Raw genomic sequence first — 55457 nt, 5'->3', positions numbered from 1 at the left:
TGATCGTTGAGATGAAAGTGGTCTTGTCCCTGCTGGCGTTCTCCAGCGCGTCCTGGTAGCGCTTACGCTCGGTTATATCGCGGCCAAAGCCCATCAGCCCGTGACGTTTGCCCACGCGATCGTAAAACGGCACCTTGCGCAGCTCAAAACAGGCCTTGCGCCCGTCCGGGTAAACCAGCCACTGTTCGTAAGTCAGGGAGACGTTATGGCGAAAGACCTTCTCGTCGGTTTCTATCACCTTTTCGGCGATTTCCTGGCTGTAGACGTCAAACGGCGTCAGGCCGATCAGCTGCTTTTCGCTTTTGCCGGTCAGCAGCTCCATCGCCCGGTTACAGCCGGAGAATTCTTTGTCTTCGTTGCGGTAATACACCAGATCGGGGGAGGCATCGAGGAACGAACGCAACAGCGCCGATTGCTGACCCAGCTCAATCTGCGCCAATTCGCGCTGCTCCATCTCTTCCGTCAGCTTGTCCATCACCTGCTGGCGATCTTGCTCCGCCTTGATACGGTCGGCGATTTCCTGATTCAACTGGCTGATGTTGTCTTTAAGCTGCTGGTTCAGCTCCAGATCGCGGTGGCGCATTTCTTCCAGTTTATCGACCAGACGCGCCAGGCGCTGGCGGGATTCTTCCAGTTGCTCGACCACCACCGACAGAAAGTACACCGCCCAGGGCGTAATCAGCAGGCCGAAGAAGATCGAACGCACCACGTCGATGCTTTCCACCTCGCCGCGCAGCAGCATGGTCACCGCCATCTGCACCACCATCGCCAGTACCACCAGCGCCGAAGCCAGCAGCAGCGAAAAGCGCACCAGCCCCAGTTTCACCATTAAATCAACGTAGTACTGGGCTAATACCCGGATTTGCTTCATAGCGGCTCCCATCAGACAGAATCGGTTAAATCATACCGTAAAACCTCGGTGAGATAAGGAAGCAAACACCGAAGTGTGGGAAAGTTTGCAAATCAAAACAGCGATCAAGGGCGATATTGCCGCTTTTCATCCAATCCGCTGCCCTGTCCGCCATAACGCTGCAGGTAGCCGCCGACCGCCTGCATGCCGTTCCAGCGGTTTTCGCACCATAATGGTGCCAACAGCGTCGGTCGACGGGCGCTGGCGGAGATGCGGTGATAGACAATCTCTTTCGGCGTATGGCGGATCATCTCCCCGGCACTGGCGGCGTACTCCTCCAGCGCCAATTCAGGCATGCGCCCGGCCTGCCAGGCACGCGCCAGAGTGCTGCCGGTAACGATATGCAGCGGGTGCAGCTTGATACCGTCCACGCCGCTGTCCACCACCTGCCGCAGCGTAGCCAGATGATCGGCCGAGCTTTCCCCCGGCAGCCCGACGATCAGGTGGCTGCATACCTTCAGCCCACGTTCGCGCGCCAATCGGGCGGTATGCTGGTAACAGGAGAAATTGTGGCCGCGATTAATGCGCTTCAGCGTTTTATCGTGTGCCGTCTGCAGGCCCAGCTCGAGCCAAACCTCATAACCTTGTTCAAGGTAGCCCGCCAGCAAATCAAGCGCGGCGGGCGGCACGCAGTCCGGCCGCGTGCCAACGCAGATCCCGACCATATCGGCCTGCGCCAGCGCCTGCCGATACATGTCCGCCAGCAGGCTCACTTCTGCATAAGTACTGGTATAGGCCTGAAAGTAGGCCAGGTAACGTTTTGCGCGGTTGACCCTGCCGGCCTGCACCCTCAGCTGTTCGGCAATGCTCTGGCGCTGCATCTGCTCGTCGGCAAAAGAGGCTACGTTGCAGAAGGTACAACCGCCACGGCCAAGGGTACCGTCGCGATTTGGGCAGCTAAAACCGCCGTGCAGCGTGAGTTTATGAATCTTTTCGCCGTGCCGACGCTGGAGATCGGCGCCAAACATATTGACTAATTGCGGCAACTGCATAATCTTGGCTTTCTCTGTACTCAAAGCCCGTGATGCTAATAAGAAACGGCTTTTCCCGCGATGACAGAGATCAACGCTTTCCCTTCAAGGCCTCACCAGGCATAACTATTCATTATAAATGCAAATAAAATCACCCGAGCCAAGATGAATTTTTCTTATTCTCCCCTAACCGTTAACGCCTGTATGACAAAGCGATTAAAAATAGTTACAAATAACAAGAAAGCATAACTTAATAGAATAAAATTCTGACATTACCGCCCGCACTAGCATGGTGCAGAGATTCAGAGGTTGCACTATAGTGAGACAGCTCACATTTCCTCGAGCCCTGATGCTCCTCGCCACCACCGTAAATTCATGTAAAAATATTTATTTTTCAAAAAGATAACCCACAATAATTCAATAAAAAACGCTCTTAAGCCTATATTTGACCTGCGTATTCTTTCTCGCTAAGTTGGAAGTCCGCTGGAAGCTTTCTGGACGGGCAAACGTCTCGTCATATTTATGCAGTTATTTAAGACTCCCTCTTAAAACAAGTCATTCACCACTTGTGAGAACCGTCACGAGAGGCCATTGATGGAGGGCGGAAAAGCAGATCGGCGATATTAACCTTGCTGATTGGACTTCCGCCTGACGTTGGGAAGCCCCCTCGCAGTTGGTTGTAAGAGTCACGCAGAGCCTGGGGAGGTTCACTGATATGTTGTACGATAAATCCCTTGAGAGGGACAACTGTGGTTTCGGCCTAATCGCCCACATAGAAGGCGAACCTAGCCACAAGGTGGTGCGAACTGCTATTCACGCGCTGGCCCGAATGCAGCACCGTGGCGCAATCCTTGCTGACGGCAAGACTGGCGACGGTTGCGGCCTGTTATTGCAAAAGCCCGATCGCTTTTTCCGCATGGTTGGAGAAGAGCGCGGCTGGCGTTTAGCCAAGAACTACGCCGTTGGCATGATGTTCCTCAGCCAGAACGAAGAGGAAGCCCGTGCCAGCCGCCGCATTGTGGAAGAAGAGCTGCAAAATGAAACGCTGTCGGTCGTCGGCTGGCGTGAAGTGCCGACCAACCCGGACGTTTTGGGTGAGATCGCCCTCTCTTCCCTGCCGCGCATTGAACAGATCTTCGTTAACGCCCCGGCTGGCTGGCGCCCGCGCGATATGGAACGCCGCCTGTTTGTGGCGCGTCGCCGTATCGAAAAGCGTGTTCAGGACGACAGCTTCTATGTCTGCAGCTTCTCGAACCTGGTCACGATCTATAAAGGCTTGTGCATGCCTGCGGATCTGCCGCGTTTCTATCTCGATCTGGCGGACCTGCGCCTGGAATCGGCCATCTGCCTGTTCCACCAGCGTTTCTCCACCAACACCGTGCCGCGCTGGCCGCTGGCGCAGCCGTTCCGTTATCTGGCGCACAACGGTGAGATCAACACCATCACCGGCAACCGCCAATGGGCGCGCGCCCGTACTTATAAATTCCAGACGCCGCTGATCCCGGATTTGCAAACCGCCGCCCCCTTCGTCAACGAAACCGGTTCCGACTCCAGCTCGCTGGACAACATGTTGGAGCTGCTGCTGGCAGGTGGCATGGACCTGATCCGCGCCATGCGTTTGCTGGTGCCGCCGGCCTGGCAGAACAACCCGGACATGGACACCGATCTGCGTGCCTTCTTCGACTTCAACTCGATGCACATGGAGCCGTGGGACGGCCCAGCAGGCATCGTGATGTCCGATGGCCGCTACGCCGCCTGTAACCTGGACCGTAACGGTCTGCGCCCGGCGCGTTATGTCATAACCAAAGACAAACTGATCACCTGCGCCTCCGAAGTCGGCATCTGGGATTACCAGCCGGATGAAGTGGTGGAAAAAGGCCGCGTTGGCCCAGGCGAGCTGATGGTGATCGACACCCGCAGCGGCAAGATCCTGCACTCCGCCGAAACTGACGACGACCTGAAAAGCCGCCACCCGTATAAAGAGTGGATGGAAAAGAACGTCAAGCGTCTGGTGCCGTTCGAGGATCTGCCTGAAGATCAGGTCGGCAGCCGTGAGCTCGACGACTCGCAGCTCGAGACTTACCAGAAACAGTTCGGCTACAGCAGCGAAGAGCTGGATCAGGTGATCCGCGTGCTGGGCGAGATCGGCCAGGAAGCTACCGGCTCGATGGGTGACGATACCCCGTTCGCCGTGCTCTCCAGCCGTCCGCGCATCGTTTACGATTATTTCCGCCAGCAGTTCGCGCAGGTGACCAACCCGCCTATCGACCCGCTGCGCGAAGCGCATGTGATGTCGCTGGCGACCAGCATCGGCCGCGAAATGAACGTGTTCTGCGAGGCCGAAGGCCAGGCGCACCGCCTGAGCTTCAAATCGCCGATCCTGCTGTACTCCGACTTCAAGCAGCTCACCACGCTGGAAGGCGAATATTATCGCGCTGACACGCTCGATCTGACCTTCGATCCTGCGGTGCAGGATCTGGAGCAAACCATCCGCGCCCTGTGCGACGAAGCGGAACGTAAAGTTCGCGATGGCGCCGTGCTGCTGGTGCTGTCCGATCGCGCCATCGCCGCCAACCGTCTGCCGGTGCCTGCGCCGATGGCAGTAGGTGCGATTCAGACCCGTTTGGTAGAGAAAAACCTGCGTTGCGACGCCAACATTATCGTTGAAACCGCCAGCGCCCGCGATCCGCACCACTTCGCCGTGCTGTTGGGCTTCGGCGCGACCGCAGTCTACCCGTACCTGGCCTACGAAACGCTGGCCAAACTGGTAGATACTCAGGCGATCGACAAGAAATACCGCGACGTGATGCTGAACTACCGCAACGGCATCAATAAAGGCCTGTACAAGATCATGTCCAAAATGGGCATCTCGACTATCGCCTCTTACCGTTGCGCCAAACTGTTTGAAGCGGTCGGCCTGCATCGTGATTTGTCCGATCTCTGCTTCCAGGGCGTAGTCAGCCGCATCGGCGGCGCCAGCTTCAACGACTTCCAGCAGGATTTGCAGAACCTGTCCAAGCGCGCCTGGCTGAAACGCAAACCGCTGGAACAAGGCGGCCTGCTGAAGTTCGTTCACGGCGGCGAGTACCACGCGTACAACCCTGACGTGGTGAGCACCTTGCAAACTGCGGTACACAGCGGCAAATACAGCGACTATCAGGCTTATGCCAAACTGGTGAATGAACGCCCGGTCGCCATGCTGCGTGACCTGCTGGCCATTACGCCGCAAGGCACGCCGATCCCGGTCGACCAGGTTGAACCCGCAGAATCGCTGTTCAAACGCTTCGATACCGCGGCAATGTCTATCGGCGCATTGAGCCCGGAGGCCCACGAGTCGCTGGCCATCGCCATGAACAGCCTCGGCGGTTTCTCCAACTCCGGGGAAGGCGGCGAAGACCCTGCACGTTACGGCACCAACAAGGTTTCACGCATCAAGCAGGTGGCATCCGGCCGTTTCGGCGTGACGCCGGCCTACCTGGTGAATGCCGACGTGATCCAAATTAAAGTGGCGCAAGGGGCAAAACCGGGCGAAGGCGGCCAGTTGCCTGGCGATAAAGTGACGCCTTATATCGCCAAACTGCGTTATTCGGTGCCGGGGGTAACCCTGATTTCTCCACCGCCGCACCATGACATCTACTCGATCGAAGATCTGGCGCAGCTGATTTTCGACCTGAAACAGGTCAACCCGAAGGCGATGATTTCGGTGAAACTGGTTTCCGAACCGGGCGTCGGCACCATCGCTACCGGCGTGGCGAAAGCCTATGCCGATCTGATCACCATCGCCGGCTACGACGGCGGTACCGGTGCCAGCCCACTGTCGTCGGTGAAATACGCCGGCTGCCCGTGGGAACTGGGCCTGGTGGAAACTCAGCAGGCGCTGGTGGCTAACGGCCTGCGCCACAAAATCCGCCTGCAGGTGGATGGCGGCCTGAAAACCGGCGTGGATATCGTCAAAGCGGCGATCCTCGGCGCAGAAAGCTTCGGCTTCGGCACCGGCCCGATGGTAGCGCTGGGTTGTAAATATCTGCGTATCTGTCACCTGAACAACTGCGCAACCGGCGTGGCGACTCAGGATGAAAAACTGCGCCGCGATCACTATCACGGCCTGCCGGAACGCGTCACCAACTACTTCCAGTTCATCGCGCGTGAAACCCGCGAGATCATGGCGCAGCTGGGTGTCAGCCAATTGGTTGATCTGATTGGCCGCACTGAGTTCCTGACCGAGCTGGACGGCATCTCCGCCAAGCAGAACAAACTGGATCTGTCGCCGCTGCTGAAAACCGCAACGCCGCATCCAGGCAAGGCGCTGTACTGCACCGAAAGCAGCAACCCGCCGTTCGACAAAGGGTCGATGAACAAAGATCTGCTGGCGCAGGCGGAACCGCATATCGAAGCGAAGCAGAGCAAGACCTTCTACTTCGATATCCGTAACACCGACCGTTCAGTGGGTGCCACCCTGTCCGGCGCTATTGCTACCGTACATGGCGATCAGGGCATGGCAGCAGACCCGATCAAGGCCTATTTCTCCGGCACCGCTGGCCAGAGCTTCGGCGTATGGAATGCGGGCGGCGTTGAGCTGACCCTGACCGGCGACGCCAACGACTATGTCGGCAAAGGCATGGCCGGCGGCCGTATCGCCGTACGCCCACCGATTGGTTCTGCCTTCCGCAGCCATGAAGCGAGCATTATCGGCAACACCTGTCTGTACGGCGCCACCGGCGGCAAGCTGTTCGCTGCAGGCCGTGCGGGCGAGCGCTTCGCGGTGCGTAACTCCGGGGCTATCACCGTAGTTGAAGGCATTGGTGATAACGGCTGTGAATACATGACCGGCGGCATCGTCTGCGTGCTGGGTAAAACCGGCATCAACTTTGGCGCAGGTATGACCGGCGGCTTCGCTTACGTGCTGGATGAAGATGGCGTGTTCCGCAAACGCGTTAACCCGGAGCTGGTGGAAGTCTTGGATGTCGAGCAACTGGCCATTCATGAGGAGCACCTGCGCGGTTTGATTACCGAACACGTGCAAGCGACCGGTTCTGCGCGCGGGGAAGAGATTCTGGCTAACTGGCCGGAATGGGCGCCGAAGTTCGCTCTGGTCAAGCCGAAGTCCAGTGATGTCAAAGCATTGTTGGGTCACCGTAGTCGTTCCGCAGCCGAGCTGCGGGTTCAGGCGCAGTAAGAGGTCATTAATGAGTCAGAATGTTTATCAATTTATCGACCTGCAGCGCGTTGATCCGCCAAAAAAACCGCTGAAGATCCGTAAAATTGAGTTTGTAGAGATTTACGAGCCGTTTTCGGAAACTCAGGCGAAAGCGCAGGCGGACCGTTGTCTTTCCTGCGGCAACCCTTATTGCGAATGGAAATGCCCGGTTCACAACTACATCCCGAACTGGCTGAAGCTGGCGAACGAAGGCCGCATCATGGAGGCGGCGGATCTGGCGCACCAGACCAACAGCCTGCCGGAAGTGTGCGGACGCGTCTGCCCGCAGGATCGCCTGTGCGAAGGTTCCTGTACTCTGAACGATGAGTTTGGTGCGGTGACCATCGGTAACATCGAACGCTATATCAGCGATAAAGCGATCGAAATGGGCTGGAAGCCGGACATGTCCCACGTGCAGCCTACCGGCAAGCGTGTGGCGGTGATTGGCGCCGGTCCAGCCGGCCTGGCCTGTGCCGATGTGCTGACCCGTAACGGCGTGAAAGCGGTGGTTTACGATCGTCATCCGGAGATCGGCGGGCTGCTGACCTTCGGCATTCCGGCCTTCAAGCTGGAAAAAGAAGTGATGGTGAAACGCCGTGGCATCTTCAGCGAGATGGGCATTGAGTTCCAGCTGAATACCGAAGTGGGCAAAGACATCACCATGGATGCGCTGCTGAACGAGTTCGACGCGGTGTTCCTTGGCGTCGGCACCTATCAGTCGATGCGCGGCGGGCTGGAGAACGAGGAAGCGCCGGGCGTCTACGACGCACTGCCGTTCCTGATCGCCAACACCAAGCAGCTGATGGGCTATGAAGCCGAGCCACACGAGCCGTATGTCAGCATGGAAGGTAAGCGCGTGGTGGTTCTGGGCGGTGGTGATACCGCAATGGACTGCGTGCGTACGTCCATCCGTCAGGGCGCAACTCAGGTTATCTGCGCCTACCGTCGTGATGAGGCCAACATGCCGGGTTCCAAACGCGAAGTGAAAAATGCGCGTGAGGAAGGAGTTGAATTCAAATTCAATCTGCAGCCGCTGAGCATCGAACTGAACAGCGCCGGCCGCGTCGCCGGTGTGAAAATGGTTCGCACTCAGTTGGGTGAGCCGGATGCCAATGGCCGTCAGGTTGCTGAGCAAGTGCCGGGTTCCGAGCACGTGATCGATGCCGATGCCGTAGTGATGGCGTTTGGTTTCCGTCCGCACAAGATGGATTGGCTGGCGGCACATGACGTTGAACTCGACAAGCAGGGCCGCATTGTGGCGCCGGAAGGCACCGATAACGCCTTCCAGACCAGCAACCCGAAAATCTTCGCCGGTGGCGATGCGGTGCGCGGTTCAGACCTGGTAGTTACGGCGATTGCCGAAGGCCGTAAAGCTGCCGATGGCATCATGAGCTACCTGGAAGTGTAATATCCCTTCTGCTTCACGCTTCAGGGGCCCGGTTCACAATACCGGGCCCTTTGTTTTTCCGCACACGCGACAACCGTTACCTTCTGCCCCGATACAACGATTGCATGACTTGATTATTCGGCAGGATCAAGGCAATAAAAAAGGTCGCCTGAGCGACCTTTTGCTGTTCGTAGCTGCAGGATTATTTCACCACGCGCAGCGATGGGCGGCCACCGCGCGGCGGCTGTGGCGGTTCATCGTCCGGCTCGTGGTCATCACTCATGTCCGGGCGATCGCCATCAATCACCGACATCAGGCTTTCCGATGGAATCGTCTCATTGTCCATGCCTTCAAAAGTGCCTTCCGCTTCATAGGCGGCTTCCGGTTCAAACATGGTGCCTGCGCCATTTTCACGCGCATAAATCGCCAGTACCGCTGCCATTGGCACCGAAACCTGACGTGGCACACCACCGAAACGCGCGTTGAAATGCACTTCGTCGTTGCCTAATTCCAGGCTGCCTACCGCACGTGGCGCAATGTTCAGTACGATCTGGCCATCGCGGGCAAACTCCATCGGCACCTGCACGTCAGGGCGCGTCACGTCCACCACCAGGTGCGGCGTCAGCTGATTATCAAGCAACCAGTCATAGAACGCCCGCAGCAGATACGGACGGCGCGGGGTCATTTGAGACATATCCATAACGCTTAGCCCCGAGTCTGCAGGCGCATTTCGCGCTCGGCTTCGGTCAGGGAGGCCAGGAAGGCATCACGCTCGAACACGCGGGTCATGTAGCCTTTCAGCTCTTTGGAGCCTGTACCGCTCAGTTCAATGCCCAACTGCGGCAAACGCCACAACAGCGGTGCCAGGTAGCAATCCACCAGGCTGAACTCTTCGCTCATGAAATAAGGCGTCTGACCAAAGATCGGAGCAATCGCCAACAGTTCTTCGCGCAGCTGACGACGGGCTGATTCTGCTTCCTGGCCGTTGCTCTTCTCGATTTTGTACATCAGCGAGTACCAGTTTTTCTCGATACGCAGCATCATCAGGCGGCTTTCACCACGGGCTACCGGGTAAACCGGCATCAGTGGCGGGTGCGGGAAGCGCTCATCCAGGTATTCCATGATGATACGGGATTCATACAGGGTCAGCTCGCGATCAACCAGCGTAGGCACCGTTTGGTACGGGTTGAGGTCAATCAAATCCTGCGGCAGGTTATCCAACTCAACCTGCTCAATCTCGACGCTGACACCTTTCTCCGCCAGTACGATACGTACTTGATGGCTAAAAATGTCGGTCGGGCCAGAAAACAGCGTCATTACCGAACGTTTGTTGGCAGCGACAGCCATGAAAACCTCCAAGTTTATCTAGAAAATACTGCGAATAGCCAACTAACAGGCTGCTATCCTGAATGATCTTGACCGCTAGCCAACAGCACACAGATAAACCTTGGGTCTAAAACAGGACGCGGAGGTAGACTGACGACAGCTGCATGGCGAACAGGCGCAAAAGTGGATGATAGTTTACCAGATTTTGCTTGTTTTGTGGGGACTCTGCGGTGATTTCGTGTTGAATTGTCTGATATACCACAGATTTTAGTCGTGAGAAGGTGATTTTTAGGCATAAAAAAACCCGGTGAAGCACCGGGTTTTTGGCGTAAACTCCACTGCCGAAGCAGTAAAAATTAACGCTTGGAGAACTGAGGACGACGACGTGCTTTACGCAGGCCGACTTTCTTACGTTCAACTTTACGAGCATCACGAGTGACGAAGCCAGCTTTACGCAGCTCACCACGCAGAGTCTCGTCATATTCCATCAGTGCACGGGTGATACCGTGACGGATAGCACCAGCTTGACCAGAAATACCACCACCTTTAACAGTGATGTACAGGTCAAATTTGCCAACCATGTCGACCAGTTCCAGCGGCTGACGAACTACCATGCGGGCAGTTTCGCGACCGAAGTACTGTTCCAGGCTGCGCTGGTTAATTACGATGTTACCGTTGCCCGGCTTGATGAAGACGCGAGCGGCGGAGCTTTTGCGGCGACCAGTGCCGTAGTATTGATTTTCAGCCATTGCCTATAATCCCGATTAGATGTCAAGAACTTGCGGTTGCTGTGCCGCGTGAGTGTGCTCGTTGCCCGCGTAAACTTTCAGTTTACGGAACATTGCACGACCCAACGGACCCTTTGGCAGCATGCCTTTAACCGCGATTTCAATCACGCGCTCAGGATTGCGGGCAATCATCTCTTCAAAGGTCGCTTGCTTGATACCACCGATGTGGCCGGTGTGGCGGTAATACACCTTGTCTGTACGCTTTTTGCCGGTTACAGCAACTTTTTCTGCGTTCAGAACGATGATGTAGTCACCGGTATCAACGTGCGGGGTGTATTCCGCTTTATGCTTGCCGCGCAAACGACGAGCGAGTTCAGTAGCGAGACGGCCTAAAGTTTTACCATCCGCATCAACAACGAACCAGTCGCGTTTTACGGTTTCTGGTTTAGCTGTAAAAGTTTTCATTAGAAAGCTTACCCAATAATTAGTTACACGTTGGTGAACACCCAAACGCTCGAAAACAGTTGAGGCTCACACGACCATACAAGTCCAGCAAACCTACCCCTTCGAATAGCCATTGCCGGCACTATAAAGTTTTTGGGAAAAAAACTTTGTTGTAACGTGGGGTCGCAAGATTATAGAGAAGTCGCTCACAAAGATCGAACGCTTTTTGAATGGAAAAGCAATTTATCGCCGGCGAGAGGAAAACGGGGATCCTGGCGGCCAGGCCCCCCGGACGATCAAGGCAGATGAGGCAGCTTCAGATACTCTTCGCTTTGCATCTCCTGCAGGCGCGACAGGCAGCGTTGATACTCAAACTTCAACCGCTCCCCCTGGTAGATGTCGAACATCGACGTTTCGGCGGCAATCACCAACTTGACGTGGCGTTCGTAGAATTCGTCCACCAGCGCCAGGAAACGACGGGCGGTGTTCTCCTTCAATGGCCCCATCACCTGGACATTGTACAGTATTACGCTGTGATACAACCGCGACAGCGCAATATAGTCCAGTTGGCTGCGCGGCTCTTCGCACAGGGTATGGAAATCCACCGCCAATACCCCATCCACCGCGCGGATCGCTTGCAGCGGCCGATGATTGACCTGCAGCACCGGCGCCTTCTCTCCTGCCTTCCCCGCCAGCTTGATGAACATCCGGTCCAGGGTCTCTCGGGTCTGACTGTCGAGCGGCGTCAGGTACAAATGCGCCTGAGTCAGAGTGCGCAAACGGTAATCAATGCCGGCATCGACATTCATCACATCGCAATAGTCGTTAATCAGGGCAATCGCCGGCAAAAAGCGCGCACGTTGCAAGCCGTTGCGGTACAGATCGTCCGGCGGAATATTGGACGTCGCCACCAGCGTGATGCCACGAGCAAACAGCGCCTGCAACAGCGTGGCCAGCAGCATCGCGTCGGTGATGTCGGAGACGAAGAATTCGTCAAAACACACTACGTCGGTCTGCGCCTTGAACCCATCGGCAATCATCTCCAACGGGTTTTCCTGCCCTTGCAGCTCGGTCAGTTCTTCGTGCACGCGCAGCATAAAACGATGGAAATGCAGCCGCAGCTTGCGCTCCCCCGGCAGGCTGTGGAAGAACATGTCCATCAGCCAGGTTTTACCGCGTCCGACACCGCCCCACATGTACAGCCCCTGCACCGGACGAAGGCTGGTCGTTTCAGCGCCCTTGCCCAGCCAGCGGCTTAACCTGCCGCGCAGGCCGTTGGCCGACACGCTTACTGCAGGTGCCTGCTGCAATGCCTGATAAATGCCCTCCAGCCGGGTAACCGCCTGGCGTTGAACCTCGTCGGCCTGATATTCCCCCGCATCCAGCGCCTGCTGGTAGCGTGATAACGGTGATAATGCCTGCATCTGTTCGATGTTCCCTTAGAACCCGTAGAAATTATTTAGCAAATTTTCGCGGCATGTTGATGCTGCTTCGCACCGTTATCGCCACAAATGTCCGCCTCGCGGCGTACTGAAAAACCCTGCAAACGCCAGGTTATGGCTTATCAGGATTCCACTCGGACAAGGTTAACGGTTATAGTGGATATTATTAAGTGAAAAATCCCTGCGGAACAACGAAGTCAAAAAGGAGTCATCATGACCTGGGAGTATACGCTGATTGGTTTAGTCGTCGGCATCGCCATTGGTGCGGTAGCGATGCGTTTTGGTAACCGTAAATTACGTCAACAACAAGTTTTGCAGAACGAGTTGGACAAGAGCAAAACCGAGCTGGAAGAGTATCGTCAGGAACTGGTCGGCCACTTTGCCCGCAGCGCCGAGCTGTTGGATAACATGGCGCGAGACTATCGCCAGCTGTATCAACACATGGCGAAAAGCTCCAACAACCTGCTGCCGGATCTGCCGATGCAGGAAAATCCGTTCCGCTATCGCCTGACCGAAGCCGAAGCCGATAACGATCAGGCGCCGGTAGAAATGCCGCGCGACTATTCTGAAGGCGCCTCTGGCCTGCTGCGTGGCGAGCGTCCGCGCCGCGACTGATCCTCACCCTGCCCGTGGGCCTGCCCCACGGGTTTTGATCTTGCCCGCTTTATCTCCCCCGCGCCTGAACTATCCTTAACGCTGGTGCTTGAGTGAACTTTTCACGCAAATTCACGGTCTTACCCTTCACTATGGTATTGCTGCTGCTTTATCATCACTATTTCATCGGCAGGTATTGAGAGAGTTATTATCAATGAAGAAAAAGTCGTTAATTCTTAGTGCATTGGCAATGAGTATTGGCCTCACGATCACCTCCGTACCGGCAGCCAGCGCCGCATTGCCCGTCGCTGTTCAGGGGCAGTCGCTGCCGAGCCTGGCACCGATGCTGGAAAAGGTTTTGCCCGCAGTGGTGAGTGTGCATGTTGAAGGGACCCAGGTGCAGCGCCAGCAAGTTCCGGAGGAATTCAAACGCTTCTTCGGCCCCGGTGGCCCTGGGCAGCAACAAAGCTCGCGCCCGTTTGAAGGGCTGGGGTCCGGCGTAATCATCGACGCCGCCAAAGGCTATGTGCTGACCAACAACCACGTCATCAACAACGCCGACAAAATCAGCGTACAGCTGAATGACGGCCGCGAAGTGGACGCCAAGCTGGTTGGCCACGACGAGCAATCCGATATTGCCCTGCTGCAGCTCAGTGACGTGAAAAACCTGACCGCGATAAAAATGGCGGATTCCGATGCATTGCGGGTCGGCGATTTCGCCGTTGCCGTCGGCAACCCGTTTGGCCTCGGCCAGACCGCCACCTCCGGCATTATCTCAGCCCTGGGTCGTAGCGGCCTGAACCTGGAAGGGCTGGAAAACTTTATCCAGACGGACGCCTCCATCAACCGCGGCAACTCCGGCGGCGCGCTGGTTAATCTCAACGGCGAGCTAATAGGCATCAACACGGCCATTCTGGCTCCGGGCGGCGGCAACGTCGGCATCGGCTTTGCCATTCCGAGCAACATGGCGCAAAACCTCAGCCAGCAGTTGATCGAATTCGGCGAGGTGAAACGCGGCCTGCTAGGCATCAAAGGCAGCGAAATGACCGCCGATATGGCCAAAGCGTTTAATACTGATGCCCAGCGCGGCGCTTTCGTCAGCGAAGTGCTGCCGAAATCCGCCGCCGCCAAGGCGGGCATCAAGGCCGGCGACATTTTGGTCTCCGTCGACGGCAAACCGGTCAGCAGCTTCGCCGAGCTGCGTGCCAAAGTGGGCACTACCGCACCGGGCAAAACCATCAAGGTCGGGCTGCTGCGCGATGGCAAACCGCAGGAAGTTGCCGTTACGCTGGATAACAGCGAGGGCACCTCCACCAATGCCGAAACGCTTTCACCGGCCCTGCTGGGTGTTTCCCTCAGCAACGGCACCATTGCCAGCGGTGACAAAGGCGTGAAGATCGATAAGGTGGATAAAGGCTCTACGGCAGCGCAGATTGGGCTGCAGAAAGACGATGTGATCATTGGCGTCAACCGCCAGCGCGTTGAGGACATCACGACATTGCGCAAAGTATTGGCAGCCAAACCTCCAGTCATGGCGCTGAACATCGTGCGCGGCACTGAAACCCTTTATCTGCTGCTGCGTTAATTTGTTTAAAAACCGGGCTCAGTGACATACTGCGCCCGGTATTCTCATGTTATCCTCCCTGCATCCTTCATCTCACGTACTAAAACTCCATGTTTGCTAAGCTCTTGCGTTCTGTCGTTATTGGTTTAATCGTTGCCGGCCTGCTGCTGGCTGCGCTGCCTGTGCTGCGCTCTTCCAATACTCTGTTCGCAGAAAAACATGACAATACCCGTGACGAAACGCCGGTCAGCTACAACAAGGCCGTGCGGCGCGCGGCGCCCGCCGTGGTGAATATCTACAACCGTAATATGAGCGGCGCCGCCAACGTGCTGTCGCTGGGTTCCGGCGTGATCATGAACGAGCGCGGTTATATTCTAACCAATCGCCACGTTATCAAGGATGCCCAGCAAATTACCGTCGTGCTGCAGGACGGCCGCCGCTACGAAGCGCTGTTGGTCGGCTCCGACAGCCTGACCGATCTGGCGGTGCTGAAGATAGATCCGGGCAATCTGCCGGTAATCCCTATCAATAACGCCCGCGCCGCGCACGTGGGCGATGTGGTGCTGGCGATCGGCAATCCCTATAATCTCGGCCAGACCGTCACTCAGGGGATCCTAAGCGCTACGGGTCGCATCAGTATGAGCACCACCGGTCGTCAGACCTTCCTGCAAACCGATGCCTCGATTAACCGCGGCAACTCCGGCGGTGCTCTGGTTAACTCACTGGGTGAGTTAATCGGCATCAACACCCTGACCTACGATAAAATCACCGACGGCGAGACGCCTGAAGGCTTGGGCTTCGCCATTCCCATCGAGTTGGCCACCAAGATCATGGACAAATTGATCCGTGATGGCCGCGTTATCCGCGGTTACTTCGGCATTCAGGGCAAAGAGATTATTCCTTTGCGTTCGTCCAATTCCGGTATCGACCGCCTGCAAGGCATTATCGTAACCGAAATTACGCCGAACGGACCGGCGGGTAACGCCGGCTTCCATATCAACGACGTCATCACCAACGTAGACAGCAAACCGGCAATATCGGTACTGGAAACCATGGACCAGGTGGCTGAGATCCGCCCGGGCACGGAAATTCCGGTCATCGTGCTGCGCGACGGCAAACGCATTACGCTGAAGATGACGGTGGGAGAGTTCCCGGAAGACAGCAATTAAAAAGGGCCCGGCCAAAGTGAGCCGGACCCTCAACGCAGTGTTTCCGCCGGGGCGTCGCCCCGGCATCTGACAAATTACTCGCCTTTCACACGCTCAATATTCGCACCCAGCGCACGCAGCTTATCTTCAATACGCTCATAACCACGGTCGATGTGGTAGATACGATCGACGACGGTCACACCGTCGGCGATACAGCCGGCCAGTACCAGGCTGGCAGAAGCGCGCAGATCGGTTGCCATCACCTGGGCGCCGGACAGTTGCTCAACACCGTGACAAATCAAGGTGTTGCTCTCAATCTCGGCATGTGCACCCATACGGATCAGTTCAGGCACATGCATGAAGCGGTTTTCAAAAATGGTTTCGGTGATCACGCCGGTGCCTTCCGCGACCAGGTTCAGCAAGCTGAATTGGGCCTGCATATCGGTCGGGAAACCAGGGTGCGGCGCGGTACGTACGGTAACCGCTTTAGGGCGCTTGCCGTGCATGTCCAGGCTGATCCAGTCTTCACCTACTTCGATATCCGCGCCGGCTTCACGCAGCTTGGCCAACACGGCGTCCAGCGTATTCGGACGGGTGTCGCGGCACATCACTTTGCCGCCGGAAACCGCTGCGGCAATCAGGAAGGTGCCGGTCTCGATACGGTCAGGCAGAACGCGATACACACCGCCACCCAGGCGCTCAACGCCTTCGATGGTGATACGGTCACTGCCGGCGCCGCTGATTTTCGCCCCCAGCGTGTTGAGGAAGTTGGCGGTATCGACAATTTCCGGCTCGCGTGCGGCATTTTCAATCACGGTGGTACCGGTCGCCAGGGTCGCTGCGCTCATGATGGTTACGGTGGCGCCAACGCTCACCTTGTCCATCACGATGTGCGCGCCTTTCAGGCGGCCTTCAACGGAAGCTTTAACGTAACCTTCTTCCAGTTTGATCTCCGCACCAAGCTGCTCCAGGCCGCTGATATGCAGATCGACCGGACGTGCGCCGATCGCACAACCGCCCGGCAGAGAAACCTGACCGCGGCCGAAGCGCGCGACCAACGGCCCCAATGCCCAGATAGAAGCGCGCATGGTTTTCACCAGGTCATAAGGTGCGCAAAACTCGTTCACGCCGCTGGCGTCTACATACACCGAACCGTTGCGTTCGATCTTGGTGCCTAACTGGCTGAGTAGCTTAATGGTGGTATCGATGTCCTTCAGCTTAGGGACATTCTGCAGCTCGACCGGCTCTTCCGCTAATAATGCGGCGAACAGGATCGGCAGGGCAGCGTTTTTCGCCCCGGAAATAGAAACTTCACCGCTGAGGCGGGTCCGGCCCTGCACACGAAATTTATCCATCTGACTACTCTCTGTTATCTAATCTGAAGCTGCCCGCCCGGAGGGCAAACAGCCTTAAAATCCGTTGAGTTTGCGGTCTCGCTGCCACTCTTCAGGGGTGTACGCCTTGATCGATAAGGCATGAATTCGGTTGTCCGCAATGTATTCCATCAGCGGTGCGTAGACCGTCTGTTGTTTCTTGACGCGGCTCATGGCGGCAAACAGCTCGCCGACCACGATCACCTGAAAGTGGCTGCCATCGCCCGTGACATGTGCTTCATCCAGCGCCAATGCTTGCATCAGCACGTCTTTAATCTCGTTATTTTCCATAGTATCCAGTTCTGCAGCAAAAGGATCATAATCAGCCTGACATCTTAGTGGAATACGACGTTTTCTTAAACTAAAGAAAAAGCCCCTGTGCAACAGGGGCTTTCTGGGGAATGACCGTATTCAGCCAGCTGAAAATATCGCTAACCAGCGGTATCGACAGGCATTATTGCTTGCAGGTTGTACAACGCGATCAGCGTTTTCAAGCGATCGGTGGCGCCGGAAATTTTTAATTCAACGCCGCGCTGACGCTGCTGCTCACGCAAATGCACCAACAGCGCCAACCCGGAAGAGTCCACGCGCTGCAGTTGCGAGACGTCGAGAGCGGTTTTATCCGCCAGCAACGTTTCCCGTTGTTCCCACAGCGGCAGCAGCGTTTCCCGGTCCAGCTCGCCGCGCAGGATCAGGGTCTGCTGCTGCGATTCAAAGCTGAGTGCGGCCGACATCAGTTTTTCTGATCCAGCGTGATAGGCCGCTGCGCAGCCGCTTGCAGCTGTTTGGTCAGACCGTCAATGCCCTGAGTACGCAGGGTAGACGCCCACTCGTTCTGCTTGGTGGTGATCATGCTGACGCCTTCGGCGATCATGTCATACGCCTGCCAGTAGCCGGTTTTGCTGTTTTTACGCCATTGGAAATCCAGACGTACCGGTGGACGGCCGTCTTTATCGATGATGGTCACGCGGATGGCGACGATGTCGGCGTTACCCAGCGGCTGCTCAGGGGCGATCTGGTAGGTCTGACCGTGATACATCGCCAGCGCCTGGCCATAAGCCTGCTCCAGATAGGCCTGGAATGCGGTGAAATAGGCCTCACGCTGCGCCGGCGTCGCTTCTTTGTAATAACGGCCCAGCACCAGCGCACCGGCATACTTGACCTGTACAAACGGCATCAGCTCCTGATGCACCACCGAACGCAGGTAGTTAGGGTCCTGCTTGATTTTTGGCTGCTCGGTTTTCAGCCGGGTGAAGGTCTTCTCAGCCGCATCTTGCATCAGGCTGTACGGGTTGGTTTGGTCGACCGCATTCGCCAGCGGCGCAACCACCAGCAGGGCAACCATAAGTAAACGTTTAAACATGCAGGTTTCCTCTCTTAATGACTTGGGGCGACAGATTGCGGCGCAGTACCGGCAGCCGGCTCAGCGGCCGTGTCTCCCGGTTTGGCTGCATTGTCCTGGCCGCCGCTTTTATACAGGAACTGGCCGATCAGATCTTCCAGAACCATGGCTGATTTGGTGTCCTGAATGGTACCGCCGTCCTTCAGAATGGTGGTGCCCATATCAGGATCTTCAAAACCGACGTTCAGCGCCAGATACTGCTCCCCCAGTAAGCCGGAGGTGCGGATCGCCAGCGAGCTGGTGTCCGGGATCTGGTTAAATTTGTCCTGAATATCCAGGGCTACGCGCGGCGTATAGGTTTTAGGATCGAGCGAGATATCGGCCACACGGCCAATCACCACCCCACCGATTTTCACCGGCGAGCGCGCTTTCAGGCCGCCGATATTATCGAAGGTCGCATAGATGCGGTACGTCGGCTCATTACCGATCGACTTAATGTTTGCTACCTGCAGGCAGAGAAAGACGATGGCGCACAGCGCAATCAGCATAAACGCCCCAACCCAAATTTCACTCTTCTTCGTTTGCATCGAATCAATTCCCAAACATCAGTGCTGTCAGCACGAAATCCAATCCCAACACCGCCAGCGACGAATGTACCACGGTACGCGTCGTTGCCCGGCTAATCCCTTCAGAGGTCGGTACCGCATCATACCCGTTGAAAATGGCAATCCAGGTCACTGTGATGGCGAATACCACGCTCTTGAGCAGGCAGTTGAGCAAGTCTTTTCTCCACTCCACTGCGCCCTGCATCGCCGACCAGAAGAAGCCGCTGTCGATGCCCTTCCAATCCACGCCGACTATCGAACCGCCCCAGATGCCCACCGCGACGAAGATAATCGTCAGCAAAGGCATGCTGATCAAACCGGCCCAAAAGCGTGGCGCGACAATCCGTCGCAGCGGATCGACGGCCATCATTTCCAGGCTGGAAATTTGTTCGGTCGCCTTCATCAAACCGATTTCCGCCGTCAACGCGGAACCGGCGCGGCCGGCAAACAGCAAAGCGGTAACCACCGGCCCCAGTTCACGCAGCAGCGACAACGCCACCATCATGCCCAGGCTGGCCTCGGCGCTGTAAGTCGTCAGTACCAGATAGCCTTGCAGCCCCAGCACCATGCCGATAAACAGCCCGGAAACCATGATGATCAGCAACGATTGCACACCCACGCTGTGCATTTGCTTTAGCAACAACGGCCACTGTTTACGCGGCTCCGGCCGCCCGACCAGCGCGTTGAACAACATCAACCCCGCGCGCCCAAAGCTGGCGCTGGTATTGATGCCACGGCGCCCTAACGACGCTAACGCCTGTAATAACATGAGCTTATTTACTCCCTAAGCCTAACAGCTCGGCCTGGTAATCCCCGGCCGGATAACGGAAGGGTACCGGCCCATCGGCAATACCATCCAGGAACTGGCGCACGCGCGCATCAGGATTGTTCTGTAATTGTGGCGTCGTCCCTTCGGCAATCACCCGGTGATCGGCCACGATATACGCGTAGTCGGCGATGCTCAGCACTTCCGGCACATCGTGCGAAACCACGATGCAGGTGATGCCCAGCGCATGATTCAGCTCATCGATCAACTTCACCAACACGCCCATGGTGATCGGATCCTGACCGACGAAAGGTTCGTCGAACATGATCAGTTCCGGGTCGAGCGCTATCGCCCGCGCCAACGCGGCACGCCGCGCCATGCCGCCGGACAGTTCATTGGGCATCAGTTCAGCCGCGCCGCGCAAGCCGACCGCTTCCAGCTTCATCATCACCGTGCTGCGCAATATCGGTTCCGGCAAACGGCTGTGCTCACGCAGCGGGTAGGCCACGTTTTCAAACACCGTAAGATCGGTGAACAGCGCGCCGGACTGGAACAGCATGCTCATTTTCTTGCGTGCTTCATACAACTGATGGCGGGATAACGCGGGAATGTTATCGCCGTCGAACCAGATCTCGCCGCGGTCCGGTGCCAGTTGGCCGCCAATCAGGCGCAGCAGCGTGGTTTTACCAATACCGGACGGCCCCATGATCGCCGTGACCTTGCCACGGGGAACCGTCAGGTTGATGTCTTCGAATATCAGTCGATCGCCGCGCGAGAAACTCATGTCGCGCACTTCGACCAGATTCTCTGCATTTTGGTGCATGTTAATGGATCCTTTACGGCTCATTTTTGCCAAATCTACCCACGATGTTAAAGCAACGGACGCAACGCGTCTCATCTTTACAAAAACTTACCGGTATTTCGCTACCAATGGTGCGCTAAGGCTGCACCTGATTTTACTTTTACGCGCCACCCGGTCAAAATTGCTCATATAACGAAAAAAACGAATCTGTTCATATATTAGCCGGGAAAACCCGTTGCTGCGGCTTTAGCCTGCGCAACGGAGGGCAAAGCAAGATAGCCGAATTTCGGCTTTTAACCAACGAACCGGGTTGATACCCAACAAAGGACCCTGCATGTTTCTCGCGATAGCTTTACTCATCGTTGGTTTATTTTTACTGGTGTATGGTGCAGACCGCTTAGTTTACGGTGCTGCGGTGATTTCCCGTTCGCTTGGCGTGCCGCCGTTAATCATCGGCATGACCGTCGTCGGCATCGGCACATCGCTGCCGGAACTGTTCGTGTCGACCACCGCCGCGCTGAATGGGCAGATAGATATGGCCGTGGGGAACGTATTAGGTTCCAACATTGCCAATATATTGTTGATCCTTGGCGTGGCGGCGCTGATTCACCCGCTGGCGGCGCGCTCCGAGGTACTGCGCCGCGAACTGCCGCTGATGTTAGCGGTCACAGTATTGTGCGGTTTTGTGCTGATGGACGGCACCCTGAGCCGGCTGGATGGCGTGGTGCTGTTGGCCGCCGCCGCCGCCTTCATTTTATTGATGCTGAAAATTGCCCGGCTGGCGCAGCGCGAAGGCAGCGACAGCCTGACCGTGGAACAACTCGCCGAGCTGCCGCAAGACAGCAGCAACACCGTGGCGGTGCTGTGGCTGGTGCTGGCGTTCATTATTCTGCCGCTGTCGTCCAAAATGGTGGTCGATAACGCCACGGTAATTGCGCATTATTTTGGCATGAGCGAACTGGTGGTCGGCTTGACCCTCATCGCCATCGGCACCAGCCTGCCGGAGTTGGCCACGTCCATCGCCGGGGCACTAAAGGGTGAGGATGATATGGCGATTGGTAATATCATCGGCTCCAACATTTTCAACACGGTGATCGTGCTGGGCGTTCCCGCCCTGTTGTCGCCGGGCAGCGTCGATCCTGCCGCCTTCCACCGCGATTATTGGGTCATGCTGGCGGTCAGCATTGTGCTCAGCGCCCTGTGCATCGGGCGAAAACATCGTATCGGTCATCTGGCGGGCGCTCTGTTATTATGTGGCTTTATTGCGTATCTTGCGGTGCTGTTTTTTAATCCTTTCAATTCATTTAGCTATAGCCTATAGCTTTCAAGTTGCAGCTAGGCGGCAAGCTCGCTCATCCCCAGGCGCTTACTCAGGTAAGTAACTGGGGTGACAAATCTGCAGGGAGCAGATTTGAACGCTGCTAGCAGCGGCCCCACAGGGGTGTGGCCCATGGACGGGCCACATAATTGAGTGCAGGTAACAACGCTGTAACTTGAAAGATGACGGGTATGACCGATGGGAATGAGCATGTCGAACATTCAGTTGCAACCGGGCTTTGATTTTCAACAGGCAGGCAAAGAAGTGCTGCAGATTGAGCGTGACGGGCTGGCCCAGCTCGATCGGTACATCAATGCAGACTTTACCCGCGCCTGCGAATTGATCGCCGGCTGCTGCGGTAAAGTGGTCGTGATGGGCATGGGCAAATCCGGGCATATTGGCTGCAAGATCGCCGCGACCTTCGCCAGCACCGGCACGCCCTCATTCTTCGTGCATCCGGCGGAGGCCAGCCACGGCGACCTCGGCATGGTGACGGCACAAGATATCGTGCTCGCCATTTCCAACTCCGGCGAGTCCAACGAGATCCAGGCTCTTATCCCAGTCTTGAAGCGCCAGCAAATCCCGCTGATCTGCATGACCAACAATCCGGAAAGCTCGATGGGCAAAGCGGCGGATATTCACCTGTGCATCAAGGTGCCGCAGGAGGCCTGCCCGCTTGGCCTGGCGCCAACCACCAGCACCACCGCGACCCTGGTGATGGGTGATGCGCTGGCGGTGGCATTGCTGAAAGCCCGTGGTTTCACGCCGGAAGATTTTGCGCTGTCGCACCCCGGTGGCGCCCTGGGCCGCAGGTTGCTGCTGCGCGTTTGCGACATCATGCACAGCGGCGACGAAATCCCGCACGTCAGCGCCGATGCATCGCTGCGCGACGCGTTGCTGGAAATCACGCGCAAAAACCTGGGCATGACGGTCATCTGCGACGATCTGATGAAAATCGCCGGTATCTTTACCGATGGTGACCTGCGGCGGATATTTGATATGGGCATCAACCTCAATGAAGCCCGGATCGTCGATGTCATGACGCTCGGCGGCGTACGGGTGCGTCCGAACCTGCTGGCGGTCGATGCGTTGAACCTGATGCAGCAGCGCCATATCACCGCACTGCTGGTTGCCGATGGCGACCAATTGCTGGGTGTGGTACATATGCATGACATGCTGCGCGCCGGCGTCGTTTAATTAAAGGAATAGAACTCAATGAGTCTGGTTGAAACCTGCTACGGGCCTGTAGAACAAGACGTCATGGCGCGTGCCGGAAAAATCCGCCTGCTGATTTGCGATGTCGACGGCGTGCTGTCGGACGGCCTGATTTTTATGGGCAACAACGGCGAAGAATTGAAAGCGTTCAACGTGCGCGACGGTTACGGCATTCGCTGCCTGAAGACGTCGGATATCGACGTGGCAATTATCACCGGCCGTTCAGCCAAGCTGCTGGAAGATCGGGCGAAAACCCTCGGCATCACCCATCTGTATCAAGGGCAGTCCGATAAGCTTTTGGCCTTCCGCGAACTGTTGGATACACTGTCGTTAAACGCGGATCAGGTGGCCTATATCGGTGACGACCTGATCGACTGGCCGGTGATGGCTCAGGTTGGCCTGGCGGTCGCCGTAGCGGATGCACATCCGTTGCTGACGCCAAGAGCCCACTATGTTACCCGTATTGCCGGCGGCCGTGGCGCGGTGCGCGAACTGTGCGACATTATACTGTTGGCGCAGAATAAGCTGGAGGACGCCAAAGGGCTGTCGATATGAGCAAAACCAAACTTTGGATCACCCTCCTTTTGGCGGTGATCGCCCTGGCGTTGATTGGCTGGAACATGACTGATTTCAGTGATGATGCGGTTCCAGGCCCCGTTAATGATCAGGACCCGACTTATCAGAGCCAGCACACGGTCACCATAGTGTACAATCCGGCCGGTAAGCTGAGTTACAAGCTGGTGGCGGAAGACGTGAAGTATTATACCGCCGATGAATTAAGCTGGTTTACCCAGCCGGTGATGACGCTGTTTGATGAAAACGCGGTGGCCACCTGGTCAGTTCGCGCCGATCGCGCCAAACTGACTAAAGACAGAATGCTGTATCTTTACGGCCACGTTGAGGTGAACAGCCTGACCACCACCTCACAGCTGGAAAAAATTAAAACGGACAATGCTCAGGTGAATCTGGTGACCCAGGATGTCGCTTCGGATGATGAAGTGACCCTCTACGGGACAAACTTTACCTCGAACGGCATGAAAATGCGTGGGAACCTGCGGGCCAAAACCGCTGAGCTGATTGATAAGGTTAAGACCAACTATGAAATTCAAAACCAAAAAACAACACCGTAATCTGTTGATCGGAAGCCTCATTTTGGCCGCCAGCGCACCCGCATGGGCGCTGAAATCTGACTCCAACCAACCGGTGAGCATCGACTCGCTGAAACAGTCTCTGGATATGCAGAGCAACGTCAGCACCTTTACCGATAACGTGGTGATCAAGCAAGGCACCATCGACATCAAAGCGGATAAAGTGGTCGTTACCCGTCCAGGCGGCGATCAGAGCAAAACTTATATCGAAGCCTTTGGCAATCCGGTCACCTTCTACCAGATGCAAGACAGCGGCAAGCCGGTAAAAGGCCATGCGCAGAAGGTCCGTTACGATGTGGCTTCGCAGTTGGTGACCCTGACCGGGAACGCCTATCTGGAACAACTCGACAGCAACGTGAAGGGCGATCGCATCACCTACCTGGTGCAACAGCAGCAAATGCAGGCGTTCAGCGATAAAGGCAAACGCGTGACTACGGTTCTGGTACCGTCGCAGTTGCAAGACAAAAACGGGCAAAAGAAGAGTAACTAATCACTTATGGCTACACTCATCGCAGAAAACCTGGCGAAAGCCTACAAAGGCCGTAAAGTTGTTGAAGACGTCAGCCTGAAAGTGAAATCCGGCGAGATCGTCGGCCTGCTGGGGCCAAACGGCGCCGGCAAGACCACCACCTTCTACATGGTGGTCGGCATCGTTCAACGTGACGCCGGCCGTATCGTGATTGACGAAGAAGACATCAGCCTGCTGCCGCTGCACGCCCGTGCGCGTCGCGGCATTGGCTATTTGCCGCAGGAAGCGTCGATCTTCCGTCGCCTGAGCGTGTATGACAACCTGATGGCCGTCCTGGAGATCCGCGAGGATCTCAGCAGCGAGCAGCGTGCGGACCGCGCGGTTGAGCTGATGGAAGAGTTTCATATCTCCCATCTGCGCGATAACCTGGGCCAGGCGTTGTCCGGTGGCGAACGCCGCCGTGTGGAGATCGCCCGCGCGTTGGCGGCTAACCCGAAATTCATCCTGCTGGATGAGCCGTTCGCCGGGGTTGATCCCATTTCCGTTATCGACATTAAAAAAATTATCGAGCACTTGCGTGACAGCGGCTTGGGCGTGCTGATCACCGACCACAACGTGCGCGAAACGCTGGACGTGTGTGAACGTGCCTATATCGTCAGCCAGGGCAAACTGATTGCTCACGGCACGCCGGATGCCATTTTGGCTGACGAGCAGGTGAAACGCGTTTATCTGGGCGAAGAATTCCGCCTCTGAGTGCCGGCGCGTCCTGATGGACGACTGTTAACGGAAGTAGACTGAAGATTATGAAGCAAGGTTTGCAACTCAGGCTCAGCCAACAACTGGCCATGACCCCCCAGCTCCAGCAGGCTATCCGCCTGCTGCAGTTGTCCACGCTTGAGCTCCAGCAGGAGATACAGCTGGCGTTAGAGAGCAATCCCCTGCTTGAGCAGACCGATCTGCACGAAGAAATCGACGCCAAAGAGACTACCGAAACCGAAGGGCTGGATACCCGCGAGGCGCTGGAACAAAAGGACATGCCCGAAGAGCTGCCGCTGGACGCCACCTGGGACGAAATCTACACCGCAGGTACACCGTCCGGCACCGGCACCGATTACAGCGATGATGAGTTGCCGGTCTATCAGGGCGAAACCACCCAGACGCTGCAGGATTACCTGATGTGGCAGGTGGATCTCACGCCATTCTCTGATACCGATGTCGCCATTGCCACCTCGATAGTCGACGCCGTCGACGACACCGGCTATCTCACCGTGCCGCTGGAAGATATTCTGGAGAGCATGGGTGACGAGAGTGTGACAATGGACGAAGTCGAAGCGGTTTTGAAGCGCGTACAGCGTTTTGATCCGGTTGGCGTCGCCGCGCGCGATCTGCGCGACTGTCTGCTGATCCAGCTTTCCCAGTACGCAAAAGATACGCCCTATCTGGCTGAAGCACGCCTGATCATCAGCGAACATCTGGCTCTGTTGGCCAATCACGACTTTCGCAGCCTGATGCGAACAACCCGGCTAAAAGAAGATACACTGAAAGAAGCGATGCTGCTGATACAGTCTCTTGATCCGCGCCCGGGCCAGTCGATCAATACTGGCGAGTCGGAATACGTGATCCCGGACGTGCTGGTACGCAAAGTGCAGAACAGTTGGACGGTAGAGCTCAACGCCGACAGCATTCCGCGGCTGAAGATCAACCAGCAGTACGCCGCAATGGGCAGCAGCGCTCGTAACGACAGTGACGGCCAGTATATCCGCAGCAATCTGCAGGAAGCGAAATGGCTGATCAAGAGCCTGGAAAGCCGTAACGACACCTTGCTGAAAGTCACGCGCTGCATCGTCGAGCAGCAACAGGCATTCTTTGAACAGGGTGCTGAATTTATGAAGCCCATGGTGCTGGCGGATATCGCCCAGGCCGTGGAGATGCATGAATCGACAATCTCACGCGTCACCACGCAGAAGTTTCTGCACAGTCCGCGCGGCATTTTCGAGTTGAAATATTTCTTCTCCAGCCACGTGAATACCGACAGCGGGGGCGAAGCGTCCTCTACGGCGATCCGAGCGTTAGTGAAGAAATTGATTGCGGCGGAAAACCCCGCTAAACCGCTCAGCGACAGCAAGCTGGTCACCCTGCTCTCCGATCAGGGGATCATCGTGGCGCGGCGTACTGTCGCCAAGTACCGAGAGTCTTTGTCCATCCCGCCGTCCAACCAGCGTAAACAGTTGGTTTGACCTCAATAGAGAAGGAAGACACTATGCAGCTCAACATTACCGGACACCACATCGAAATCACCGAACCTTTACGCGAGTTCGTGAATACCAAGTTCGCCAAGCTCGAACAGTATTTTGACCGCATAAATCAGGTGTATGTCGTGCTTAGCGTGGAAAAAGTGCAGCAGATTGCGGAAGCGACGGTGCACGTGAATGGAGGCGAGTTGCACGCCACCTCGGAAGACGAGAACATGTATGCCGCAATTGACACCCTGATCGACAAACTGGCGCGTCAATTGAACAAACATAAAGACAAACTGAAACAACACTGACATTCTGGGCCGTTTCCGTCAGCGGGCACGGCTCAAACATAGCCCAGGTCGTCGGCGCGTTACCTGTATTACCCTGAATAATTGGCGTTGCATCGAGGAGGCATGAGCGCTTATCCCGCGAGCTTACACAGGTAAGTGATTCGGGTAAGTCAGCGCAGCCAACACAGAGACAGCGTCAAGTATGACGGGTATGGGTACCGCGCCGATAAGCCATCAGGGTTAAACAAGGCGAAAAATCACCTCACAAGGCAGCTTGATGGTGTGGTTTTAAGTGAAGATGAGATGAACAACGAAACAATGCAATTAAGCTCGGTGTTAAACATCGAGTGCACCAAAAGCTCGGTACACTGCACCAGCAAGAAACGGGCTTTGGAGATTATCAGCGAACTGGCTGCAAAACAGCTCAACCTGCCATCGCAGGTGGTGTTTGACGCGGTTCTCACCCGGGAGCGCATGGGCAGTACCGGTATCGGCAACGGTATCGCCATTCCCCATGGCAAACTGGAAGAGGACACACTGCGGGCCGTTGGCGTGTTTATCCGTCTCGACCAACCCATTGCCTTTGACGCCATTGATAACCAGCCGGTCGACTTGCTGTTCGCCTTGCTGGTGCCGGCCGACCAATGTAAAACCCATTTGCATACCCTGTCGCTCGTCGCCAAGCGCCTGGCCGACAAAACCGTATGCCGCCGCCTGCGCTCGGCGCAAAGCGACGAAGAGCTTTACCAGATCATTACCGAGTAACGCCCGGCTGGCGTGACTTCCAGCCAGGATAACGATACTGTTTAGCTATGATGGGTTTCGGCTCAGGCCGGAATAATAAAGTTTCTAACGGTGGCGATAAACGCCACTGAGATGCCAGGGGGAGTTGCCACATGGTGCTGATGATTGTCAGCGGCCGTTCCGGTTCAGGGAAATCCGTCGCCTTGCGGGCGCTGGAAGACATGGGTTTTTACTGCGTTGATAACCTGCCCGTGGTACTGCTGCCGCAGCTTGCCAATACGCTGGCGGAACGCAACATATCCGCAGCGGTAAGCATCGACGTGCGTAACATGCCGGAATCGCCGGAAGTGTTTGAATATGCGATGACCCAATTGCCGGACTGCTTTTCTCCGCAATTGCTGTTCCTCGACGCCGACCGTAATACCCTGATTCGCCGCTACAGTGATACCCGCCGCCTGCATCCGCTCTCCACCAAGAACCTGTCGCTGGAAAGCGCGATCGATGAAGAGAGCGACCTGCTTGAGCCGTTGCGCTCAAGGGCCGATCTGCTCATCGACACGTCGGAAATGTCGGTGCATGAGCTGGCCGAAATGCTGCGTACTCGTCTGTTGGGTAAACGCGAGCGCGAACTGACCATGGTATTCGAATCCTTCGGCTTTAAGCACGGCATCCCGATCGACGCCGATTACGTCTTCGACGTACGCTTCCTGCCGAACCCGCACTGGGATCCGAAACTGCGCCCGATGACCGGCCTGGATAAACCGGTCGCCTCGTTCCTCGATCGTCACACTGAAGTGCATAACTTTATCTACCAGACGCGAAGCTATCTGGAACAGTGGCTGCCGATGCTGGAAACCAACAACCGCAGCTACCTGACGGTGGCGATTGGCTGTACCGGCGGTAAACACCGTTCCGTCTACGTAGCCGAACAGCTGGCCGACTACTTCCGCTCACGCGGCAAGAATGTGCAATCGCGCCACCGGACGCTGGAAAAACGTAAACAATGACGGTCAAGCAAACGGTTGAAATCAAAAACAAACTCGGTATGCACGCTCGCCCGGCGATGAAGCTGTTCGAGTTGGTGCAGAGTTTTGACGCCGAAGTGATGCTGCGTAACGACAGCGGTACCGAGGCCGAAGCCAGCAGCGTGATTGCGCTGCTGATGCTGGACTCCGCACAGGGGCGGCATATCGAAGTGGAAGCCACCGGCCCGGACGAGGTGAAAGCGCTGAATGCGGTGATTGAACTGATTAATTCCGGGTTTGATGAAGACTGACTTCCCCGCAACAAAGAAGTAACCCCCAGGAACGCGCCCTTTATGGCGCGTTTAATATTTTTTGGCTCATCGCTTAAATCCGGCTCAAACAGTCCAGCGCCACCGCTTTGAAGCTGTCGAAATTATCGCTGCCCAACAGGCGGCTCATCGAACGTTCGCGTACAAAAGTGACGAACAGATCGTAAATCGCCATCGCCTCTTCGTAGTCGCTTTTGCTTATCGCCAGCAGGAAAATCACATGGGCGATCTCACCGTCGCCCCACACCACGCCCTGCGGTGCCAGTAGCGTCATCACCACGGTTTTTTTCGCCAGCAATCCCAACGAATGCGGCAGTGCAATACCTTCGCCCAGCATGGTCGATACTATCGCTTCGCGCTCCACTACCGATGGGTAAAAATCGTCGCCGACATACCCTTCCTGCTCCAGTTGAACGCACACTTTTCGGAACAGCTCCGCCTGCGTCAGCGGCTCATTGACCACCCAGAAATGCGCGGCGTCGAAGAACTTCTCCAGCATGTAGGGTTTGGTACGATCCACCAGCACCAGTTTACCCAGCTGTTCCAACTGGTAGTCGGTAGGAAACGGCGACATCACCACCACCGGTTTGTTCTTTTCGCTGACCCGCGCGTTGGAAATGACAAAATCTTCGTCGATATGAGTGAGTACCTCGTAATCGCGCAGCGAAACGATGCGCGTCATCACCAGCTGCGGGTACTTGCGCGCAATCTGCGCCTGGATCATGCGCACCGTTGAGTTACCGGTATCGCACACCAGCATCACCTGCGGATGGCGCTCGTAGCCGATGTTGTAGTGCCGTTCCAACCCAACGCCGATATGCAGCACCAGATAGCCGATTTCGTTTTCGCTCAGGGTGTAAGGCGTGTATTTTCCCCAGCTCGATACCGCCGCCAGCGTCACGTCATAGGCCATCGGATAGTGTTGTTTGATGTTGGCCAATAGCGGGTTGGGAATATTAATCTGGTATTTCACCCGGGTAATCATGGTCTTGATATGGGTGAGCAAGTCAGCCCGCAGTTGGCGGTCGCCCTGCAGGTTGTAGTTATAGTGCGCGTTGATGTACGACAAAATGTAGTCCACCAGCGCTTCTTCGTCGTCGGCGTTAATCTCGGTCGGCTGCACGTCCTGCACCCGGCGCGCGGCAATATTCACCCTGAGGTAGGCCTCTTCCGCCATCGACACCTCTTTGCCGCTGGCCTTGCGCAGTTCCCCCGCCAGCCAGGTGGACACCTTGCGCACCGCGTCATCGCCGTCTTCAACGTCAAAGTCCGACAGCGGGTAGCCATCGCTGATGCGCCGTAGCGCCACCGCGCAGTAAAAAATCAAATACTGCTCACCTTCATCCGTCAGGCGGATGGCGTATTGCGACAGCAGCGGATGCAGCAGCCCGGCGAAGGTCGCCACCTGCGGTTGCAGCAGGATTTCATTGTTGAGCAACGGGTTTTCGGCATCGGCCAGATGCAGTTGGAATAACAGATCGGTCAGGCAAGCGCGGATCGCCATCTCCGAGCCGAACAGCTTCATGCCATAGCGTGGTTTGGTTTCAATGGTTAATTGATAGTTCGCCAGGCGCTCTCTCACCTCAGCCATGTCGTTTTGCAGCGTTCCACGGCTGACAAACCATTCATCGGCCAAATCTTCCAGCTTCAGGGAAAAGGCTGAGGTCAAAAAACGAATCAGCAGATAGTGCACCCTCTCTTGCGCACTGCGTGGCGTGGCGTGCTTTTTGCGCTCTCTATGCTGCAAGGCGCTGAACAGCGCGGCATCATCCACCTGCAGGCGATAGCCCGCCCCACGGCTATGCACAAAGCGAGCGCCGTATTTTTCCAGGATATCGTTCAACGCGGTGATATCGGCACGCACGGTACGGGTGGATACCGCAAAGCGCTTAGCCAACTCATCCTGCGGCAAGGTCTCGGACTGCAAAGCGTCGAACAGATAGGCCAAACGCGGGTAGGGAAATCGTACCATGCTCTTTCCGTCAATTAAGGTGCCCACCTGGGGAAATCAGGCGGGAAACGAGTTACTTCGCCACCGGCAGGAACACCATTTGCGAGGGGCTGCCTACCGGCGTATAGCCCTCAACAAAGCTGAGTTTGCCGCTGGCCTTGTCCAGGCTGAAACGGGTGACGTTATCGCTGCGCTGATTCATCGCATAGAGATAATGCCCGTCCGGGCTCAACGTCAACGATCGCGGATAGTCACCGCGCGTCCAGATTTCCGCCACCGGTTTCAATTCGCCATCGGCGCCAACGCTGAACTGCGCGATGCTGTTATGCAGCCGGTTGGCGACATACAGATTCTTGCCGTCCTCACTCAGGACCAACCCCGAGGCAAAGCTGGTGCCCTTATAATCGGCAGGCAGTGAAGAGACAGTATGTAATTGTTTCAGAGTACCTTTTTGGCTGTCAAAACGGTAGCTGGTCAGCGTCGAAGCCTCTTCGTTCACCAACAGCACCGTCTTGCCGTCCGGATGGAACACAAAGTGACGCGGGCCGGCACCGGCGGAAGAGGCGGCGATCCACGGCGGATCGTTCGGCGTCAGTTGGCCGCTTGCGCCGTCAAAGCGCCACTGGTAGAGGCGATCCAGCCCCAGATCGGTGGAAAACACAAACTTGCCGCTCGGATCGCAGGCGATCATATGCGCGTGCGGGCCATTATGGTCGCTGGCGGCAAAACTGCCCTCCACCGCCGCCGCAGGTTTGCTCGCGCCTGCCGGCCCCTGATCCTGTTGCACTGAACTGGCATTGCCCAATTTGCCGTCACTCTCAACCGGGAACGCCGCCACGGTGCCGCTGACGTAGTTCGCCACCAGCAGATGGCGGCCGTCCGGCGTCAGGGAAAGGTAAACCGGCCCCGCGCCCTGAGAATCAACCTGATTCAGCTGCGTCAGCCCGCCATCAACCGGGTTGATGCGATAAGCGATGATGCCACCGTGCTTGCTGCCGTTAAAATCGGCCACTTCGCTGGCGACATACAGCGTCCGGCCCTGAGCATCCAGGGTAAGCTGCGCCGGATTAGGCTGGTTGCTGACCAGCGTTTTCGCGCTCAGCGCGCCGCTGGCCGGATCGACCTGCACCCGGTAAACGCCTTCGCCGTTAGGGTTGTAAGTACCGATATAAGCAAAATGAGATGACGTGGAGTTCATTGCATCCTCAGCATGCAGCGCCGGGCTGGCGATAGCCAGCAGCGCCAGGGTTAACGCAGTACGTAAGGGGGAAGCCTGCCAGTTTCGCATGATTGTCCTTATTGTAGCTAACGGCGCGGCATACCGCGCCTGTAGAGAAAGAAGGGTAGCCTCCCTGCCTTACGTCATCCGATATACCTTTCTTGCTTGAGGCTGCAGCGTTGTTGGCTGCGCTTAACCCACCAGCTTTTTGCTCATCGCCAACAGGGTTTTCACATCCTGCGGTCGGGTATCACCGGTGGCAGAATCAATAATGGAACTGTAGATATGCGGAATAATCCGCTTCACGCCGGCGGCCAATGCGATCTCAACGATCGGTTCGAAGTTTTCCAGATCGATGCCGCCAGTCGGCTCCAGCATAAAATCATGCTCGGCGCAGGCTTGAGCCACGTACCGGTATTCTTCTTTACACGCCAACCCGCCCATAGGGAAATACTTGATGGAACTACCGCCCATATCTTTCAACATGGCGATGGCCGTCTCGACCGGTACGATGCCGTCTGGCGCGGCAGCGCTCAGCGGGCCGGTCGAGATCTTCACAAAGCCGACGCGACCGGTCGGAGAAACCAGCCCATTCACCACGCTGTCGCTCTGACCCAACAGCGCACGGCTGGCGCCCACGCCGGTAAACACCTGATTGACGTGCTGCGGCTGAACGCGCTGGGCAATCAGGCTGACCATCGCGGATTGTTTGGGATCGCCCGCCCCCAGGCCCACCGACAGCGCATTCTCGATCAGCTGCGCATAGTGCTGCATATCCGCCACTGCGCTGTCGACATCCGGATAGTTCCTGGAGAGAACCCCGACCAGCACATGCCCTTCCGCCGCCGCATAAATAGCCTGCGCATTGTCTTTTGTGCCGGCCAGTACGTTGAGGCACAGACGGTCGCGATAATAGTTTGGCTGCAGCTTCATGCTTGTTTCTCCGTAAACAGATTTTTAATGCAGGTAAAGACGGTCATCAGTTGCTGCTCGTCGACGCTACGCACATCCACTTCGATTTTTCCTTCATTGGCCTTATAGCCACGGAAGTAGATAGCGATCTCGCCGGTTTTCAGCGCCTGGACGATGTCGGTGGTAGAGCGCCCCAGCACCGCTTCGTCAAAGGTGATTTCAGCACGGGCGATATCGCGGCCGGCGCTGTCCCAGACGGTTTTGGCACTGATGCCGGTCAGCGAGTTCAGGCTGGTGATAAACGGCGTCATTCGCGCCACCATCTGCTCACCGGTGGTTTTTTCCAGCTTCAGGTAGCTTTCAATCGCCTGCGTCAGGCCGAGGATGCCCTCTTTGCCGACCTTCATCGCCCGGCCAATGCCGCCGGATTGCAGCTTCACCCACTCCACGTATTGCCGCTTACCCACCACCAGGCCGCTGGTTGGGCCTTCGATGGCCTTGGCGCCGCTGTAGATCACCAGATCGGCCCCCATCTGGTAGTAGCACATCAGATCTTCTTCTGCGGCGGCATCGACGATCAGCGGCAGATCATGCTTGCGCGCCACCACCACCGCCTGCTCGACGGAAAGAATGCTTTTCTGCACGCAGTGGTGCGATTTGATATAGAGGATCGCCGCCGTTTGCGGCGTGATGCAGGCCTCGAGCTGCTCTGCTGAGCATTCGTTGGCATAACCCGCCTCAACCACCTTGCCGCCGCCGAGGGCAACCATGGTGTCGACCGGAGCGCCGAAGTTCACGTTGTGACCGCGCGGCAACACTATCTCGCGCGGCACGGTGATTGGCGCCGAGTGCAGGTTCACCAGCAGGTTGGCGTTGTCTTTGACGATCACCGCCGCCACCGACTGGGCGATACCCGCCGAGGCGCAAGACACGATCACCGCATCTTCCACATTCAACAGATCGGCGATGTAAGCACCGGTCTTGTTAACCAGATCCTTGATTTCAAAATAGTGATTCAGGCCGTAGTCGACGGCGTCAATCACCTCCTGACGCGGGGTAGATACGCCAAGAATGGTCATGCGACCGGAAGTATTAATCACTTGCTTTAAATTATATTTTTCATAAATCGAAGACATGATGGGCTTTCCCTTCGTCGGTTAATAGAATTTCCCCGGCTACCACGGCAGCCAACGGAACCAACAACTGTTCGCCACCGACCGATTGCCCTTCCGAGTCGGCAAATACCTGCGGCCCCTGGCGGAGATCGAACAGGGTAAAATCGGCGTCATAACCCGGCTCCAGCCGGCCTTTATGGGTCAGGTTCAGCGCCGAAGCGGCATTTTCCGTCACGCAGGCAATCACCTGCGGCAGCGACAGGCCGATGCTGAAGAATTTGGACATCACCGTCGCCAGGCTGTGTACCGGCCCGGCCATGCGGTTGCGGCAATAGATATCGGAACTGATGGTGTGCGGGAGAATGCCAAGCCCAATCGCCTGACGTGCCACGTCAAAGCTGAAACTGGCGGTGCCGTGGCCCACGTCGAGCAGCACGCCGCGTTTCAGCGCCCGCTGGATCGACTCGCGCAACGTACCCGCCGGGGTCAGAATACGGTTCGGCTTGCCGTTATAGCAGTGGGTAATGATGTCGCCACGGGTCAGCAGATCGGCGATGTCATCCAGATTCGGCGGGTTATTGCCGATATGGACCATCAGCGGCAGACGGTTGTTTTCCTGCTGGATTTGCTTGGCGCGCACCAACGGCACAATGCCGTTTTGCCCCACCACGCTGCTGCTCATACGCGCCTTGATGCCGATGATGAAACCGGGGTACGCATCGATGGATTTTTTCACCGTCGGTGGGTCGATATCCGCCAGATCGGCCAACTCATTTTGGCGTAACAGACCGATGCGCGAGATATTCAGGAAGGCGAACACGTTGGTTTTTGCGCGGCGCGTCAGGGCATAGAACTCGTCAACATCGTCGGTGCCGGTGCTGCCGGCATCAACCACCGAGGTCACGCCGCTGGCTACGCCCACTAAATCCGGTTCGTCATAGTAAATCGGCGAAGAGGGGTAGCAGTGCACATGGGAGTCGATCCAGCCGGCGCTGAGGCGACAGTTACCCGCCAGATCCAGCTGCCTGCCGGCGCTGACGTCATCGGCCAACTGCCCAACGTCGACAATCTTACCGTCCTGAACCGCCAGATCGACCAGTCGGTCGTCCGCCAGCCTGGCGCGTCGGATTACTAAGTCATACATACTGCGCTACTCCTTTTCCAGCAGGGGGCGGCGCACCGCCCCACTATCACACGGCTCTGGAACAGTGATTAAGCAATGGCGACAGGGAAAATGGCCCCTAACAGCATTGCGCCAAGGATCGCTCCGCCAGTGATTGGCTTGCCCCAGATATAGAACAGCAGCGCGCCAAGCAGCGAACCTATGCCAATCGGAATGGATGCGGTCATCGCCGACAGGATGATCAACGGCCCCAGGAAGCGGCCTGAGGAGTTACCTGCCCCCATCATTACGTCTGCGCCGTAGGTGGAGTTGCTCTGGTTGATGGTGAATTTGCGCGCCAGAATGATCAGGTAGCCAATCGCCAGACCAATCACCAGGCCGGTCACCAGCGAGGCGGCAAAGTTGGCGACCGGGAAGATGATCCCCGCGCCCAGCAACAACGCCGGAACGCCCAACCCCACACCGGTCTGGATCGCGCCGCCGATGTCCAGAATGCCCACCAGCGAACCTTCAATGATGCGCGCAAACAGGAAGCTGGCGCCGAATGCCGCCACCGCGCCATAAACGCCGGTGTCCATCCCGGCGCGCAGCATGGAAACGAAGGCCACTTCGTTAAACGCGCCGATGCCATACAGGTAGTACATGTGCGTCCCGGCGAACACGCCGGACGAGAGCAGGCCAACAAAAATCGGGAATGACCAGTCGGCGTACCAGAAGCCTTTTTGGGTTTGTTCTTCCATCGTCCCGCTCCTTATTTACCGCTCAGGGTGTTGTGAATGCTGTCCAGCCAACCCGGCACGCCGAGGCTGAAGGACTCGAGGACTTTCATGTCGAAGCCGCGGAAGAAACCGCTCAGCACGAACAACAGTACGATCACTGCCATCATGATCTTGGTGATTTTGTTCCAGCCGCTCTCTTCCACGCCCTTACCGATCAGAATGCCCAGCACCAGACCCGGCACGGCGTTGCCCATGATCAACTGCGCCAGGCCGCCGAAAATGGTGCCCCAGAAACCGGAGCGACGCCCGGCGTCGATCGCCGCCAGCCAGAAGATCACCGGCATCACGGTGTTCACCAGCAGGTTAGCCGCCGGCACCAGCACTTTGATTGCCGTAACCTGCAGCGCAGCGGGCACTGCGGAAGCGGTGGTGTTGAGGAACGCCACCACCAGCATGCCGATAACGCCGCAGGCGATAGCCATTTTTTTCGGATCATGCAGCGTTTGCGCCAGGTTGCGGTTCTTGACCATCAAGGCTGCCGCGCCCCAGTGAGGGATGATGCGGTGGTCAACGTCCTGCGTGAAGGCGCCCGCCGCCACGGAAGACGCCCAGGCGTTGAAGAAGAAACCCAGGCCGAATGAGAAGTGGGAAGCCGGATCGCCTTCGCAGGAATTCAGCTCGCCCAAGGTGCGGAAGGCGCCCATGCCCTGCGTCGTCGGAGCATGGAACATGCGTGCGGCGCCAGCCCCTACGCCAACCCCCACCAGTCCGCCAATAATAAGCGACTTAAATAAGATGATTAAAAACATCAGTATACCCTTAGATTTATGCTAACGTTTTTATTTCGTGACGAAGACAACCTTTTCTGTATTAATCATTGTCACGTTCACGGTTATTTCTAGAGTCACGGTGTAGGTTTTTCTTTCTCGCGGTAAAAAGAAAAAGAGAAATTTCTCTTTTGTTATTTTCTCTTCCGCTTTTAATACGCTGACATCCTGCGGTTCAATGCGCAGCAGAATATTGCTGGTGGATTTTAATACCGTGCCCTGCACATTAGCCAAGGCGGAAGCAAAAGCTTTCGCTTTGCTGTCACCCTTGCCCTCCACCTTTACCGATGTGGTATAGTGTTCTTTCATTACGGGTTGCCGTGTTTTTTGATGTAGGCTTCCACCAGTCTTTGGCCCAATTCTTCTTTATCCATAAAGCCAAAACCCAGCACGATATAACCTTCGTTTATTGCCGTCACGCCTTCATCAATGGAGCGCATGCCGTATTTTGCTTTGTAGCCGTATTTGGTCTGCGCGGTAATTGCCCCGGCGCCGCCGCTGCCGCAGAAGGAAATTCCCAACTGCGCACCTTCCGCTTTCATTACGTCGCCCAGCTTCATGTCCGCCGCTACGCCAGGGATAACGATGGCTTTTCCGCCAGCCGTTTCAATGCCCTGGCCGACTTTCTGGCCTTTGCCCAAACGATCGCCAATCACTACGGTAATCTGACCCATGGTATTTTCTCCTGATGATATGAATGCGTTAATCGCTATTGGTTATTGTCTTTTGCCACTTCAAAATGCACAGAAAGTAAATAAGCTTCTTCGATCGGCAGAGCCGGGAAATTATCGACAACTCGCTCAGCCATTTGCATCGATTCCTCTGAAATCTCATCAAAAAGCGATTTATCGACTTCCGGCAAGGGTTCACCGGTCATTGAACGCAGTACCATGGCGCGAATATGCGATTCCAGCATCTGTTGCTGTACTGCATTGGTATAAATGTTTTCTGCATTCAGCATGGCGGTAATATCGGCCAGCACCTTATCGGTGATCGCCCCAGCCTCGCCGAGGTCAGACCGCTCATTTTTTTCTATCGCAACAGATCCTTCATTCACTTTTCAATACCCCTGGTTCCAACATTATTCGTAAGTCTCAGAATGCCTCACCTGAATATACCCTATGAATTTCAAGTTACAGCCAGGCGCTCAGCTCGTGGGTCTTGTAAAGCAGCCAACAACGCTGCAGCTTGAAAGGCGGTGGGTATTTCCCGCTTTCTTTGATGTCTTACCCTAACCCCGGGGAGAATTTCTGTGTAGCCGCTTTTTTTCCAGTTTAAAGTGGAAATTCAATGATTGTCAGGGATCCATTTCGCAAAATAAGCGCTTTTAAGATAATTTAATGACATTACAGAAAGTTAATGCCACAAAAGGTTTCCGGTTCCCCCCGCCGCAGTGAAAAGCTTCGTGATCGGGATCTCTTTCTTTTCACCGCTTAACCGCCTACTATCGGTAAGACAATTCGACATCAGCAACGCCCCCGCTCCTCTGGCGCGGGGGCGTTGCTTTTGTGCTGTTTTTCCGAATTTATGGGCGCGAAAACGGGCGCCCTTTGATTTGACTGGAGAGTGGAATGACCAAACCAACCATTACTATTAATGAGCTGGATGCGGAACGCCTGGATGCGCTATTGGAACAACCGGCCTTTGCCAACACCGACGTCGCCATCGCGCTGAACGACGAGCTGGATCGCGCCGAAATCCTGCCGCCGGCCCAGATCCCGGCCAACGTGGTGACCATGAACAGCCGCGTGCGTTTCCGCGATCTGCATACCGCAGAAGAGCACGTGCGCACGCTGGTGTACCCGGCCTCGCTGAAGGACAGCCACGAGCAGTTGTCAGTGATGGCGCCGCTGGGCGCAGCGCTGCTGGGCATGCATGTAGGCAACCAGATTACCTGGCAGTTGCCGAACGGCGAAGAAGCGCGGATCGAAGTGCTGGAACTGCTGTACCAGCCGGAAGCGGCGGGTGAATACCACCGCTAAGCGGTAATTCAGGGCGGTGAACATGCCGCCCTTTCTGAGCCTTACAGGCTGATGGCGATCAGTACCACCACCAGCAGCAGCACGTAAACTCTGGCGTGCAGCTTGTCATTGACCTTCGGCAACGCCCTTTTGGCAAAGACGATCCCCGCAATGCCGGCCGCCACCAGCAGCCCAAGAATGGTCAGGTTGACGTAACCAAGATAGTGCGGCCCGCTCATTTCCTGCCAGCCCAAACCGATATACATCAATGCGCCGATGACAGCGACCGGAATCGACAAGGGATTGGCCGCGCTGACGCAGTGCTTCATTTCATAGCCATGCCGACGCAACAAAGGCACCGTCATCACGCTGCCCCCCACGCCGAGCATAGTGGCGATCACCCCAATCAGCGGGCCACCGACCCACAACGTCATCTTTGACAGCGCCGCGCGCGCCGGTTTGACCAAAAAACCCTGCCTGAACAGACAATCCGCAATCGTCACCAGCATGTAAATCACGAACAGCAACCTGACCACATTGTCCGCCAGCAGCGTAGAGGCAAAAGCGCCCAGTGCGGCGCCAATGCTGATGAAAAAGATCAGCGGGATGATGGTTTCACGCAGCAGGTTGCCACTGCGCCAGTTGGCTAGGGTGGCGTAACCCGAATTGAGGATCATCACCGCCGTTGAGGTCGCTACGGCGATATGCATCGCCTGGCCCGGCTGTTCGCCGGAGGAAGACACCAGATGATAGACAAAGGGCACCACCACAAAGCCGCCGCCAAAGCCGAACAAGATGGTGGTGATGCCGGTAATGAAACCGGCACCGAGAATAATCAACGTTTCAATCATGGCCATGCGCCCGGATGAAATCGTCGAAACCGGCAGAGAACTGGCCGGCAAGTGGATGGAACTCGTCGCCGACAAACAGCGCCAGATAATGCCGGCGAATGGCATCATGATCGATAAGCTCAATCCCGGCTTCCGCCGCCTGCGCCAGAGTCAGCGCATCCGGAAATCCCCAATAGCGATAATTGCCCTGCCGCTCGACAATAAGGGACTTGCGTTCGCCCGCGCGCATTAGCTGCCCCGCTAAAAATGCACCGGACCGCATGCCCGCCAGCATCATGTTTTCCAAAAATGACAGCTCATAACGCAATTCGACCGGCAAGCGGGCAAGCACCGGCCCGGCATCCCAGTGTTCATCCATCTCGTGCAACGTTAACGCGCCGTTTTTCTCGCCGTTCATCATGGCGCGGAACAGCGTCATCACGCCACGGTAATGCGGCAAATCGCCCGGATGCAGATTCCACAGCAGCTTGCCGCGCTGGCTGAAGGCCCGGACGTAATCCGCGGAAAATTTCTGATAGCAGCGCAAAGAAACCACCGCGTCCATATTACCCAGACTGCTGATAAAAGTGGCGTCATTGATGTCTGCAATACGGTGCGCCGTGACGCCTGCGCCGGCCAGGAAAACCTGCGGCGGCTGGTAAGCGCCCTCGCAGGCATCGGCATTTCTGCTGACAAAGGGGAAAACGAAGTCATTCAGCACTTCACGTTCATACAAGGCAAGCTGGCGAATTTCAGGCTCCTGCAGCCGGCCGGCGGCTTTCGCCAGTGGAAAATAAACCGTAAAGGTGCATTCCTTGTTTAAGGCGCTAATAACATCCTGACAGGCCAGCCAAGAAAAAATATCGTTGCCAACAAATAGCGCTATGTTTTTCATGCTTCCGCCTTATTTCCATTAAATATGCTGTTGTTGAAAACTATTTTGCTGATATCCCGGGTGATGGATTCCATCGCGGAAGTATAAAAAAGGTCACCTTTGGCAGGGGCGCCAAGGGAATAGAGATCCTGCTCATTGCCTTTTTCATCCGACACTTTTAACGTAAATGGATTGCATTTTACGCCACCGAAGATATTTTCCTGCACCAGGCCGCCCTGAAGCATCTTTTTATTTAATCGACTTAACTTCAGTTGGTATGAGGGCGTAGTGCAATTAAGCAAATATTGGCTGTGCACCTCCGCATCATGGCAGAGGGTTTTAAATCCCCGGCCCTCTTTTTCTATATTTACCACCCCACCAAAGGCACGCAAACGTTGGCTCTCTAGCGCCGTAATAATTTTATAGGCATTTTTTAGTGGCATGGCGTGCCGATTGCGCATCCAGGAAGAGTTATAGAAGCGCATGAAGATCTGTCGGTTATGTTCATCCATTTTTACCCAGGCTTCACAGACGGCCGGATGAATCGCTGCCAGATAGCTACAGATATGCTCACGGGCAAAGCGAGCCCGATCCAGGCTTTCGGCCAGATCGTGATAGCAATCCCTGGCAGCGCCCATGGCAGACAGCACCGTTAGCCGTTCCTGCCCTGGGTAATATTCTTCGAGCGCCGCGTTAATCACCTGAACCCACTGGTGCGCATCAATATAGCTGTTGTCGGCGACAAAACGGTTCAGCCGCTGCCTGAATTCTGGCGGTGGCGCGCGCATCAACGCAGGCTGCACGCTGGGGAAAAGCCCGGAACGCGACAGGGCGGTAATATTGCTCGCCCCCACCCGCTCAATCAGCTCAATAATGGCGTCGATCGCCGTCAGGCTACAGCCAATCACGCCGACTGCCGATGCAGGATTGATGGCGGGCAGATCCCGATTGGCCTGATAGGCAATCACCCCATCAATCGGGTAGAGGCTCGCCGGCTCATTATGCCCCGAGCACAGCACTACCGCATTCATCTGCTCCGCCGCCCCGCAGGCCGTCGTCAGCAAATATCCTCCAGGATGCGAACCTATCTCCTCAACTTCGGCGGTCACGAAATTCAGCGTGACGTTGCTGGCAGCCGCCATAAACACCGCCCTGTCGCGAATAAAATCGAGATATTCTTTATAAAGCCAGCGGGGTGGGTAGCGATCTTTACTGTATCGCCGAAAATGCGTCGTGATCCAATCGGAAAAATGTGCGCTGTCAAAAATATCCGCCGACATATTCTCTGGCGTCATATTTAAAATATGGCTGTCAAAATCGCTGCTGTAAGCCATACCGCCATTGAACCCCTGCTTGTCAAATACCTTCAGGGAAAGATGCTTATTACAATTATTAACAGACTTATTCTTGATAAAGTTGTAAGCGAAAGAAATACCTGCCGCCCCACCGCCAATCACACCGATCTTATACATGAAATATCACCTTATAGTTACAGCATTAAAAGAAGAACTATTGCTTCAGGTGTTGGAATAAAATAATTCCTTATTAACTTCTTGTATGATGCAGACGAGATAACCCGCCCGGCCCCGGCGTTTAAATTAAAAAGGGGTTAATCAACAATAAAAATACCTCGCCACCAAGGCAGCGTTATTTTTCTGCCCTGATAGTAGAGCTATGACCAGTGGCTTGCTTTACATGAAAGGCCAACTATCATTGCATTTCGGCCAAACTGCTCTGATAAGGATTATGCGCAACGTACGCATTGATGACATCGACCATGTGCCAAGGTCGGTGATTGCCATCGGCACCGACTACCCGTCGGGCCATTTACTGCCCATGCACAGCCACCGCCGCGCTCAGTTGCTCTATGGCGCTACCGGCGTAATGCACGTATTTACCCACCAGGGGAACTGGATTGTGCCGCCGCAGCGGGCGGTGTGGCTGCCGCCGCAGATGCCGCATGAAGTGAGAATGGTCGGCGTCACCACCCGCAGTCTGTACATTGAACCGACCGCGCTGCTGGCCTCTCAGCCGCAGGTTTGTCAGGTGGTCAGCGTTACGCCGCTGATGCGCCAACTCTTGATGGCGGCGGTGGATATGCCACTGGAGTACGATCCGGACGGCCGCGACGGTGCGCTGGTTTTCCTGTTGCTGCATGAGCTTGCCCAACTGCAATCCCTGCCGCTGCACATCCCCCTTCCCGCCGATCGGCGGCTGGGCGAGTTGTGCCAGCTGTTCCTGCTTCAGCCCAACGCGCACGATTCGCCGCAGGAATGGGCCACGCGCCTGTACATGAGCATCCGCACCTTCAGCCGATTCTTTCGCGCACAAACGGGGATGTCATTTTCACAATGGCGGCAGCGGGCCTGCGTGGTGCTGGCGCTGGCTCAGTTAACGGAAGGCAACAGCGTAACGCAGGTCGCTCTGGAGTTGGGGTATGAGAGCAGCGCGGCTTTTGCCACCATGTTTCGCCGGGTGTTGGGACAGGCGCCGTCCTGCTATCTGGGCTCGGAACGGCGCGAAAAGGCTTAGCGGAATTTCTTGTGGTTAACGTCGCGGGTTTGCTTGAATCCCTGAGCGATCTGCTTGGCTTCAGCCAGCTTACCTTGATTGGCCAGCGCCAGCGATTGGTCTATCTGGCCGATAAGCTGGTCCAGCCCATGCTGAAAATCTTTTATCTCCGGGCTGCCGGCCGCTTTATCCTCCAGCTTCGGCGGCGTGGATTGCTTCGCATCCAGCGCGGCGGCGCGCATGTTCTGCAGGCTCTGCTTCAGAGTGTCCGTTGAGTCAGTGCTCAGCACCGTTTTGTAATTGCCGGCGATGGTATCCATATCGTCGGCCAAATCTGCCGCGACCGCCAGTGAACTGGCTCCCATCAGCGCCAACGCCATCAATGCTTTCAGTTTGTTCGACATGCTTACTCACCTTCCAGTTATTATTTTATCTACCCCTCGCCTTTCAAGCTGCAGCGTTGTTGGCTGCCACTCGACATTCATAGGGTATAAGCTTTTGTGCAACCTAAACATAGGCAAGGGCGCTGAAAACCGGAACAAGAGATTTGTAAGCAAGGTTATAACGGGGGAAGGGAAAGAGGCTGGCAACCGGAGCGGCCAGCCCTGGCAGGTATTATTGGCCGGCGATTTTCATGTCCGGCAGCAGCACCGAACCGCACTGAATATTGCTGCGGGTTTCAATATCGCTGCCCACGCTGACGATGTTGCGCAGCATGTCTTTCAGATTACCGGCGATGGTGATCTCGCTTACCGGATACTGGATCTCGCCATTTTCCACCCAGAAGCCGGCGGCGCCGCGCGAGTAATCGCCGGTAATGCCGCTAACGCCCTGGCCCATCAGCTCGGTGACCACCAGACCGGTGCCCAGTTGCTTCAACATACCGGCAAAGTCATGGCCCTGCCCGGCAATGCGCCAGTTGTGGATGCCGCCGGCATGGCCGGTGCTGTGCATGCCGAGCTTACGCGCCGCGTAGCTGGTCAGCAGCCAGGTTTGCAGCACGCCGTCTTTGACAATGTCACGCCGCTGGGTACGCACGCCTTCGCTGTCGAACGGCGTGGAAGCCAGCCCTTTCAGCAGGTGCGGGTGCTCCTCGATGGTCAGCCAGTCCGGCAGGATCTGCTTGCCCAGCGAGTCCAGCAGGAAGGTGGATTTACGGTAAACGCTGCTGCCGCTGATGGCGCCAACCAGGTGCCCGAACAGACCGGTCGCCACTTCAGAAGCGAACAGCACCGGGGCGGTCATGGTTGACAACTTGCGCGGCGCCAGGCGCGACAAGGTACGACGAGCGCACTCCTCGCCCACCCATTCAGGGCTTGCCAAATCGCCCATAGCGCGGCCAATGGTATAGGCGTAGTCACGCTCCATATCGCCATCGTGCTCGGCGATCACACAGCTCGACAGCGAATGACGGCTTGAACAGTAGCTTTGCAACATGCCGTGGCTGTTGCCGAATACCTTGATACCGTAGTGGCTGTTAAAGCTGCCGCCTTCGGTATTGGTGATGCGTTTGTCCGCCGCCAGCGATGCCTGCTCGGCGCGGGCAGCCAGTTCGATGCCCCGCTCCGCGTCCAGCTCCGCCGGGTGGAACAGATCCAGATCCGGCGCCTCAAACGCCAGCAGGTCTTTTTCCGCCGGGCCGGCGTTCGGATCCGCAGAAGTATAACGGGCGATATCCAGCGCAGCCTGTACGGTGCGGGCAATGGCGTCCGGGCTGAGATCGGTTGAAGACGCGCTGCCTTTACGCTGCTGGTGATACACGGTAATGCCCAACGCGCCATCGCTGTTGAACTCGACGTTCTCCACCTCGCCAAAGCGGGTGCTGACGCTGATACCGGTAGATTTGGTTACGGCAACTTCTGCCGCATCGGAACCGGCGCGCGCCAGTTCCAGAGCCTGTGAAACGGCCTGTTCCAGCGCCTTGCGCTGTTCTGCAACTTGAGTGACTACTTTCATCAATCTGCCATAATTAATCAGAAAATCGTTGAGAAAAGTGCCGTGGCGGCGTGGTTGCGCGCGGAGTCACGCGCAAAAATCATGTGATTTATGCTTTTGAGTCTAACAGGAACCGCGTGGAATTTCGCATAAAGCCGGCAACCTGTTAGGATTAGCCTCTTTTTAACGGAGCCTACCATGAACAAACAGCCTGAAGACTGGCTCGACGATGTCCCGGAGAACAAAGACGAGGACGATGACGAGATTATCTGGGTCAGTAAAAGTGAAATTAAACGTGATGCCGAAGCACTAAAAGACCTGGGGACAGAGCTGGTCGAACTGGGTAAGAACGCGCTGGAACGCATCCCGCTGGACGAAGATTTGCGCGCCGCCATTGAACTGGCGCAGAAGATCAAGAAAGAAGGCCGCCGCCGTCAGTTGCAACTGATTGGCAAGATGCTGCGCGCCCGCGACGTAGAGCCGATTCAAACCGCGCTCGACAAGCTGAAGAACCGCCACAACCAGCAGGTTTCGCTGTTCCACAAGCTGGAAGCGCTGCGTGACCGTTTGGTGGAAGAAGGCGATGACGCGATCCCGTCTATCCTGGCCCTGTACCCGGAAGCCGATCGCCAGCAGTTGCGCGCACTGGTGCGTAACGCGCAGAAAGAGAAGGCCGCTAACAAGCCGCCGAAAGCCTACCGTCAAATCTTCCAGTACCTGCGCGATCTGGCCGAGACCGCCGAATGATCGCCGCCGTCACCATGGGATGAACCCGTTTCATCCCCGGTGATGTGCAGGTTCACCGCTGCTTTCGCGAATATTGAAACGCAGGCTGCCTTCCAGCTCTTCCTCCGCCTCTTCAAACAGCAGGATAATCGCGCCGAAGCGGCGTTTGCTACGGGCATCGAGATGGGTAAACTCAATCTCGACCGGCAACCCGATATCGACGGTCACCACGTCCCACAACGCGTCCAGATTGGCGCCGAAGGCTTCACCGAGCGCAAACTTATGCGCAAAATCGCGATAGAACGCCGGCAAATCGTGGATCTGATTAAAATCGAACTCTACTTTTGCCATCAAACTCACTCCACCCGAATGAAGTTTTTATAATGGTCACGCGTGACAAAAATCAGGCCGTCGCTGGAATACAACAGGCGATCGGCCCCGCGCCGGCCGCATTGATAATTGATGTCCGCCTCGCGCCATACCCGGCTGCGGGCGGTAGGCAGTTGCCCTTCACGGTTTGAGAAACGATCGCCGCCAATCGCTTTGCCCGGCAGAACCGAACACAAGTTGCCGTTGCGCGCATCCCACCCCTGCTCACGCGCCTGCTTTTTGGTGATGTAATAGTCCGGCAGCCGCTGATGCTGCTGCAGGTAGCTCACCACCCTTTTTTGCTGCGTCAGTTGGTCGATGCTCTGGCCTTCGCCCACCGCAGGCACGTTGGCAATCACCCGATCGTTACCGCGCAAAGCGCTAAAACCGGCTATCACAACGGCGATGACGATCGCCACGAGGATCCGCTTGTTCATTACTGTCCCTGACTGAGTGCCGACAGGGGTGCACCAGCACCCATGCCCGTTGGATTTATAGATGAAAAAAATGAATCAGAGATGACCGGCAGGTAACATTTTCACTTCAGGGAACCCATGCCTCAACAATCCGCATCACCCATTCATGCTTATCATGCCATTTTCCCGTATGCCTGGCACTCAGTGCAACTCCGAAACAAGGCCCTATCAGGCAAGTATAGCCCCGGATAGCGGCATCAGGGGCCCTTGGCGCATCAGTCGATCAACGCATGGCGATAGCGGTGCAGCATGTCGACCAGGCGTTTTACCGGCCCGGTGACGCTGGGCAGTGCCTGATAGTCCACCAGCTTCTGCTGATAGTCGTTCATCTCTCTCAGCAGCCGATCGTAATAGTAGGCGCGTTTTACGTCATTCTTGGCTGAAACCACGTGATCGGCAGTATTGCGGATCTGCTTATGGAAGGCCGAAAGCTCCTCGCTGACCGGGATTTCCGCCCGCTGCATGCGCTGGTGAGCGATGATCAGGTTCAGCGCCAACCGGTACTTGGCGATATCGTTCGGGAACATCATCAACAGCTGATTGAGCTGCTGATAAAGCGCCGGCAGATGGTTCTGCCGACGGCGCGACGCCTTGGTGGTCAGCGCCGAGACCGCGCTGCCGACAAACTGGTTCAGCAGCGTGCGGCCGGTACGTTCACGCGAGTTGTCACGGATCAACAGCAGCACCATCAGCCCCACGCAACTGCCGAGGAACTGGCCGAGCGCGCCATCGAGAAACTGGGTGACGTTAAAGGTCATCGGGTTGCTCAACACCAAAATATTGATGGTCCCCGCCAGCAGACCGAGCGAACCCAGCCGCCGCTTTTGCACCTCGATGCCGATGAAAAACGCCAGCAGGCCAAGGCTGAGGCACAACAATAAAATGCTCTGCTGGGTCGCCGGCAGGATCACCATAAAGAACAGCGAACCGACCGGGATCGCCGCCAGCATGCCCAGCACAAAATCCATCGCCACCATGCGCGGTGCCGGGGTGCGCATCGCCAGCGACGTAATCACCGCAATGATCACCATAAAACCGCTGCCGGAAGTCCAGCCGGTCCACAGCCACAACAGGCTGCCAAACGTCGTCGCCACAAAGGTGCGCAGGCCGTTAATCATGGCGTGATGCCCTTCCGCCGAGGTCGGTCTGACCACCACTTCACTGCTCAGCACATCTTCTTCCACTGCGCTGATGCTGCTGTTGGTATGCACGCCTTTGGCCAACAGCAGGTAACGCGTGGCCGCGCCGACCCAACTGGTGATGGTCAGCAGCGTCTCGTCGGTGCGGTTGGTGGTCAGTACCTGGCGCAGCAGCTTCATGCGCTTGTGGATCTCCTGCGGCGTTTGCGCCGGCACCATCAGCAGTTCGCGGATATTTTCCTTCACCGCATCCGGGTGATTGAGCAGGATAAGATAGGTCTCGCAAGCCTGAGTAATCAGCGTCAGCGACAGAGTATGCAACGCCCGCACGCGCCGGTTGACCTTCTGCCAGCGCGATGACTCCATCATCAGGTTGCTGCGCATGCCGTTCAGCGCAGTCGTGCTTTTGACCAGATTGCTCCAGGCGCGGTCAATGTCTTCTTTCTCGGCATTACTGACGCACATCTGCATCAGCAAATACTGATCCACCAGCAGCTTGTCTACCGCCCGATCGATATCCAGTTTGATCGAACGCGGCGAGAACAGCAGGTCCGCCAGCACCGCGCTGACGATCCCCAGCACAATCTCGCTGCAGCGTTCAATAGCGAACTGCGGCGCCTCCAGCAGATGGGCTTCGCTGGTAGCGACAGTGACGATGATGATCAGCGCGGTATAACCGGCAAGCCCCCAGGCGTAGGAGTTTTCAACCTTGATCAGCGAAGAGATCCAGGTACAAAACCCAGCCCACATACAACACAGCAGCAGCATCACCACCGGCGCACGCGCGGTGGTGACGATAATCACCAGGCCGACGAAACAGCCGATAAAAGTACCGATAATGCGCAACCAGCCGCGGTGGCGAATGGCGCCGGAGAACGGCTCGCCACCCGCCGCAAAGGCCGGGCCGGCGGCCACGATGGCGGCGGTCATCGCCGACCAGCGCGGGGTTTCCAAATTGAGATGGAAACCGACAAACAGGGCAAACACAATCGCGAAGCTGAGCTTGAAAGCGAATCTCAGCCGAATAAACGTTGGGCTATTCATTAGCCAAACTCACGTAGCCGATGCATCAGGCGAACAAAAGGCGAGCCGCTGTCGGCCTTGCGATCGTTCTTGCCGGTGATCACCACGGTTGCGGTGGTGCCGGCCGGGTACGGATGCAACTGGTCTTTGTCGTCCAGCAGGATTTTAACCGGTACGCGCTGCGCCAGACGCACCCACTCCAGGTTGCTGTCGATAGACGCCAACCCTTTGCTGTTCACGGTGCTGCTGCTGTTGTTAACGGCGGCGGCCACGCTGTCGACGGTGCCGTGCATGATGCGGTTGCTGCCCAGTGGGGTGATTTCCACACGGTCGCCCTTGTTCAGGCCATTCAGCTTGGTTTCTTCCAGATAGGCCAGAATGTAGAAGGTGTTTTTCTTCACCAGCGCCACAGCGACTGAGCCGCGGGTAATGTATTCACCGCTGTGGACGTTCAGGTTGGTGACCCAGCCGTCGGCCGGCGCACGTACCGTGGTACGCTCCAGATCCAGTTGCGCCAGCTCGCGGGTCGCCACGGCTTTCGCCAACTGATGCTGCACGGTTTGCAGCACGTTGTTCGCCTGGTCGATCTCTTCTTGCGACATCGCCTGTACGCCCAAACGCACGCGACGGCCGGCTTCACGTTTTTTCTCCGCCGCCAGCGTCTGATAATAGGCAACATCGGCGCTGGCTTCCGCCAAGGCCTGCTCATAGCGCGGCCGGTCGATAACGAATAGCACCTGCCCTTTTTTCACCAGTTGGTTATCCACCACCGGCACGTCGGTCAGCAGGCCGGTGACGTCCGGCGCTATCGCCACTACGTCGGCGGTAAACTTGGCGTCACGCGTCCAGGGGGATTCGGTGTAAAACACCCAGGCTTTGAATACGGCGACGATCGCTAACAGGACCAGAAACAAAGTGATCGCGATTCGAACTATTTTTATTGAGAAATTTTTCACAGCGACCTCAAACGAAAAGACGTGAAATCAGATAGAACAGACAGCAATACAGCGCAGTATTAAACAGCGCCGGATGCCAGACAAAATCGTAAATCCCGGTGGGTTGCAGCAGGCGGCGCAGCAAGAAAAACAGCGCCAGCGATACCAGCAACTCAAAAAATACCGGGGGAAACGACAGTCCGAAGATGACCATAACCGGAAGCAAACTCATCCATTTTTCCTTATTGTTCACTGCACCGGGCGTTACCCTTTCTTCTCATTCACATTCTCTTTACATGTTAGCTGACGCGCACCACAAATTTCGGCCCAGACAGGTCAGGAACCTGAAAAAAGGATAAACTCAGGGGCATACATCCGCGATAGGGATTGCGAGGATATCGGAGGGATCGGCCAAAGCTGCTCTGCCGACCGCACTCACGCGTTGGTAAGGTCTTTCCACCCGACCGGTTTATATTAGCGTGCTTACTATCAACCTATCAACAATCTGTGATCTAAATCACTTTTAAGCCAGAGTGAATAATGGAAAGACTAAAACGGATGTCGGTGTTCGCAAAAGTCGTTGAATGCGGGTCGTTTACGGCGGCGGCGCGCCAGCTTGATATGAGCGTTTCGTCTATCAGCCAGACCGTCTCCAAACTGGAGAATGAGCTGCAGGTCAAGCTGCTCAACCGCAGCACGCGCCGCATTGGCCTGACGGAAGCCGGGAAAATTTACTATCAGGGCTGCCGCCGCATGCTGCAGGAAGTGAGCGAGGTGCACGAACAGCTGTACGCGTTTAACAATACGCCGACCGGCACGCTGCGCATCGGCAGTTCGTCCACCATGGCGCAAAACGTGCTGGCGACCATGACCGCCGATATGCTGAAGGAATATCCCGGTCTAACGGTGAACCTGGTGACCGGTATTCCGGCGCCGGACCTGATTGCCGACGGGCTGGACGTGGTGATCCGCACCGGCGCGCTGCAAGATTCCAGTCTGTTCTCCAAACGCCTCGGTTCAATGCCGATGGTGATATGCGCCGCTAAAAGTTACCTCAGCCAGCACGGCACGCCGCAGAAACCCAGCGACATGGTCAACTTTTCCTGGCTGGAATACAGCGTGCGGCCGGACAGCGAATTCGAGCTGATAGCCCCCGAAGGCATCACCACGCGCATCTCGCCGCAAGGGCGCTTTGTCACCAACGATTCGCAAACCATGATCCGCTGGCTGAAAGCCGGGGCCGGCATCGCCTATGCACCGCTGATGTGGGTGATCGAAGAGATCAAACGCGGCGAGATCGAGATCCTGTTCAAAAGCTATCACTCGGATCCTCGCCCGGTATACGCCCTGTACACCGAGAAAGACAAGCTGCCGCTTAAGGTGCAGGTGTGCATCGACTACCTCACGGAGTACTTCAAGCGCGTGGCGGAAGTCTATCAGGGCTACCGCTGATCAGAAAACGGCGCGCCAGAGCGCCAAGCAGCAACAGCGCCAGCATGCCCAGCCCCCAGATTAACCAAACGGCGTAGCCCGCCCAGGTGAGCAACAACGGGAAAGAGCCGGCCAGCCAGCGCCCCAGTTCTTGCAGCATCGGCAACCAGCCCTCCAGCAGCGCCTGCGGCACCAGGCTGAGCAAGCCGGTAAACTGGGGCGCCAACTGCGCAGAGCCGTTCTCCGCCATGCCCACCAGTGCAGGTAACCAGCCCAGCACGCCGGAGACGCCCCAGGCCAGCAGCGTCCATAACCCCATTGCCGCCAGCACGGCAGCCAGCGCCCATCCGTTCTTTGTCATGATTTCCCCCCTTTCTGTGTCGCACTAAGCAGCAATGTAAACCATGGACTCCACTCCAGGGTAAAGCGCCGGCGAGGGGATTTACGTTTACTTACACCGCGACATTGGCAATGCTTTGATGCGATTAACAAAAGCACCATTGGCATTACTCCTCTCTGCAACGCTGCGCTATGCTGCGGGCACCTCTCCTCTGCATCAGGAATAAAAATGAAAAAAATCATACTGGATTGCGACCCTGGGCATGACGACGCCATTGCCTTGCTGCTGGCCTGGGGCAACCCGCAGATCGAACTGCTGGCGGTCACCACCGTGGTCGGCAACCAGACGCTGGATAAGGTCACCCGCAACGCGCTGGCCGTCGCGCGTATCGCCAATATCACCGGCGTCCCCTTTGCCGCCGGCTGCCCGCGCCCGCTGGTGCGGCAGATTGAGGTAGCGCCCGATATTCACGGTGAGTCCGGCCTTGACGGCCCGGCACTGCCGGAGCCGACCCTGACGCTGGAGCCGCGCCATGCGGTGGACTTGATCATCGATACACTGATGGCGCATCCGCCGGGTAGCGTGACGCTGGTGCCGACCGGCGGCCTAACCAACATTGCCATGGCGGTGCGCAAAGAACCGCGCATCGCCGAGCGGGTAAAGGAAGTGGTGCTGATGGGCGGCGGCTATCACGTGGGCAACTGGAGCGCGGTGGCGGAGTTCAATATCAAGATCGACCCTGAAGCGGCGCACATCGTGTTTAATGAAAAGTGGCCACTGACCATGGTCGGGCTGGACCTGACCCATCAGGCGCTCGCCACGCCGGAGGTGTGCGAACGCATTGCCGCCATCGGCACCGGGCCGGCGAAATTCGTCGGCGAGCTGCTCGCGTTCTTCGGCAAGATGTACCAACAGGCGCAGGGATTTAGCGCACCGCCGGTACATGACCCTTGCGCGGTCGCCTACGTGATCGACCCTGAAGTGATGACGGTGCGAAAGGTGCCGGTGGATATCGAACTGACAGGTACCCTGACGCTGGGCATGACCGTGGCCGATTTTCGCGCCCCGCCGCCGCCGGACTGCCACACGCAGGTCGCGGTAACGCTGAATCAAGACAGGTTCTGGGATTTGGTGGTGGATGCGCTGGAGAGGATTGGGGAAGCAGATTAAGGATCTGGGCCTTATTTTCTTGCTGCATTACAGCTCGGGGTGATAGGAGTGCATCTCGGGCTACGGATAACGGGCAATATCGCCACATCAGAAAAGTCACTCTTTCACCTACTACTGGCATGAATAATGTCTTTGATATTTTAAATAGATAAGCATTATTAAAACGATTTAATTACTCATAAAATATTTTATATATCCATATAAAGCATTCAATTTAATTATTAATAATTAAAAACTAATTCACCATAATTATATTAATTACTTTAACCATAAATAATATCACCTTGCTCAAGGAAAAATGTAGCGATAGAGTAATAAGTGCAATTCTGCGATTACAACCTTTATTTGAAAAAGGATTTCCCATGCAAAAAACCGCTATGATTTTAGCCAGTACGCTACTCTTATTCTCCAGCCTGTCACAGGCTGGCGTCTCTATTAACGGACAAACTCTGGCGCCTGGTGGCTATACCGTTGATGCTTCAGGCAATCTCGTTCGCACCAACGATGTTGACGCAAAAGGCAATGGCGTCGGCGTTAACGTCGCCAAAGGCAATAAAAATGTACAACAGGATGACAACCAATCTCAGGTCAATGCAAAACTGTGTGCCAACGTTTTTTTGAAGAAAATTCTGCCACAGTGCCGCTAATTTAATTCTTTATCAAAAAATACGCCCTGACGGGTAATGCCGAGCCGGTGGCTAGTGTAAAAGGGCCCATGTTCATCAGCATGGACCCTTTTTAAATGGAACTTTCACAGGCTCTTGGCTTTATCCATTTCACTTCGCCGAGCCTACCCACTCCCTTTCCGACCTTATTCCCGCAGAGTTTATTCAGCAGGCACTGACTCTCACCGATACCAGAAGAATACCGGCTGATGGCTGAAAAGCCGGAACGCTCAAAAAGTGCGTGGAACTAAAACAGGTGTGCTTACATTACCACCGGACAGAAGATCGAGGTGATCACCGAACCGGGCCAGTTGATCATCCGCATCGCACCGGCGACGGAGGGCGCAGCATGAACATCTCTTTTACCCCAGAGCCTATGCCAAAACTGACGATCACAGGCATTAAACTGGCTGAGCTGGGTTTTGGACTTGGTGAACCGTTGCAACTCACGCTACGCCTGATGGGCTGTGGATCACCGTCGTGACCGATAACGCCCTCTGGGAAGCACTCTGCGAGGTCAGCCAGCACCGCCCGGATCTGGGCGCGGACTGGGTACGGGAGAACGGCGAGCTGGTGATTGGTGGGGATTGGCTGACCGAGTCCGGTATCACCGAGGCTGAGCAACTGGAGATCACCGCCGCACCCGGTGTTATTCGGTTACGGCGGCGGGAAGTGGAAGGATTTGAGGCTTAGATGCAAAGATCCCGGCCAGTTGGCCGGGACTTCTTAATACTCAAAATGGTAAATAATATTATAACTATCTCCAAGCTCTTCCTGAAGAAGAATAGCCAGTTTATAACCATCATCAATAAATTGTTTTTCTTCCTTTTCATTTTTGAAACCAGACGATACCGGATCATCCATATTAAGTATGGCATCATACCGTTCAGCCCATTTCCTGAGACTGTGTTTTAACTCCGATGATATCGGCAGCTCTTCAGGAGATATATCACCCAAGTCTTCCGGAGTTGTTCCCCATAATGGGTGACAATGATAATCAGCCATCAATTTTATTGTCTTCACTTGACTGAACCTCGTAAGTTAGCGCCTACAATAAATCCGTTATTACCTACAGTGACGGCTATATTGTACTTCTTACCATTTATCATGGTTTCATATATTGGCCGACCAGTTCCAGTCCCTTGATAACCAACTATTTTATCATCAGTGACGGCCTTCATTACCACATCAGGAATACGCGCCTCTGATACACCTATTTGTGAAAACTGACTACCATGTTCTTTGACAATATGTTGTAGTCCCGCTTTAGAATTACCCTTCTCAAGGAAAATAATTTTCCCACTACTATCTTTTGCTGCTCCAACAACATTTTCAGATGTAAATTTAATACCTTGAGTCGTCATTTCTTTAAATAAAGATTTTTGTCACAACGGTATTTTTTGCTATCGAAACAAGGTCTTTACCTAACATCCCCAAAGATGCTACCGCTGCTTGATTTTCCGGGTCAGATGCGAACGCTGCAAACTTCGTCCAGCCAGGGCTGTTGACATCAATATTCGCCAGATCTTGAGAGTTCCACTGCTGAACATAGGCTTTAGCTTCTTTGCTGGTCATTGCATCTACACCCGGCAATTTACCCACCCAGCCCGGACGTTCTGCCATCTCCAGCCCACCTTGAACCAGCGCTTTATCAACCACCTGTGCCTCCAGAGGATTGTCTTTCAGCTTGCTGTCCAAAGCCGCACTCTGCTCATCACTCAGTTTTTTATATTTATCAACGACAGCCGAACAATCCCCACGAGAGGCTTTGCACACCTGCATTTCTTTATCGAATGCGAGGGATTGTGTAGCACTCAGCAAGTTATTCTCCACCGCATTCTTCCCGGCCTGAGAACCGGCCACCGCACCGGCTGTATTCCCTGTCGCCACAC

At 56.1% G+C, this 55457-nt stretch carries 60 protein-coding genes and 1 pseudogene (1 of these 61 running past the window's edge); 23 read left to right on the top strand and 38 right to left on the bottom strand.

Annotation, left to right across the window (positions count from 1 at the left end; all coding sequences use genetic code 11):
• Window positions 1-871: the beginning of an aerobic respiration two-component sensor histidine kinase ArcB gene (gene arcB, locus ACUTSW_RS17585; protein WP_445584970.1), read on the bottom strand. The gene continues 1469 nt to the left of window position 1, outside the view; 871 of the gene's 2340 nt are visible here — the first part of the coding sequence; its start codon is at window positions 869-871; its stop codon lies beyond the left edge, outside the window.
• A 104-nt stretch (window positions 872-975) separates the two neighbouring features.
• Window positions 976-1902 (bottom strand): TIGR01212 family radical SAM protein, encoded by a 927-nt coding sequence (locus ACUTSW_RS17580; RefSeq protein WP_006328250.1) that lies wholly within the window; start codon window positions 1900-1902, stop codon window positions 976-978.
• A 694-nt stretch (window positions 1903-2596) separates the two neighbouring features.
• Here ACUTSW_RS17580 and gltB point away from each other — a divergent pair.
• Window positions 2597-7057 (top strand): glutamate synthase large subunit, encoded by a 4461-nt coding sequence (gene gltB, locus ACUTSW_RS17575; protein ID WP_445584969.1) that lies wholly within the window; start codon window positions 2597-2599, stop codon window positions 7055-7057.
• A 10-nt stretch (window positions 7058-7067) separates the two neighbouring features.
• Complete coding sequence (locus ACUTSW_RS17570) at window positions 7068-8486, top strand: glutamate synthase small subunit (RefSeq protein ID WP_004948480.1); 1419 nt, start codon at window positions 7068-7070, stop codon at window positions 8484-8486.
• 181 nt (window positions 8487-8667) lie between these two features.
• Here the strand turns inward: ACUTSW_RS17570 and sspB are convergent, their stop codons facing one another.
• The 5 genes from sspB to zapE all read right to left on the bottom strand — a co-directional run bounded on the left by sspB (window position 8668) and on the right by zapE (window position 12387).
• Window positions 8668-9165 (bottom strand): ClpXP protease specificity-enhancing factor, encoded by a 498-nt coding sequence (gene sspB, locus ACUTSW_RS17565; RefSeq protein WP_004948483.1) that lies wholly within the window; start codon window positions 9163-9165, stop codon window positions 8668-8670.
• A 5-nt stretch (window positions 9166-9170) separates the two neighbouring features.
• Window positions 9171-9812, bottom strand: a complete 642-nt coding sequence (gene sspA, locus ACUTSW_RS17560; protein WP_004948486.1) for a stringent starvation protein SspA — start codon at window positions 9810-9812, stop codon at window positions 9171-9173.
• Window positions 9813-10147: 335 nt separating this feature from the next.
• Window positions 10148-10540 carry a 30S ribosomal protein S9 gene (gene rpsI / locus ACUTSW_RS17555; protein WP_004948488.1) on the bottom strand — a complete coding sequence of 131 codons (393 nt, stop codon included), beginning with the start codon at window positions 10538-10540 and terminating at the stop codon, window positions 10148-10150.
• Window positions 10541-10555: 15 nt separating this feature from the next.
• The gene (gene rplM / locus ACUTSW_RS17550) at window positions 10556-10984 is read right to left on the bottom strand and encodes a 50S ribosomal protein L13 (protein WP_006317092.1); all 429 of its coding nucleotides are present in this window, start codon (window positions 10982-10984) and stop codon (window positions 10556-10558) included.
• A 275-nt stretch (window positions 10985-11259) separates the two neighbouring features.
• Entirely contained in the window at window positions 11260-12387 is a 1128-nt protein-coding gene (zapE, locus tag ACUTSW_RS17545) for a cell division protein ZapE (protein ID WP_445584968.1), read from the bottom strand.
• Window positions 12388-12618: 231 nt separating this feature from the next.
• Here zapE and zapG point away from each other — a divergent pair, with 231 nt between their 5' ends.
• The 3 genes from zapG to degS all read left to right on the top strand — a co-directional run bounded on the left by zapG (window position 12619) and on the right by degS (window position 15732).
• Window positions 12619-13020, top strand: a complete 402-nt coding sequence (gene zapG / locus ACUTSW_RS17540) for a Z-ring associated protein ZapG (protein WP_004948498.1) — start codon at window positions 12619-12621, stop codon at window positions 13018-13020.
• Window positions 13021-13213: 193 nt separating this feature from the next.
• The gene (gene degQ, locus ACUTSW_RS17535; protein ID WP_445584967.1) at window positions 13214-14584 is read left to right on the top strand and encodes a serine endoprotease DegQ; all 1371 of its coding nucleotides are present in this window, start codon (window positions 13214-13216) and stop codon (window positions 14582-14584) included.
• Between the two features lie 89 nt (window positions 14585-14673).
• Window positions 14674-15732, top strand: a complete 1059-nt coding sequence (gene degS, locus ACUTSW_RS17530) for an outer membrane-stress sensor serine endopeptidase DegS (protein ID WP_004948503.1) — start codon at window positions 14674-14676, stop codon at window positions 15730-15732.
• 74 nt (window positions 15733-15806) lie between these two features.
• Here the strand turns inward: degS and murA are convergent, their stop codons facing one another.
• The 7 genes from murA to mlaF all read right to left on the bottom strand — a co-directional run bounded on the left by murA (window position 15807) and on the right by mlaF (window position 20620).
• Window positions 15807-17066, bottom strand: a complete 1260-nt coding sequence (gene murA / locus ACUTSW_RS17525) for a UDP-N-acetylglucosamine 1-carboxyvinyltransferase (RefSeq protein WP_004948506.1) — start codon at window positions 17064-17066, stop codon at window positions 15807-15809.
• 54 nt (window positions 17067-17120) lie between these two features.
• Window positions 17121-17375: a BolA family iron metabolism protein IbaG gene (ibaG, locus tag ACUTSW_RS17520; RefSeq protein WP_004948511.1), complete on the bottom strand. Its 255-nt coding sequence runs from the start codon at window positions 17373-17375 to the stop codon at window positions 17121-17123.
• A gap of 140 nt (window positions 17376-17515) precedes the next feature.
• Window positions 17516-17818: a lipid asymmetry maintenance protein MlaB gene (mlaB, locus tag ACUTSW_RS17515; RefSeq protein ID WP_004948514.1), complete on the bottom strand. Its 303-nt coding sequence runs from the start codon at window positions 17816-17818 to the stop codon at window positions 17516-17518.
• Window positions 17818-18447 (bottom strand): phospholipid-binding protein MlaC, encoded by a 630-nt coding sequence (gene mlaC, locus ACUTSW_RS17510; RefSeq protein ID WP_013814676.1) that lies wholly within the window; start codon window positions 18445-18447, stop codon window positions 17818-17820. The genes mlaB and mlaC overlap by 1 nt, the downstream gene beginning before the upstream one ends.
• 14 nt (window positions 18448-18461) lie before the next feature.
• Window positions 18462-19013, bottom strand: coding sequence for an outer membrane lipid asymmetry maintenance protein MlaD (gene mlaD, locus ACUTSW_RS17505; protein WP_445584966.1), 552 nt, complete (start codon window positions 19011-19013; stop codon window positions 18462-18464).
• A gap of 4 nt (window positions 19014-19017) precedes the next feature.
• On the bottom strand, window positions 19018-19800 hold the full coding sequence (mlaE, locus tag ACUTSW_RS17500) for a lipid asymmetry maintenance ABC transporter permease subunit MlaE (protein WP_004948524.1): 783 nt from the start codon (window positions 19798-19800) through the stop codon (window positions 19018-19020).
• Between the two features lie 4 nt (window positions 19801-19804).
• Window positions 19805-20620 (bottom strand): phospholipid ABC transporter ATP-binding protein MlaF, encoded by an 816-nt coding sequence (gene mlaF, locus ACUTSW_RS17495; RefSeq protein WP_004948525.1) that lies wholly within the window; start codon window positions 20618-20620, stop codon window positions 19805-19807.
• Window positions 20621-20933: 313 nt separating this feature from the next.
• Here mlaF and ACUTSW_RS17490 point away from each other — a divergent pair, with 313 nt between their 5' ends.
• The 11 genes from ACUTSW_RS17490 to npr all read left to right on the top strand — a co-directional run bounded on the left by ACUTSW_RS17490 (window position 20934) and on the right by npr (window position 29296).
• Window positions 20934-21920: a calcium/sodium antiporter gene (locus tag ACUTSW_RS17490; RefSeq protein ID WP_445584965.1), complete on the top strand. Its 987-nt coding sequence runs from the start codon at window positions 20934-20936 to the stop codon at window positions 21918-21920.
• Window positions 21921-22127: 207 nt separating this feature from the next.
• The gene (gene kdsD, locus ACUTSW_RS17485) at window positions 22128-23114 is read left to right on the top strand and encodes an arabinose-5-phosphate isomerase KdsD (protein ID WP_004948529.1); all 987 of its coding nucleotides are present in this window, start codon (window positions 22128-22130) and stop codon (window positions 23112-23114) included.
• Window positions 23115-23132: 18 nt separating this feature from the next.
• The gene (gene kdsC / locus ACUTSW_RS17480) at window positions 23133-23687 is read left to right on the top strand and encodes a 3-deoxy-manno-octulosonate-8-phosphatase KdsC (protein ID WP_004948532.1); all 555 of its coding nucleotides are present in this window, start codon (window positions 23133-23135) and stop codon (window positions 23685-23687) included.
• Complete coding sequence (gene lptC, locus ACUTSW_RS17475; protein WP_004948534.1) at window positions 23684-24262, top strand: LPS export ABC transporter periplasmic protein LptC; 579 nt, start codon at window positions 23684-23686, stop codon at window positions 24260-24262. The genes kdsC and lptC overlap by 4 nt, the downstream gene beginning before the upstream one ends.
• Window positions 24231-24770 carry a lipopolysaccharide ABC transporter substrate-binding protein LptA gene (gene lptA, locus ACUTSW_RS17470; protein WP_445584964.1) on the top strand — a complete coding sequence of 180 codons (540 nt, stop codon included), beginning with the start codon at window positions 24231-24233 and terminating at the stop codon, window positions 24768-24770. Before lptC ends, lptA begins: the two co-directional genes overlap by 32 nt.
• Before the next feature lie 6 nt (window positions 24771-24776).
• Complete coding sequence (lptB, locus tag ACUTSW_RS17465; RefSeq protein ID WP_006317106.1) at window positions 24777-25502, top strand: LPS export ABC transporter ATP-binding protein; 726 nt, start codon at window positions 24777-24779, stop codon at window positions 25500-25502.
• Window positions 25503-25552: 50 nt separating this feature from the next.
• The gene (gene rpoN / locus ACUTSW_RS17460) at window positions 25553-26986 is read left to right on the top strand and encodes an RNA polymerase factor sigma-54 (protein WP_063200972.1); all 1434 of its coding nucleotides are present in this window, start codon (window positions 25553-25555) and stop codon (window positions 26984-26986) included.
• Between the two features lie 23 nt (window positions 26987-27009).
• A complete protein-coding gene (hpf, locus tag ACUTSW_RS17455) occupies window positions 27010-27297 on the top strand; it encodes a ribosome hibernation promoting factor (protein WP_004948547.1) in 288 nt (95 codons plus the stop codon).
• A gap of 282 nt (window positions 27298-27579) precedes the next feature.
• Entirely contained in the window at window positions 27580-28041 is a 462-nt protein-coding gene (gene ptsN / locus ACUTSW_RS17450; protein WP_004948550.1) for a PTS IIA-like nitrogen regulatory protein PtsN, read from the top strand.
• A 131-nt stretch (window positions 28042-28172) separates the two neighbouring features.
• Window positions 28173-29027: an RNase adapter RapZ gene (gene rapZ / locus ACUTSW_RS17445; protein ID WP_004948553.1), complete on the top strand. Its 855-nt coding sequence runs from the start codon at window positions 28173-28175 to the stop codon at window positions 29025-29027.
• Window positions 29024-29296, top strand: coding sequence for a PTS phosphocarrier protein NPr (npr, locus tag ACUTSW_RS17440; RefSeq protein ID WP_004948556.1), 273 nt, complete (start codon window positions 29024-29026; stop codon window positions 29294-29296). Before rapZ ends, npr begins: the two co-directional genes overlap by 4 nt.
• Before the next feature lie 73 nt (window positions 29297-29369).
• Here npr and ACUTSW_RS17435 read toward each other — a convergent pair whose 3' ends face one another.
• The 10 genes from ACUTSW_RS17435 to ACUTSW_RS17390 all read right to left on the bottom strand — a co-directional run bounded on the left by ACUTSW_RS17435 (window position 29370) and on the right by ACUTSW_RS17390 (window position 38237).
• The gene (locus ACUTSW_RS17435; protein WP_006328272.1) at window positions 29370-31286 is read right to left on the bottom strand and encodes a BglG family transcription antiterminator; all 1917 of its coding nucleotides are present in this window, start codon (window positions 31284-31286) and stop codon (window positions 29370-29372) included.
• A 52-nt stretch (window positions 31287-31338) separates the two neighbouring features.
• On the bottom strand, window positions 31339-32553 hold the full coding sequence (locus ACUTSW_RS17430) for a lactonase family protein (RefSeq protein WP_445584963.1): 1215 nt from the start codon (window positions 32551-32553) through the stop codon (window positions 31339-31341).
• 123 nt (window positions 32554-32676) lie between these two features.
• On the bottom strand, window positions 32677-33417 hold the full coding sequence (gene dagF / locus ACUTSW_RS17425) for a 2-dehydro-3-deoxy-phosphogluconate aldolase (protein ID WP_445584962.1): 741 nt from the start codon (window positions 33415-33417) through the stop codon (window positions 32677-32679).
• Entirely contained in the window at window positions 33414-34532 is a 1119-nt protein-coding gene (locus tag ACUTSW_RS17420) for a DgaE family pyridoxal phosphate-dependent ammonia lyase (RefSeq protein ID WP_020439858.1), read from the bottom strand. Before ACUTSW_RS17420 ends, dagF begins: the two co-directional genes overlap by 4 nt.
• Window positions 34516-35655 (bottom strand): amidohydrolase/deacetylase family metallohydrolase, encoded by a 1140-nt coding sequence (locus tag ACUTSW_RS17415; protein ID WP_241921622.1) that lies wholly within the window; start codon window positions 35653-35655, stop codon window positions 34516-34518. Before ACUTSW_RS17415 ends, ACUTSW_RS17420 begins: the two co-directional genes overlap by 17 nt.
• A gap of 68 nt (window positions 35656-35723) precedes the next feature.
• Window positions 35724-36374 carry a DUF4310 family protein gene (locus tag ACUTSW_RS17410; protein ID WP_073440843.1) on the bottom strand — a complete coding sequence of 217 codons (651 nt, stop codon included), beginning with the start codon at window positions 36372-36374 and terminating at the stop codon, window positions 35724-35726.
• 11 nt (window positions 36375-36385) lie between these two features.
• The gene (locus tag ACUTSW_RS17405) at window positions 36386-37162 is read right to left on the bottom strand and encodes a DUF4311 domain-containing protein (RefSeq protein WP_062868825.1); all 777 of its coding nucleotides are present in this window, start codon (window positions 37160-37162) and stop codon (window positions 36386-36388) included.
• A 30-nt stretch (window positions 37163-37192) separates the two neighbouring features.
• A complete protein-coding gene (locus tag ACUTSW_RS17400; RefSeq protein ID WP_004948579.1) occupies window positions 37193-37489 on the bottom strand; it encodes a DUF4312 family protein in 297 nt (98 codons plus the stop codon).
• Window positions 37489-37854, bottom strand: coding sequence for an SFCGS family glycine-rich protein (locus ACUTSW_RS17395; RefSeq protein WP_004948582.1), 366 nt, complete (start codon window positions 37852-37854; stop codon window positions 37489-37491). Before ACUTSW_RS17395 ends, ACUTSW_RS17400 begins: the two co-directional genes overlap by 1 nt.
• A 35-nt stretch (window positions 37855-37889) precedes the next feature.
• On the bottom strand, window positions 37890-38237 hold the full coding sequence (locus tag ACUTSW_RS17390) for a glycine dehydrogenase (protein WP_062868826.1): 348 nt from the start codon (window positions 38235-38237) through the stop codon (window positions 37890-37892).
• 514 nt (window positions 38238-38751) lie between these two features.
• Between ACUTSW_RS17390 and rnk the strand changes: the two genes are divergently transcribed.
• A complete protein-coding gene (rnk, locus tag ACUTSW_RS17385; protein ID WP_004948590.1) occupies window positions 38752-39162 on the top strand; it encodes a nucleoside diphosphate kinase regulator in 411 nt (136 codons plus the stop codon).
• Window positions 39163-39203: 41 nt separating this feature from the next.
• On the opposite strand, the gene ACUTSW_RS17380 is transcribed toward rnk, so the two are convergent.
• The 3 genes from ACUTSW_RS17380 to ACUTSW_RS17370 are packed head-to-tail and all read right to left on the bottom strand — an operon-like array spanning window position 39204 to window position 42317.
• The gene (locus ACUTSW_RS17380) at window positions 39204-39992 is read right to left on the bottom strand and encodes a sulfite exporter TauE/SafE family protein (protein WP_445584961.1); all 789 of its coding nucleotides are present in this window, start codon (window positions 39990-39992) and stop codon (window positions 39204-39206) included.
• On the bottom strand, window positions 39985-40866 hold the full coding sequence (locus ACUTSW_RS17375; RefSeq protein WP_063200985.1) for a formyltransferase family protein: 882 nt from the start codon (window positions 40864-40866) through the stop codon (window positions 39985-39987). Before ACUTSW_RS17375 ends, ACUTSW_RS17380 begins: the two co-directional genes overlap by 8 nt.
• Window positions 40863-42317 carry an FAD/NAD(P)-binding protein gene (locus tag ACUTSW_RS17370; protein ID WP_445584960.1) on the bottom strand — a complete coding sequence of 485 codons (1455 nt, stop codon included), beginning with the start codon at window positions 42315-42317 and terminating at the stop codon, window positions 40863-40865. The genes ACUTSW_RS17375 and ACUTSW_RS17370 overlap by 4 nt, the downstream gene beginning before the upstream one ends.
• A gap of 274 nt (window positions 42318-42591) precedes the next feature.
• Here ACUTSW_RS17370 and ACUTSW_RS17365 point away from each other — a divergent pair, with 274 nt between their 5' ends.
• The gene (locus ACUTSW_RS17365; protein WP_037433689.1) at window positions 42592-43377 is read left to right on the top strand and encodes an AraC family transcriptional regulator; all 786 of its coding nucleotides are present in this window, start codon (window positions 42592-42594) and stop codon (window positions 43375-43377) included.
• On the opposite strand, the gene cybC is transcribed toward ACUTSW_RS17365, so the two are convergent.
• The gene (cybC, locus tag ACUTSW_RS17360; RefSeq protein WP_445584959.1) at window positions 43374-43760 is read right to left on the bottom strand and encodes a cytochrome b562; all 387 of its coding nucleotides are present in this window, start codon (window positions 43758-43760) and stop codon (window positions 43374-43376) included. The genes ACUTSW_RS17365 and cybC overlap by 4 nt on opposite strands.
• A gap of 211 nt (window positions 43761-43971) precedes the next feature.
• Complete coding sequence (gene pmbA / locus ACUTSW_RS17355; RefSeq protein ID WP_004948605.1) at window positions 43972-45312, bottom strand: metalloprotease PmbA; 1341 nt, start codon at window positions 45310-45312, stop codon at window positions 43972-43974.
• 177 nt (window positions 45313-45489) lie between these two features.
• Here pmbA and yjgA point away from each other — a divergent pair, with 177 nt between their 5' ends.
• Complete coding sequence (gene yjgA, locus ACUTSW_RS17350; protein WP_004948607.1) at window positions 45490-46038, top strand: ribosome biogenesis factor YjgA; 549 nt, start codon at window positions 45490-45492, stop codon at window positions 46036-46038.
• 30 nt (window positions 46039-46068) lie between these two features.
• Here yjgA and ACUTSW_RS17345 read toward each other — a convergent pair whose 3' ends face one another.
• The 5 genes from ACUTSW_RS17345 to aaeX form a co-directional block, all read right to left on the bottom strand.
• Window positions 46069-46368: a barstar family protein gene (locus ACUTSW_RS17345; RefSeq protein WP_062868831.1), complete on the bottom strand. Its 300-nt coding sequence runs from the start codon at window positions 46366-46368 to the stop codon at window positions 46069-46071.
• Between the two features lie 5 nt (window positions 46369-46373).
• Window positions 46374-46823: a ribonuclease gene (locus tag ACUTSW_RS17340; protein ID WP_445584958.1), complete on the bottom strand. Its 450-nt coding sequence runs from the start codon at window positions 46821-46823 to the stop codon at window positions 46374-46376.
• 254 nt (window positions 46824-47077) lie between these two features.
• Entirely contained in the window at window positions 47078-49045 is a 1968-nt protein-coding gene (aaeB, locus tag ACUTSW_RS17335) for a p-hydroxybenzoic acid efflux pump subunit AaeB (protein WP_063200997.1), read from the bottom strand.
• Window positions 49045-49980, bottom strand: coding sequence for a p-hydroxybenzoic acid efflux pump subunit AaeA (gene aaeA / locus ACUTSW_RS17330; RefSeq protein ID WP_062868833.1), 936 nt, complete (start codon window positions 49978-49980; stop codon window positions 49045-49047). The genes aaeB and aaeA overlap by 1 nt, the downstream gene beginning before the upstream one ends.
• Window positions 49981-49987: 7 nt before the next feature.
• Window positions 49988-50191 (bottom strand): p-hydroxybenzoic acid efflux pump operon protein AaeX, encoded by a 204-nt coding sequence (gene aaeX, locus ACUTSW_RS17325; RefSeq protein WP_004948617.1) that lies wholly within the window; start codon window positions 50189-50191, stop codon window positions 49988-49990.
• A 308-nt stretch (window positions 50192-50499) separates the two neighbouring features.
• Here aaeX and aaeR point away from each other — a divergent pair, with 308 nt between their 5' ends.
• A complete protein-coding gene (gene aaeR / locus ACUTSW_RS17320) occupies window positions 50500-51411 on the top strand; it encodes an HTH-type transcriptional activator AaeR (RefSeq protein WP_004948619.1) in 912 nt (303 codons plus the stop codon).
• Here the strand turns inward: aaeR and ACUTSW_RS17315 are convergent.
• The gene (locus ACUTSW_RS17315) at window positions 51374-51751 is read right to left on the bottom strand and encodes a hypothetical protein (protein ID WP_062868834.1); all 378 of its coding nucleotides are present in this window, start codon (window positions 51749-51751) and stop codon (window positions 51374-51376) included. The genes aaeR and ACUTSW_RS17315 overlap by 38 nt on opposite strands.
• 207 nt (window positions 51752-51958) lie before the next feature.
• Between ACUTSW_RS17315 and uriH the strand changes: the two genes are divergently transcribed.
• The 3 genes and pseudogenes from uriH (at window position 51959) to ACUTSW_RS17300 (ending at window position 54258) form a co-directional block, all read left to right on the top strand.
• The gene (gene uriH / locus ACUTSW_RS17310; RefSeq protein WP_434461595.1) at window positions 51959-52900 is read left to right on the top strand and encodes a uridine-preferring nucleoside hydrolase UriH; all 942 of its coding nucleotides are present in this window, start codon (window positions 51959-51961) and stop codon (window positions 52898-52900) included.
• Window positions 52901-53262: 362 nt separating this feature from the next.
• Window positions 53263-53547 carry a hypothetical protein gene (locus tag ACUTSW_RS17305; protein ID WP_062868836.1) on the top strand — a complete coding sequence of 95 codons (285 nt, stop codon included), beginning with the start codon at window positions 53263-53265 and terminating at the stop codon, window positions 53545-53547.
• Between the two features lie 367 nt (window positions 53548-53914).
• Window positions 53915-54258, top strand: a pseudogene (locus ACUTSW_RS17300) (hypothetical protein).
• Window positions 54259-54291: 33 nt separating this feature from the next.
• Here the strand turns inward: ACUTSW_RS17300 and ACUTSW_RS17295 are convergent.
• From ACUTSW_RS17295 to ACUTSW_RS17285, 3 genes are all read right to left on the bottom strand, one after another.
• Window positions 54292-54588, bottom strand: a complete 297-nt coding sequence (locus ACUTSW_RS17295; RefSeq protein ID WP_445584957.1) for a hypothetical protein — start codon at window positions 54586-54588, stop codon at window positions 54292-54294.
• Window positions 54585-54929 carry a hypothetical protein gene (locus ACUTSW_RS17290; RefSeq protein WP_445584956.1) on the bottom strand — a complete coding sequence of 115 codons (345 nt, stop codon included), beginning with the start codon at window positions 54927-54929 and terminating at the stop codon, window positions 54585-54587. The genes ACUTSW_RS17295 and ACUTSW_RS17290 overlap by 4 nt, the downstream gene beginning before the upstream one ends.
• 4 nt (window positions 54930-54933) lie before the next feature.
• The coding region (locus tag ACUTSW_RS17285) for a VENN motif pre-toxin domain-containing protein (protein ID WP_445584955.1) at window positions 54934-55457 on the bottom strand (524 nt) is incomplete at its 5' end.

Source organism: Serratia sp. TSA_198.1, from assembly GCF_052686505.1.
Note: the sequence above shows the minus strand (reverse complement) of the source record. Positions and strands in the feature narration are given on the sequence as shown.

Excerpts from the sequence above, each read along its gene's own strand:
- ibaG (WP_004948511.1), bottom strand. The coding sequence starts at position 17,375 with ATGGAAAATAACGAGATTAAAGACGTGCTGATGCAAGCATTGGCGCTG.
- rapZ (WP_004948553.1), top strand. The coding sequence starts at position 28,173 with ATGGTGCTGATGATTGTCAGCGGCCGTTCCGGTTCAGGGAAATCCGTC.
- ACUTSW_RS17290 (WP_445584956.1), bottom strand. The coding sequence starts at position 54,929 with ATGACGACTCAAGGTATTAAATTTACATCTGAAAATGTTGTTGGAGCA.
- ACUTSW_RS17365 (WP_037433689.1), top strand. The coding sequence starts at position 42,592 with ATGCGCAACGTACGCATTGATGACATCGACCATGTGCCAAGGTCGGTG.
- ACUTSW_RS17580 (WP_006328250.1), bottom strand. The coding sequence starts at position 1,902 with ATGCAGTTGCCGCAATTAGTCAATATGTTTGGCGCCGATCTCCAGCGT.
- degS (WP_004948503.1), top strand. The coding sequence starts at position 14,674 with ATGTTTGCTAAGCTCTTGCGTTCTGTCGTTATTGGTTTAATCGTTGCC.
- uriH (WP_434461595.1), top strand. The coding sequence starts at position 51,959 with ATGAAAAAAATCATACTGGATTGCGACCCTGGGCATGACGACGCCATT.
- kdsD (WP_004948529.1), top strand. The coding sequence starts at position 22,128 with ATGTCGAACATTCAGTTGCAACCGGGCTTTGATTTTCAACAGGCAGGC.
- npr (WP_004948556.1), top strand. The coding sequence starts at position 29,024 with ATGACGGTCAAGCAAACGGTTGAAATCAAAAACAAACTCGGTATGCAC.
- rpoN (WP_063200972.1), top strand. The coding sequence starts at position 25,553 with ATGAAGCAAGGTTTGCAACTCAGGCTCAGCCAACAACTGGCCATGACC.
- sspB (WP_004948483.1), bottom strand. The coding sequence starts at position 9,165 with ATGGATATGTCTCAAATGACCCCGCGCCGTCCGTATCTGCTGCGGGCG.
- gltB (WP_445584969.1), top strand. The coding sequence starts at position 2,597 with ATGTTGTACGATAAATCCCTTGAGAGGGACAACTGTGGTTTCGGCCTA.
- hpf (WP_004948547.1), top strand. The coding sequence starts at position 27,010 with ATGCAGCTCAACATTACCGGACACCACATCGAAATCACCGAACCTTTA.
- lptA (WP_445584964.1), top strand. The coding sequence starts at position 24,231 with ATGAAATTCAAAACCAAAAAACAACACCGTAATCTGTTGATCGGAAGC.
- rnk (WP_004948590.1), top strand. The coding sequence starts at position 38,752 with ATGACCAAACCAACCATTACTATTAATGAGCTGGATGCGGAACGCCTG.
- kdsC (WP_004948532.1), top strand. The coding sequence starts at position 23,133 with ATGAGTCTGGTTGAAACCTGCTACGGGCCTGTAGAACAAGACGTCATG.
- dagF (WP_445584962.1), bottom strand. The coding sequence starts at position 33,417 with ATGAAGCTGCAGCCAAACTATTATCGCGACCGTCTGTGCCTCAACGTA.
- ACUTSW_RS17380 (WP_445584961.1), bottom strand. The coding sequence starts at position 39,992 with ATGATTGAAACGTTGATTATTCTCGGTGCCGGTTTCATTACCGGCATC.
- lptB (WP_006317106.1), top strand. The coding sequence starts at position 24,777 with ATGGCTACACTCATCGCAGAAAACCTGGCGAAAGCCTACAAAGGCCGT.
- ACUTSW_RS17415 (WP_241921622.1), bottom strand. The coding sequence starts at position 35,655 with ATGTATGACTTAGTAATCCGACGCGCCAGGCTGGCGGACGACCGACTG.
- mlaE (WP_004948524.1), bottom strand. The coding sequence starts at position 19,800 with ATGTTATTACAGGCGTTAGCGTCGTTAGGGCGCCGTGGCATCAATACC.
- rplM (WP_006317092.1), bottom strand. The coding sequence starts at position 10,984 with ATGAAAACTTTTACAGCTAAACCAGAAACCGTAAAACGCGACTGGTTC.
- ACUTSW_RS17345 (WP_062868831.1), bottom strand. The coding sequence starts at position 46,368 with ATGGCAAAAGTAGAGTTCGATTTTAATCAGATCCACGATTTGCCGGCG.
- ACUTSW_RS17570 (WP_004948480.1), top strand. The coding sequence starts at position 7,068 with ATGAGTCAGAATGTTTATCAATTTATCGACCTGCAGCGCGTTGATCCG.
- aaeB (WP_063200997.1), bottom strand. The coding sequence starts at position 49,045 with ATGAATAGCCCAACGTTTATTCGGCTGAGATTCGCTTTCAAGCTCAGC.
- mlaC (WP_013814676.1), bottom strand. The coding sequence starts at position 18,447 with ATGTTTAAACGTTTACTTATGGTTGCCCTGCTGGTGGTTGCGCCGCTG.
- ACUTSW_RS17405 (WP_062868825.1), bottom strand. The coding sequence starts at position 37,162 with ATGTTTTTAATCATCTTATTTAAGTCGCTTATTATTGGCGGACTGGTG.
- cybC (WP_445584959.1), bottom strand. The coding sequence starts at position 43,760 with ATGTCGAACAAACTGAAAGCATTGATGGCGTTGGCGCTGATGGGAGCC.
- zapG (WP_004948498.1), top strand. The coding sequence starts at position 12,619 with ATGACCTGGGAGTATACGCTGATTGGTTTAGTCGTCGGCATCGCCATT.
- aaeX (WP_004948617.1), bottom strand. The coding sequence starts at position 50,191 with ATGAGTTTGCTTCCGGTTATGGTCATCTTCGGACTGTCGTTTCCCCCG.
- ACUTSW_RS17435 (WP_006328272.1), bottom strand. The coding sequence starts at position 31,286 with ATGGTACGATTTCCCTACCCGCGTTTGGCCTATCTGTTCGACGCTTTG.
- murA (WP_004948506.1), bottom strand. The coding sequence starts at position 17,066 with ATGGATAAATTTCGTGTGCAGGGCCGGACCCGCCTCAGCGGTGAAGTT.
- degQ (WP_445584967.1), top strand. The coding sequence starts at position 13,214 with ATGAAGAAAAAGTCGTTAATTCTTAGTGCATTGGCAATGAGTATTGGC.
- ACUTSW_RS17420 (WP_020439858.1), bottom strand. The coding sequence starts at position 34,532 with ATGTCTTCGATTTATGAAAAATATAATTTAAAGCAAGTGATTAATACT.
- sspA (WP_004948486.1), bottom strand. The coding sequence starts at position 9,812 with ATGGCTGTCGCTGCCAACAAACGTTCGGTAATGACGCTGTTTTCTGGC.
- lptC (WP_004948534.1), top strand. The coding sequence starts at position 23,684 with ATGAGCAAAACCAAACTTTGGATCACCCTCCTTTTGGCGGTGATCGCC.
- zapE (WP_445584968.1), bottom strand. The coding sequence starts at position 12,387 with ATGCAGGCATTATCACCGTTATCACGCTACCAGCAGGCGCTGGATGCG.
- ACUTSW_RS17410 (WP_073440843.1), bottom strand. The coding sequence starts at position 36,374 with ATGGAAGAACAAACCCAAAAAGGCTTCTGGTACGCCGACTGGTCATTC.
- ACUTSW_RS17315 (WP_062868834.1), bottom strand. The coding sequence starts at position 51,751 with ATGACAAAGAACGGATGGGCGCTGGCTGCCGTGCTGGCGGCAATGGGG.
- ptsN (WP_004948550.1), top strand. The coding sequence starts at position 27,580 with ATGAACAACGAAACAATGCAATTAAGCTCGGTGTTAAACATCGAGTGC.
- mlaF (WP_004948525.1), bottom strand. The coding sequence starts at position 20,620 with ATGCACCAAAATGCAGAGAATCTGGTCGAAGTGCGCGACATGAGTTTC.
- ACUTSW_RS17395 (WP_004948582.1), bottom strand. The coding sequence starts at position 37,854 with ATGGGTCAGATTACCGTAGTGATTGGCGATCGTTTGGGCAAAGGCCAG.
- aaeR (WP_004948619.1), top strand. The coding sequence starts at position 50,500 with ATGGAAAGACTAAAACGGATGTCGGTGTTCGCAAAAGTCGTTGAATGC.
- mlaB (WP_004948514.1), bottom strand. The coding sequence starts at position 17,818 with ATGTCGGCCGCACTCAGCTTTGAATCGCAGCAGCAGACCCTGATCCTG.
- ACUTSW_RS17305 (WP_062868836.1), top strand. The coding sequence starts at position 53,263 with ATGCAAAAAACCGCTATGATTTTAGCCAGTACGCTACTCTTATTCTCC.
- ACUTSW_RS17340 (WP_445584958.1), bottom strand. The coding sequence starts at position 46,823 with ATGAACAAGCGGATCCTCGTGGCGATCGTCATCGCCGTTGTGATAGCC.
- mlaD (WP_445584966.1), bottom strand. The coding sequence starts at position 19,013 with ATGCAAACGAAGAAGAGTGAAATTTGGGTTGGGGCGTTTATGCTGATT.
- yjgA (WP_004948607.1), top strand. The coding sequence starts at position 45,490 with ATGAACAAACAGCCTGAAGACTGGCTCGACGATGTCCCGGAGAACAAA.
- ACUTSW_RS17430 (WP_445584963.1), bottom strand. The coding sequence starts at position 32,553 with ATGCGAAACTGGCAGGCTTCCCCCTTACGTACTGCGTTAACCCTGGCG.
- ACUTSW_RS17400 (WP_004948579.1), bottom strand. The coding sequence starts at position 37,489 with ATGAAAGAACACTATACCACATCGGTAAAGGTGGAGGGCAAGGGTGAC.
- ACUTSW_RS17490 (WP_445584965.1), top strand. The coding sequence starts at position 20,934 with ATGTTTCTCGCGATAGCTTTACTCATCGTTGGTTTATTTTTACTGGTG.
- ACUTSW_RS17375 (WP_063200985.1), bottom strand. The coding sequence starts at position 40,866 with ATGAAAAACATAGCGCTATTTGTTGGCAACGATATTTTTTCTTGGCTG.
- pmbA (WP_004948605.1), bottom strand. The coding sequence starts at position 45,312 with ATGAAAGTAGTCACTCAAGTTGCAGAACAGCGCAAGGCGCTGGAACAG.
- rpsI (WP_004948488.1), bottom strand. The coding sequence starts at position 10,540 with ATGGCTGAAAATCAATACTACGGCACTGGTCGCCGCAAAAGCTCCGCC.
- ACUTSW_RS17370 (WP_445584960.1), bottom strand. The coding sequence starts at position 42,317 with ATGTATAAGATCGGTGTGATTGGCGGTGGGGCGGCAGGTATTTCTTTC.